General features: G+C 73.0%; 53 protein-coding genes (2 of these 53 only partly in view). 29 read left to right on the forward strand and 24 right to left on the reverse strand.

Annotated features, from left to right (window positions below; translation table 11 throughout):
* The 3 genes in view from gmd to ACGF4C_RS08385 are tightly spaced (each overlapping or abutting the next) and all read left to right on the forward strand, a layout consistent with a single transcriptional unit that may run on beyond the window.
* A protein-coding gene (gene gmd, locus ACGF4C_RS08375) for a GDP-mannose 4,6-dehydratase (protein WP_393564352.1) crosses the window boundary here: on the forward strand, positions 1-666 show its 3' portion. Its footprint begins 348 nt before the window's first position; 666 of the gene's 1,014 nt are visible here — the last part of the coding sequence; its start codon lies beyond the left edge, outside the window; its stop codon occupies positions 664-666.
* Positions 663-1,199: a DapH/DapD/GlmU-related protein gene (locus tag ACGF4C_RS08380; RefSeq protein WP_393564354.1), complete on the forward strand. Its 537-nt coding sequence runs from the start codon at positions 663-665 to the stop codon at positions 1,197-1,199. The genes gmd and ACGF4C_RS08380 overlap by 4 nt, the downstream gene beginning before the upstream one ends.
* The gene (locus ACGF4C_RS08385) at positions 1,196-2,317 is read left to right on the forward strand and encodes a glycosyltransferase (RefSeq protein ID WP_393564356.1); all 1,122 of its coding nucleotides are present in this window, start codon (positions 1,196-1,198) and stop codon (positions 2,315-2,317) included. The genes ACGF4C_RS08380 and ACGF4C_RS08385 overlap by 4 nt, the downstream gene beginning before the upstream one ends.
* A 53-nt stretch (positions 2,318-2,370) precedes the next feature.
* Here ACGF4C_RS08385 and ACGF4C_RS08390 read toward each other — a convergent pair whose 3' ends face one another.
* On the reverse strand, positions 2,371-3,624 hold the full coding sequence (locus ACGF4C_RS08390; RefSeq protein ID WP_393564358.1) for a glycosyltransferase: 1,254 nt from the start codon (positions 3,622-3,624) through the stop codon (positions 2,371-2,373).
* 152 nt (positions 3,625-3,776) lie between these two features.
* On the opposite strand from ACGF4C_RS08390, the gene ACGF4C_RS08395 reads away from it, so the two are divergent.
* From ACGF4C_RS08395 to ACGF4C_RS08415, 5 genes are all read left to right on the forward strand, one after another.
* Positions 3,777-5,267, forward strand: a complete 1,491-nt coding sequence (locus tag ACGF4C_RS08395; RefSeq protein WP_393564360.1) for a hypothetical protein — start codon at positions 3,777-3,779, stop codon at positions 5,265-5,267.
* Positions 5,264-6,940 carry a lipopolysaccharide biosynthesis protein gene (locus ACGF4C_RS08400; RefSeq protein WP_393564362.1) on the forward strand — a complete coding sequence of 559 codons (1,677 nt, stop codon included), beginning with the start codon at positions 5,264-5,266 and terminating at the stop codon, positions 6,938-6,940. The genes ACGF4C_RS08395 and ACGF4C_RS08400 overlap by 4 nt, the downstream gene beginning before the upstream one ends.
* Positions 6,937-8,508 carry an oligosaccharide flippase family protein gene (locus ACGF4C_RS08405; protein ID WP_393564364.1) on the forward strand — a complete coding sequence of 524 codons (1,572 nt, stop codon included), beginning with the start codon at positions 6,937-6,939 and terminating at the stop codon, positions 8,506-8,508. The genes ACGF4C_RS08400 and ACGF4C_RS08405 overlap by 4 nt, the downstream gene beginning before the upstream one ends.
* Before the next feature lie 92 nt (positions 8,509-8,600).
* Complete coding sequence (locus tag ACGF4C_RS08410; protein WP_393564366.1) at positions 8,601-10,139, forward strand: fibronectin type III domain-containing protein; 1,539 nt, start codon at positions 8,601-8,603, stop codon at positions 10,137-10,139.
* A 22-nt stretch (positions 10,140-10,161) separates the two neighbouring features.
* Positions 10,162-10,590 carry an adenylyltransferase/cytidyltransferase family protein gene (locus ACGF4C_RS08415; protein WP_030409943.1) on the forward strand — a complete coding sequence of 143 codons (429 nt, stop codon included), beginning with the start codon at positions 10,162-10,164 and terminating at the stop codon, positions 10,588-10,590.
* Between the two features lie 79 nt (positions 10,591-10,669).
* Here ACGF4C_RS08415 and ACGF4C_RS08420 read toward each other — a convergent pair whose 3' ends face one another.
* Positions 10,670-11,398, reverse strand: a complete 729-nt coding sequence (locus ACGF4C_RS08420; protein ID WP_393564368.1) for a CDP-alcohol phosphatidyltransferase family protein — start codon at positions 11,396-11,398, stop codon at positions 10,670-10,672.
* A gap of 42 nt (positions 11,399-11,440) precedes the next feature.
* On the opposite strand from ACGF4C_RS08420, the gene ACGF4C_RS08425 reads away from it, so the two are divergent.
* From ACGF4C_RS08425 to ACGF4C_RS08435, 3 genes are all read left to right on the forward strand, one after another.
* On the forward strand, positions 11,441-12,733 hold the full coding sequence (locus ACGF4C_RS08425) for a glycosyl hydrolase family 28-related protein (protein ID WP_393564370.1): 1,293 nt from the start codon (positions 11,441-11,443) through the stop codon (positions 12,731-12,733).
* Between the two features lie 79 nt (positions 12,734-12,812).
* Positions 12,813-13,400, forward strand: coding sequence for a GNAT family N-acetyltransferase (locus ACGF4C_RS08430; RefSeq protein ID WP_393564372.1), 588 nt, complete (start codon positions 12,813-12,815; stop codon positions 13,398-13,400).
* A gap of 253 nt (positions 13,401-13,653) precedes the next feature.
* On the forward strand, positions 13,654-14,103 hold the full coding sequence (locus ACGF4C_RS08435; RefSeq protein WP_393564374.1) for an ATP-binding protein: 450 nt from the start codon (positions 13,654-13,656) through the stop codon (positions 14,101-14,103).
* A gap of 57 nt (positions 14,104-14,160) precedes the next feature.
* On the opposite strand, the gene ACGF4C_RS08440 is transcribed toward ACGF4C_RS08435, so the two are convergent.
* From ACGF4C_RS08440 to ACGF4C_RS08465, 6 genes are all read right to left on the reverse strand, one after another.
* Entirely contained in the window at positions 14,161-15,414 is a 1,254-nt protein-coding gene (locus ACGF4C_RS08440) for a PP2C family protein-serine/threonine phosphatase (protein WP_393564376.1), read from the reverse strand.
* Positions 15,411-16,418, reverse strand: coding sequence for a SpoIIE family protein phosphatase (locus ACGF4C_RS08445; protein WP_393564377.1), 1,008 nt, complete (start codon positions 16,416-16,418; stop codon positions 15,411-15,413). Before ACGF4C_RS08445 ends, ACGF4C_RS08440 begins: the two co-directional genes overlap by 4 nt.
* Positions 16,415-16,891, reverse strand: coding sequence for an ATP-binding protein (locus ACGF4C_RS08450; RefSeq protein WP_393564379.1), 477 nt, complete (start codon positions 16,889-16,891; stop codon positions 16,415-16,417). The genes ACGF4C_RS08445 and ACGF4C_RS08450 overlap by 4 nt, the downstream gene beginning before the upstream one ends.
* On the reverse strand, positions 16,875-17,285 hold the full coding sequence (locus ACGF4C_RS08455) for an STAS domain-containing protein (protein WP_030409935.1): 411 nt from the start codon (positions 17,283-17,285) through the stop codon (positions 16,875-16,877). The genes ACGF4C_RS08450 and ACGF4C_RS08455 overlap by 17 nt, the downstream gene beginning before the upstream one ends.
* Positions 17,282-18,160, reverse strand: coding sequence for an STAS domain-containing protein (locus ACGF4C_RS08460; RefSeq protein ID WP_393564381.1), 879 nt, complete (start codon positions 18,158-18,160; stop codon positions 17,282-17,284). Before ACGF4C_RS08460 ends, ACGF4C_RS08455 begins: the two co-directional genes overlap by 4 nt.
* A gap of 203 nt (positions 18,161-18,363) precedes the next feature.
* Complete coding sequence (locus tag ACGF4C_RS08465) at positions 18,364-19,776, reverse strand: PLP-dependent aminotransferase family protein (protein ID WP_393564383.1); 1,413 nt, start codon at positions 19,774-19,776, stop codon at positions 18,364-18,366.
* Positions 19,777-19,823: 47 nt separating this feature from the next.
* Between ACGF4C_RS08465 and ACGF4C_RS08470 the strand changes: the two genes are divergently transcribed.
* Positions 19,824-21,020, forward strand: coding sequence for an MFS transporter (locus tag ACGF4C_RS08470; RefSeq protein ID WP_393564385.1), 1,197 nt, complete (start codon positions 19,824-19,826; stop codon positions 21,018-21,020).
* Positions 21,021-21,048: 28 nt separating this feature from the next.
* On the opposite strand, the gene ACGF4C_RS08475 is transcribed toward ACGF4C_RS08470, so the two are convergent.
* A complete protein-coding gene (locus ACGF4C_RS08475; protein WP_393564387.1) occupies positions 21,049-21,633 on the reverse strand; it encodes a DUF2867 domain-containing protein in 585 nt (194 codons plus the stop codon).
* Positions 21,634-21,742: 109 nt separating this feature from the next.
* Between ACGF4C_RS08475 and ACGF4C_RS08480 the strand changes: the two genes are divergently transcribed.
* Positions 21,743-22,303, forward strand: coding sequence for a TetR/AcrR family transcriptional regulator (locus tag ACGF4C_RS08480; RefSeq protein WP_393564389.1), 561 nt, complete (start codon positions 21,743-21,745; stop codon positions 22,301-22,303).
* An 81-nt stretch (positions 22,304-22,384) separates the two neighbouring features.
* Here the strand turns inward: ACGF4C_RS08480 and ACGF4C_RS08485 are convergent, their stop codons facing one another.
* The 6 genes from ACGF4C_RS08485 to ACGF4C_RS08510 form a co-directional block, all read right to left on the reverse strand.
* Positions 22,385-23,314, reverse strand: coding sequence for a phytoene/squalene synthase family protein (locus ACGF4C_RS08485; RefSeq protein WP_393564391.1), 930 nt, complete (start codon positions 23,312-23,314; stop codon positions 22,385-22,387).
* A gap of 216 nt (positions 23,315-23,530) precedes the next feature.
* The gene (gene tgmB / locus ACGF4C_RS08490; RefSeq protein ID WP_030409929.1) at positions 23,531-24,457 is read right to left on the reverse strand and encodes an ATP-grasp ribosomal peptide maturase; all 927 of its coding nucleotides are present in this window, start codon (positions 24,455-24,457) and stop codon (positions 23,531-23,533) included.
* A 6-nt stretch (positions 24,458-24,463) separates the two neighbouring features.
* Positions 24,464-24,655, reverse strand: coding sequence for a putative ATP-grasp-modified RiPP (gene tgmA / locus ACGF4C_RS08495; RefSeq protein WP_030409928.1), 192 nt, complete (start codon positions 24,653-24,655; stop codon positions 24,464-24,466).
* A 285-nt stretch (positions 24,656-24,940) separates the two neighbouring features.
* Positions 24,941-25,216 (reverse strand): hypothetical protein, encoded by a 276-nt coding sequence (locus tag ACGF4C_RS08500; RefSeq protein WP_393564393.1) that lies wholly within the window; start codon positions 25,214-25,216, stop codon positions 24,941-24,943.
* A 60-nt stretch (positions 25,217-25,276) separates the two neighbouring features.
* Positions 25,277-26,314 (reverse strand): AI-2E family transporter, encoded by a 1,038-nt coding sequence (locus ACGF4C_RS08505; RefSeq protein ID WP_037806665.1) that lies wholly within the window; start codon positions 26,312-26,314, stop codon positions 25,277-25,279.
* 306 nt (positions 26,315-26,620) lie between these two features.
* Complete coding sequence (locus tag ACGF4C_RS08510) at positions 26,621-27,532, reverse strand: LysR family transcriptional regulator (protein ID WP_393564395.1); 912 nt, start codon at positions 27,530-27,532, stop codon at positions 26,621-26,623.
* Between the two features lie 85 nt (positions 27,533-27,617).
* Between ACGF4C_RS08510 and ACGF4C_RS08515 the strand changes: the two genes are divergently transcribed.
* Entirely contained in the window at positions 27,618-28,535 is a 918-nt protein-coding gene (locus tag ACGF4C_RS08515; RefSeq protein WP_393564397.1) for a DMT family transporter, read from the forward strand.
* A gap of 28 nt (positions 28,536-28,563) precedes the next feature.
* Here ACGF4C_RS08515 and ACGF4C_RS08520 read toward each other — a convergent pair whose 3' ends face one another.
* Positions 28,564-29,352 carry a DeoR/GlpR family DNA-binding transcription regulator gene (locus ACGF4C_RS08520; protein ID WP_393564399.1) on the reverse strand — a complete coding sequence of 263 codons (789 nt, stop codon included), beginning with the start codon at positions 29,350-29,352 and terminating at the stop codon, positions 28,564-28,566.
* 42 nt (positions 29,353-29,394) lie between these two features.
* Positions 29,395-30,444 carry an NAD(P)-dependent alcohol dehydrogenase gene (locus ACGF4C_RS08525; protein ID WP_393564401.1) on the reverse strand — a complete coding sequence of 350 codons (1,050 nt, stop codon included), beginning with the start codon at positions 30,442-30,444 and terminating at the stop codon, positions 29,395-29,397.
* Positions 30,445-30,621: 177 nt separating this feature from the next.
* Here ACGF4C_RS08525 and ACGF4C_RS08530 point away from each other — a divergent pair, with 177 nt between their 5' ends.
* Entirely contained in the window at positions 30,622-31,971 is a 1,350-nt protein-coding gene (locus ACGF4C_RS08530) for an MFS transporter (protein ID WP_393564402.1), read from the forward strand.
* Positions 31,972-32,751: 780 nt separating this feature from the next.
* Here ACGF4C_RS08530 and ACGF4C_RS08535 read toward each other — a convergent pair.
* Both ACGF4C_RS08535 and ACGF4C_RS08540 read right to left on the reverse strand, forming a co-directional pair.
* Positions 32,752-33,228 (reverse strand): CAP domain-containing protein, encoded by a 477-nt coding sequence (locus ACGF4C_RS08535; protein ID WP_393564404.1) that lies wholly within the window; start codon positions 33,226-33,228, stop codon positions 32,752-32,754.
* A gap of 291 nt (positions 33,229-33,519) precedes the next feature.
* Entirely contained in the window at positions 33,520-35,811 is a 2,292-nt protein-coding gene (locus ACGF4C_RS08540; RefSeq protein ID WP_393564406.1) for a HelD family protein, read from the reverse strand.
* A gap of 241 nt (positions 35,812-36,052) precedes the next feature.
* Between ACGF4C_RS08540 and ACGF4C_RS08545 the strand changes: the two genes are divergently transcribed.
* Positions 36,053-37,873: a TIGR03767 family metallophosphoesterase gene (locus ACGF4C_RS08545; protein WP_393564408.1), complete on the forward strand. Its 1,821-nt coding sequence runs from the start codon at positions 36,053-36,055 to the stop codon at positions 37,871-37,873.
* A 63-nt stretch (positions 37,874-37,936) separates the two neighbouring features.
* Here ACGF4C_RS08545 and dhaM read toward each other — a convergent pair whose 3' ends face one another.
* Positions 37,937-38,332, reverse strand: a complete 396-nt coding sequence (gene dhaM, locus ACGF4C_RS08550; RefSeq protein WP_393564410.1) for a dihydroxyacetone kinase phosphoryl donor subunit DhaM — start codon at positions 38,330-38,332, stop codon at positions 37,937-37,939.
* A 58-nt stretch (positions 38,333-38,390) separates the two neighbouring features.
* Between dhaM and ACGF4C_RS08555 the strand changes: the two genes are divergently transcribed.
* The 10 genes from ACGF4C_RS08555 to ACGF4C_RS08600 all read left to right on the forward strand — a co-directional run bounded on the left by ACGF4C_RS08555 (position 38,391) and on the right by ACGF4C_RS08600 (position 48,263).
* Entirely contained in the window at positions 38,391-39,167 is a 777-nt protein-coding gene (locus ACGF4C_RS08555) for an IclR family transcriptional regulator (RefSeq protein WP_310722910.1), read from the forward strand.
* A gap of 467 nt (positions 39,168-39,634) precedes the next feature.
* Positions 39,635-40,246, forward strand: coding sequence for a dihydroxyacetone kinase subunit DhaL (gene dhaL, locus ACGF4C_RS08560; protein WP_393564524.1), 612 nt, complete (start codon positions 39,635-39,637; stop codon positions 40,244-40,246).
* Between the two features lie 114 nt (positions 40,247-40,360).
* Complete coding sequence (gene hppD / locus ACGF4C_RS08565; protein ID WP_362134697.1) at positions 40,361-41,500, forward strand: 4-hydroxyphenylpyruvate dioxygenase; 1,140 nt, start codon at positions 40,361-40,363, stop codon at positions 41,498-41,500.
* Complete coding sequence (locus ACGF4C_RS08570; RefSeq protein WP_393564414.1) at positions 41,497-42,726, forward strand: alpha-hydroxy acid oxidase; 1,230 nt, start codon at positions 41,497-41,499, stop codon at positions 42,724-42,726. The genes hppD and ACGF4C_RS08570 overlap by 4 nt, the downstream gene beginning before the upstream one ends.
* Complete coding sequence (locus ACGF4C_RS08575) at positions 42,723-43,640, forward strand: phytanoyl-CoA dioxygenase family protein (RefSeq protein ID WP_393564416.1); 918 nt, start codon at positions 42,723-42,725, stop codon at positions 43,638-43,640. The genes ACGF4C_RS08570 and ACGF4C_RS08575 overlap by 4 nt, the downstream gene beginning before the upstream one ends.
* Before the next feature lie 65 nt (positions 43,641-43,705).
* Positions 43,706-44,956 (forward strand): PLP-dependent aminotransferase family protein, encoded by a 1,251-nt coding sequence (locus tag ACGF4C_RS08580; protein WP_388958334.1) that lies wholly within the window; start codon positions 43,706-43,708, stop codon positions 44,954-44,956.
* A complete protein-coding gene (locus ACGF4C_RS08585; protein ID WP_201806169.1) occupies positions 44,953-45,900 on the forward strand; it encodes a DMT family transporter in 948 nt (315 codons plus the stop codon). The genes ACGF4C_RS08580 and ACGF4C_RS08585 overlap by 4 nt, the downstream gene beginning before the upstream one ends.
* Before the next feature lie 91 nt (positions 45,901-45,991).
* Positions 45,992-47,086: a prephenate dehydrogenase gene (locus ACGF4C_RS08590; protein ID WP_393564418.1), complete on the forward strand. Its 1,095-nt coding sequence runs from the start codon at positions 45,992-45,994 to the stop codon at positions 47,084-47,086.
* A 146-nt stretch (positions 47,087-47,232) separates the two neighbouring features.
* Complete coding sequence (locus ACGF4C_RS08595) at positions 47,233-47,490, forward strand: WhiB family transcriptional regulator (protein WP_393564420.1); 258 nt, start codon at positions 47,233-47,235, stop codon at positions 47,488-47,490.
* A gap of 113 nt (positions 47,491-47,603) precedes the next feature.
* Positions 47,604-48,263: an NADPH-dependent FMN reductase gene (locus ACGF4C_RS08600; RefSeq protein WP_393564526.1), complete on the forward strand. Its 660-nt coding sequence runs from the start codon at positions 47,604-47,606 to the stop codon at positions 48,261-48,263.
* A 24-nt stretch (positions 48,264-48,287) separates the two neighbouring features.
* Here ACGF4C_RS08600 and ACGF4C_RS08605 read toward each other — a convergent pair whose 3' ends face one another.
* Positions 48,288-49,880, reverse strand: a complete 1,593-nt coding sequence (locus ACGF4C_RS08605) for a N,N-dimethylformamidase beta subunit family domain-containing protein (RefSeq protein WP_393564422.1) — start codon at positions 49,878-49,880, stop codon at positions 48,288-48,290.
* A 159-nt stretch (positions 49,881-50,039) separates the two neighbouring features.
* Here ACGF4C_RS08605 and ACGF4C_RS08610 point away from each other — a divergent pair, with 159 nt between their 5' ends.
* Positions 50,040-51,269, forward strand: a complete 1,230-nt coding sequence (locus ACGF4C_RS08610) for an aromatic acid exporter family protein (RefSeq protein WP_393564424.1) — start codon at positions 50,040-50,042, stop codon at positions 51,267-51,269.
* 113 nt (positions 51,270-51,382) lie between these two features.
* On the opposite strand, the gene ACGF4C_RS08615 is transcribed toward ACGF4C_RS08610, so the two are convergent.
* Positions 51,383-52,258: an HpcH/HpaI aldolase/citrate lyase family protein gene (locus ACGF4C_RS08615; protein ID WP_393564426.1), complete on the reverse strand. Its 876-nt coding sequence runs from the start codon at positions 52,256-52,258 to the stop codon at positions 51,383-51,385.
* A 4-nt stretch (positions 52,259-52,262) separates the two neighbouring features.
* A complete protein-coding gene (locus ACGF4C_RS08620; RefSeq protein ID WP_393564428.1) occupies positions 52,263-53,336 on the reverse strand; it encodes an HpcH/HpaI aldolase/citrate lyase family protein in 1,074 nt (357 codons plus the stop codon).
* 177 nt (positions 53,337-53,513) lie between these two features.
* Between ACGF4C_RS08620 and ACGF4C_RS08625 the strand changes: the two genes are divergently transcribed.
* Positions 53,514-54,356 carry an endo alpha-1,4 polygalactosaminidase gene (locus tag ACGF4C_RS08625; protein ID WP_393564430.1) on the forward strand — a complete coding sequence of 281 codons (843 nt, stop codon included), beginning with the start codon at positions 53,514-53,516 and terminating at the stop codon, positions 54,354-54,356.
* Positions 54,357-54,407: 51 nt separating this feature from the next.
* Here the strand turns inward: ACGF4C_RS08625 and ACGF4C_RS08630 are convergent, their stop codons facing one another.
* Entirely contained in the window at positions 54,408-54,746 is a 339-nt protein-coding gene (locus tag ACGF4C_RS08630) for a hypothetical protein (protein WP_030409900.1), read from the reverse strand.
* A gap of 132 nt (positions 54,747-54,878) precedes the next feature.
* On the opposite strand from ACGF4C_RS08630, the gene ACGF4C_RS08635 reads away from it, so the two are divergent.
* Positions 54,879-55,934: the 5' portion of a M24 family metallopeptidase gene (locus ACGF4C_RS08635; RefSeq protein WP_393564432.1), read on the forward strand. Its footprint extends 144 nt past the window's final position; only the first 1,056 of its 1,200 coding nucleotides appear in the window; the start codon lies at positions 54,879-54,881; its stop codon lies beyond the right edge, outside the window.

Genomic DNA, 55,934 nt, shown 5'->3' on the forward strand with positions numbered 1-55,934 from the left:
ATCCGTGCCAGCGGCGTGCAGACCCGGCTGTACCAGGCGTCGTCCTCGGAGATGTTCGGCGCCACCCCGCCGCCGCAGAACGAGACGACGCCCTTCCATCCGCGCAGCCCGTACGGCTGCGCCAAGGTCATGGCCTACTGGTCCACCGTCAACTACCGCGAGGCGTACGGGTTGTTCGGGGTCAACGGGATCCTCTTCAACCACGAGAGCCCGCGGCGCGGCGAGACCTTCGTCACCCGGAAGATCACCCGCGCGGTGGCCCGTATCCAGGCGGGTCTGCAGCAGCACCTGTATCTCGGCAACCTCGACGCCGTCCGCGACTGGGGTTACGCACCCGAGTACGTGGAGGCGATGTGGCTGATGCTCCAGCGGGAGGAGCCCGACGACTACGTGGTGGCGACCGGGGTGGCCGCGACGGTACGGGACTTCCTGCACGCCGCGTTCGACTGCGTGGGGCTGGACTGGGAGCGCAGCGTCCGGTTCGACCCGAAGTACGAGCGGCCCAGTGAGGTGGACGCGCTGATCGGCGACCCGTCCAAGGCGAAGCGGCTGCTGGACTGGTCGCCGAAGGTGCAGTACGACGAGCTGGCGCGGATCATGGTCGAGTCCGACATACGGCAGCTGGAGGACGAACTCTCCGGCCACCGGGTGCGGGTGGACCGATGACCACGTCCGCCACCGCCCGCCGGCTGAGCGGCTTCACCGGCGCCGGCTACGACAAGGGGCGCGGGCTGCTGACCCAGGCCCTCTGGTTCGCCGTGCTCAACCTGTTCTTCGTGAAGTGGTGGTTCCCGCCGCGGCTGCGCCCCGCGGTGCTGCGGGCGTTCGGCGCGCGGGTCGGTGACCGGGTGCTGATCCGGCACCGGGTGCGGGTGCAGTGGCCGTGGAAGCTCACCATCGGCGACGACGTCTGGGTGGGCGAGGACGCCTGGCTGATCACGCTGGAGCCGATCACGATCGGCCATGACGTCTGTGTGTCCCAGGGCGCCGTGCTGTGCACCGGAAGCCATCAACGCCGGTCCCCCACCTTCGAGTTCGACAACGGGCCGATCCGGCTGGAGCCCGGCGCGTGGGTGGCCGCCCGCGCCATGGTGCTGCGCGGGGTCACCGTCGGTGCGGGCGCGGTGGTCGGTGCGGGCGCGGTCGCCCACCGGGACGTGCCCGCAGGGGCCGTGCACACGACCGGGGGTGCCCGGTGAGGATCAGCCATGTGGTGACCCTGGTCAGCGACGACGGCGCGTACGGCGGGCCGGTGAGCGTGGCCACCGGGCAGCTGGCCGAACTGGCCGCGCGCGGGCACGAGGTCGAGCTGATCGCGCTGTGGCGCGGCCGGGGCGGCCCGCCGCGCACCGTGGACGGGGTGCCGCTGCGGGCCCGCCCCGCGCGCACACTCGTCCCGGGACAGGGGTTCCTCGGCCTGTTCCACCCGGGGCTGCTGCCGCTGCTGTGGCGGGCCGCCGGCCGGGCCGGCGCCCTGCATCTGCACGCCGGCCGCGATCTGGTGTCGCTGGCCGCGCTCCTCGTCGCCGTACTGCGCCGCCGGCCGTTCGTGGTGCAGACGCACGGCATGGTCCAGCCGCGGTCGTCGGCCGTCGCCCGGCTCTTCGACCGGGTCTATGTGCCGCTGCTGCGCCGGGCGGCCGCGGCGCTGGTGCTCACGGACGAGGAGGAGGCCGGGCTGCGGCGGGTGCTGGGACCGCGCGGACCGCGGCTGGTCCGGCTGCACAACGGGGTGCGGCCGGGGGCGAGCGAGGCGGTGGTGCGGGTGCCGGCCGAGGTGCTGTTCCTGGCCCGGCTGCAGGCCCGTAAACGGCCCGAGGCGTTCGTGCGGATGGCGGCGCTGGTGCACCGCAAGCGCCCCGAGGTGACGTTTCCGGTGTACGGCGCGGACGAGGGACGGCTCGGTGCCGTCCGGCGGCTGATCGCCGACGAGGGGCTCGGCGAGGTGGTGACGTACGGCGGCGCGCTGGACCACGGGGCCGCGGTGGAGCGGACCGCGCGGGCCGCGGTGTATGTGCTGCCGAGCGTCGAGGAGCCCTTCCCGATGAGCGTGCTGGAGGCCCTGGCCGTCAGCACGCCGGTGGTCTGCACGGACCGCTGCGGGATCGCCGGTGCGCTGCGGCGCCGCGGGGCGGCCTTGGTGACCGACGGTTCGCCGGAGCAACTGGCCGATGCGGTGCTGAGGTTGCTGGAGGACGAGGAATTGCGGCTTCGGGTGGTGCGGGCCGGCCGGGCCGCGCTGGACGAGGAGTTCTCGCTCGCCGCGGTGGCCGACCGGCTGGAGGAGCACTACCGGTCCCTCGCGGGAGGCGGATGAGCCGGGTGGCGGCGGGGCTCCGGCCCCGCCGCCGGTACCTCACGGCCCGGGGCCTAACGGCCGCCGGCCCGGCCGGCCATGGCCAGCCGCAGCAGGGCGGTGATCCGCGCCAGTCCGGCCCGGCTGCTGAGCTGTTCCTCGGCGTAGCGGGGGCCGCGGGCGCCCAGCCCGGCGGCCCGTACGGGGTCCTCGGCGAGCGCTCGGACCTCGGCCAGCAGCGCCTTGGGGTCCTCCGGAGCGATGACCGTCCCGGCGCCCGAGCGGAGGACCTCCTGGGCGGTGCCGCCCTCGGCCGCCACCGAGGCGATCACCGGCCGGCCGGCCACGAAGTACGAGGTCAGCTTGGACGGCAGGCTCATGTCGAGCACGGACGCCTTCTGGGTCACGGCGAGCACATCGGCGGCCGCGAGCACCTCGGGGAACTCCTCGGCGTCGGCCGGCGGCAGGAAGGACAACGCGCGGCTGCCGGCGCCCAGCCGTTCCAGGTCGGCGCGCTGGTTGCCGTCCCCCATGAGCACGATCCGTACCGGGGCGGCTTCGCGGTCGGCGAGCCGGGCCGCCTCGACCAGCACCTCCAGCCCTTGTTTCAGGCCCATGTTGCCGGCGTGCAGCAGCACGGTCTCGTCGGCCGCCCAGCCCAGCCGGGCCCGGGTCCGCTCGCGGTCGCCGCGCGGGCCCGTCACGTGCGTCCAGTTGGGCACCACGTGGATCCGTTCGCGGGGCACGCCCATCGCCGTGACCCGGGCGGCGAAGGACTCGTGCACCACCCCGACGACGGCGGCGCCGCGCAGGACCCGGGCCTCGACGGCTCCGGCCAGTGCCGCGGCCCGGCCCCCGCCCTGGATGCCGCTCTGCTCGGCGGCCGCGCCCATCAGGTCCTGGACGACCACGACATGCGGCACCCCGGCCCGCCGCGCCAGCCGGCCGCCCAGTACTCCCCCGGCCAGGGTGGGCATCTGGGTGAGCACCACGTCGGGCCGGACCGGCGGCGGCGCCAGCAGGCCGTGCGCCAGGATGCTCGCCTCGAAAAGCGCCCGGCGGGCGGCGGTCTGCCGGGCCGGTACGGTGTGCCGCCGGCGGTGCACGGTCACCCCGCCGCGGTGCTCCCGCATCCGCCAGCGGCCGCGGTAGCCCTCCGCCACCCGCCAGGACGGGTAGTGCGGCAGGCCCGCGAGGACGTGGGTGTCGGCCCCGGACGCGGCGAGGTGCTCGGCCACCTGCGTCGAGTACGGCCCTATGCCGGTGTGCTCGGGTGCGTAGTTGGTCGAGACGACCAGTACGCGCCGTCCGTCGAACGAGTCTTCCACGAATGCCCCCCTCTGGGTGTGCCGGTCATCGTAGAAGCGGTCAAGGCGTCCCGGACTGTGAATTGGGTTGCGATTGTGTCCCGAAGCCACTCTTGTCATGCGATGTCGCTTAGATTGTGGGCCGCTGAAGGGGAGTTGGGGGAGGTGGGCCGGTGAAGGCGGGGCGTCGGACGGCCGGCGGGCCCGGGCGTGCGGTGGCCGCGCTGGGCTGCTGGGCGTTGCTGCTGGTGGTGTTGCTGCCGCTGCTGGTGCTGCGGTCGCTGGACGCCCGCTTCGGTGCCGCGCTCGCCGTCCAACTCGTGGTGGTGGTGCACACCGGTGCGGCACTGGCACGGGTGCTGACGGACGTCCGGGCCCGGCTGATCGCGTTCGGCTTCTGGCTGTTCGCGTACGTGTGGCTGGGGCTGGCGCCGCTGGCGATGCTCGCCACGGACGCGTATCCGCGCGGGTTCATGGTCGATGCGCACACCGCGTTCGTCTCAACCGCGCTGGTGGAGACGGGACTTCTGGCGTACAGCGCCGGGTCGGCGGTGGCCGCCTGGCGGGCCGGCCGTGGGTCCGCGGTGCTCGAACCGCTGCTCGCGCGGCGCCTGGCGCCGGGGCGGGTGCTCCTGCTGTGCGGGGCGGCGCTGTTGCTGGCGGTCGTGCTGATCCCGCAGCAGGGCGGGCTGGCGGCGTTCTTCCTCAGCCGGCAGGCGGCCAACGAGGCGGCGGCGCTCGCCGAGCCGGCGGGGTCGGCGGACCGGGCGATGTCGGCCTGGCTGCTGTCGGTGCCGGCGTTCTGGGCGCTGGTGGCACTGGTCCACGTGCCGCGGTTCCCGGCCGGCGACCGGATTCTGCGCGGTCTGCGCTGGCTGTTGCTGCCGCTGCTGGCCGCGGTCAACGTGATCGTCAACAACCCCGTCAGCCAGCCGCGGTTCTGGGCCGGGACGGTGCTGCTGGCGCTGGTCTTCGGCGCGTCCTGGCTGCGCGGGCCGCGGGCGTTCCGGGTCGGAGCGGCGGCGGTGGCGGCCGTGGTGCTGGTGGTGTTCCCGTACAGCGACTACTTCCGTTACGACAAGCGGGAGCCGGTCCGCATCGTCTCGCTCGCCGAGCAGTTCACGTCCAACGGGGACTACGACGCGTTCCAGCAGATCGAGACGGGGGTGGACTACGTCCGCACCCATGGCTTCACGCCGACGGCCGCGCTCGGGCCGCCGCTGTTCTTCGTGCCGCGCGCCGCGTGGCCCGGCAAGCCGGACGACGCGGGCATCCTGCTCGCCCGGCACGCGGGGTACTCCTTCGAGAACCTCTCCGCACCGCTGTGGATCGAGTCGTACATGTGGGCCGGATTTCCGTCGGTCGTCGCGGTTTTCGGTCTGATCGGCGCGGTGGGGCGGCGGATCGACGAGCTGCGGCACCGGCTGCGGCGGCACCGCGGCACCCTCGCGGCGCTGCTGGTCCCGGCGTTCGGCTTCTACCAGCTGGTGTTGCTGCGCGGCAGCCTCATGGCGATCGTCGGGCCGCTCGCGCTGCTGGTGTGCATCCCGCTGCTGATCACCCGCAAGCCGGGGCGTCCGTCCCCGCCCGCGGCCGCGCCGGAGCCGGTGGCCCCGGCGGACCGCACCGCACCGTCGCTATGCACAGGAGGAACACGTACGTGAGCGTCTTCGACGAGCCCGCGGAGGAACCGGACCAGATCCGCGACCAGTTGCGCCGGCTCTTCCGGTACCGGGCGTTCATCCTGCTCGGCCTGGTCCTGGGCCTGCTCGGTGGCGGTGCGGTGTTCGTGTTGGGCGGCCCGACCTATACGGCCACGGGCGAGGTGGTGGTGCATGCGATCAGCACCGCGCCGTTCGAGGCCGGCGGGGTCTCGGCGGACAAGCAGATCAGCATGGGCACCGAGCGGCAGATCGCGCAGAGCGCGTCGGTGGCGGCCGGTGCGGCCAAGGCCCTGGGGGAACGCACGGATCCGGCCGTTCTGCAGCGCGATCTGCGGGTGAGCAATCCGCCCGAGACCCAGACCCTGCTGTTCGAGTACAGCGCGGATTCCGCGGACCGGGCATCGGCGCTGGTCAACGCGTTCGTCCACGCCTACCTGACCTACCGTCAAGAGGCCGCGGCGCAGCGGATCGAGACCACGGTCAGCAAGCTCGGGGACGAGCTGAAGCCGCTCATGGCGCAGCGGAAGGTGCTGGACCGCCGGATCGCGGATGCGGGCGGCGGTGCGGGGCGGGCCGCCGACGAGTCCGAGCGCAGGGACCTGGTGTCGCAGATCACCGACCTGCAGGGCCGGATCTCCAGTCTGAAGTCCCTCGACACCACGCCGGGCGACATCGTGCGCAAGGGCGATCCGCCGGCCTTCCCGTCCAGCCCCGGCCTGGCCGTGCTGTTGCTCGCCGGTGCGGTGGCGGGGCTGGTGCTGGGGATCCTGGCGGCATGGGTCCGGTCGGTGCTGGAACCGCGGGTCCGGTCGGTGGCGGACGTGCAGGACAATCTGCGGGCTCCGGTGCTGGGCATCCTGCCGCGGCGGCGGGGCGGCGAGCAGGTGCTGGAGGTGGGCCGGTCCGGGCACGGCAACCGGGCGGAGGCCTATCGCACCATCGCCTTCCGGCTCATGCACGACCTGCGGTTCTCCGGTACGGACAGCCTGCTGATCGTCTCCCCGCGGGAGAACGCGGAGGCGGTGCCGGTCGCGGTCAATCTGGCCGGCGCGTTCGCCGAGATCGGCAACGACATCCTGCTGGTGGAGGCGGATCTGCGGATGCCGCAACTCGCCCAGCGGCTCCCGCTGCGGCCCGGTCACGGCCGGCCGGTCCCGGGCAGCTGGGCGGAGGGCGAACGGCTCGCCGTGGAGGCCGGGGTGGACGGCCGGTTCGAACTGCTGCCCGGGCGTGAGGTCCCCAATCCGGCCCGGGTGTTGTCCTCGCCGCAGTTCGCGCGGTTGCTCAACGCGCCGTCGGGCCCGGACGAGCGGGTCGTGGTGGTCACCGGGCCGCTGCTCTCGCACGCGGACGGGCTGGCCGTCGCCAAGCAGGGCGCCGGTGTGGTGGTGGTCTGCGACCTCAACGAGGTGCGCCGGGACGATCTGGACCGGGTGTGGGAACTGATCACCGGCGCGGGCGGGCACATTCTGGGTGCCGTGCTGGACAAGGGGCGCCGTGGCCCGTCGCTGCGCCGGCTGACGGACGGCGGGCCGACCCGCCGCAAGCGCGGCCGGCACCAGCCCCGGACGACCGTGGTGGCACCGTCCGTACGGCCCGGTCCGCCGGCTCCGCGCACCGGCCCGGTGGCGACGGACGGCGCGTCCGCCGATGCCCGGCCGCTGCGCGGGTGACCGGCGTCCGCCCGGCGGGCCCGGGCCGCGCGACGACGGCAACGGGCGGCCGGCGCAAGGAGGTTGGTGCGGCCGGTGTGCGGACGACGGCCCGCGGGAGTCTGTTCGCGCTGGCCGGTTCCGCGGCGAACGCGGTGTTCGGGTTCCTGCTGGTGGCCGTCGTCACCCAGGGGCTCGGGGCCCGCGGGGCCGGTGCGGTCTTCACCGCGGTCGCGGCCTTCACCATCCTGAGCAACGCCCTGAAGCTCGGGGCCGACACCGCGCTGGTCCGTTTCGTCTCCCAGGACCTGGAGCTGACCGGTGGGTCCGGGGTGCCGGGGCTGCTGCGGACCGCGGTGCTGCCGGCGCTGGTGGCGAGCGGGGCCGGGGCGGCGGTGCTGCTGTGCTCCCCCGGGCTCGCCGGCCGGCTGCTGCCCGAACTGGATCCGGGGCAGGCCGGTGCCGTGCTCCGGCTGTGTGCGGTGTTCCTGCCGGTGACGACGGTGACGCTGGTGCTGCTCGGTGCCACCCGGGGGTACGGGTCGGTGGTGCCGTTCGTGGGCGTGGAGCAGATCGGCAAGCCGGTGCTGCGGGTGCTCCTCGCGGTCCCGCTGGTGCTGTGGGCGCCGAGCACCTCCGGGGTCTGGGCGGCCTGGCTGCTGCCCGGGGTGCTGGGCGCGGTGGCGGCCGGGATCTCGCTGCGGCGGTCCCGGCGGGCGCATCCCGGAACGGGCCGGCCGCCGCCGCGGGCCCGGGAGTTCTGGGCGTTCGCCGGGCCGCGCGCGGTGTCGTCGCTGTTCGACATCGCCGCGGTGTGGATCGGCGTGATCCTGCTGTCGGTGCTGGGCACGAGCGCGGAGGCCGGCGTCTACACGGCGATCGGGCGGCTGATCACCGCCGGGACGCTGCTGCAGCTGGCGGTCCGGCTGGCGGTGGCGCCACAGATCAGCCGGCTGCTGGCGGGCGGTGACGCGGACGCGGCACAGCGGCTGCACCGGCACTCGACGCGGTGGATCGCCTTGTTCTCCTGGCCGGTGTTCGTGCTGCTCGCGGCCTTCCCGCGCACCGTGCTGTCGGTGTTCGGCACCGGCTTCGCCGACGGCGCGCCGGGTCTGGTGGTGCTGGCGGTGGCCGCGGCGGTCAACGTCGGGGTGGGCAACGCCCAGACCGCGCTGCTGATGGCCGGGCGGAGCGTGGCGAACCTTGCCGTGGCGGGGTCCGCGTTCGTGGTCCAGGTGGGCAGCGGGGTGTGGCTGGTGCCGCGGTACGGGGTGCTGGGCGCCGCGGTGTCCTGGGGGCTGGCGATCGTCGTGGACAACGGGGTCTCGGCGCTGCTGGTCCGCCGGCGGCTGGGGTTCCGCACCGTGGACCGGGGCTATCTGCTGGCCGCGCTGACCGGGCTCGGAGCGGTGTCGTGCGGGGCGTTCGGTATGCGGGCGCTATGGGGGGACAGCGTGGCCGCTGCGCTTTTCGCAATGGTTTTTTCCATCGGGGCGTTCGGCGCCCTCGTCTGGCGCTATCGTTTGCCGCTGGGGGTAGGGGAGTTCTTCGGTGCGCTGCGCAAGCGCAGTTCGGAAAACTCACGGTGAACGCTGGTCGCAATTCCACACGGAAATCAACTCGTTCGCGCTTCCTGTCCCGACAACATTTATTGCTCGCGCCATGCTTCCAGGGGGGACCTGTGCGCCAACGAAGCAGACCCATCCATCTTTTCCTCGCGGCCGCGGTGCTCAGCACCGCCTCGACGGCGCTCGCCGTCGGTCCCGCCCAGGCCAACGGCGAGGCCACACTGACCGCCGATCCGCTGAGCACCTGGCAGACCGACGGCATCGTGTGGTCCCTGGCGTACGCCAAGGGCATCGTCTACGTGGGGGGCCGGTTCGATCACATCCGGCCGCCCGGTGCGGCCCCCGGCAGCGGTGAGCTCGCCCGTAGGAACTTCGCGGCCTTCGACGCCAAAACCGGCCAACCGCTCGCCTGCGCCCCGGCGTTCAGCGGCGGCGAGAACACCATCCGGGCGATGAAGGCCTCGCCCGACGGTTCGCTGATCTACATCGGCGGCTCGTTCGGCAAGGCCGGCCCGGTCGGGCGCTCCAACACCGCCTCGCTCAACACCGCGGACTGCACCATCGGCGACGACTGGAAGCCCACGGTCAGCTCGACCGTGCGCGCCCTCGACGTCACCGACGACGCGGTGTACATCGGCGGCCAGTTCGCCACCGTCCAGGGGCAGACCCGCGAGCGGGTCGCCGCACTGCGTCCGACGGGTGCGCTGCTGCCGTTCAAGGCGACGATCCGGGGCTCGTCGATCCCGAACGACCCGACGCCCGGGGTGAACGCGATCACGGTCGCCCCGAATCTCAACAAGGTCATCATCGGCGGCCGGTTCACCTCGGTGAACGGCAGTCTGCTGAGCGTGCACGCGCTGGCCGGGCTCGACGCGACCACCGGCAAGGTCGTCAACACCTTCACCGGCTGGATCCCCAGCAGGTCGGCGGTCAAGGCGCTCGTCAACGACGGCACCAACTTCTATCTGGGCGCCGAGGGCACCGGCGGCGGCGTCTTCGACGGGCGGATCGCCGGCCGGCTGTCGGACGGCGGGCAGATCTGGAAGGACACCTGTCTGGGCGCCACCCAGGCCGTGCTGCCGTACAAGGGCGTCCTCTACAGCGGGTCGCACGCGCACAACTGCTCCGACACCCCGGGCGGCTTCCCCGACATCGGCAACCGGCAGCACTTCCTCGCCCAGTCGATCGCGGACAAGACGATCCTGCCGTGGTTCCCGGACACCAACGACGGGATCGGCGAGCAGATCGGCCCGCGTGCGCTGACCATGGCGGACGGGATCCTGTGGGCGGGCGGCGAGTTCACCACCGTCAACGACGCACCGCAGCAGGGCCTGACGCGGTTCGCGGCGGCTCCGGACACCGGTGCGCCGCAGGTGCCGCTGATGAGCGGGTCGAGCCCGTCGCGCGGGAAGATCACGCTGACCTGGAAGGCCTCGTGGGACCGGGACAACGGCGCGCTGACGTACAAGCTCTACCGGGACGGGGGGTATCTGACCTCGCTCACCAAGGACTCGCGCTACTGGAACCGGCCGGACATGAGCTTCACGGACACCGTGGAGCCCGGCTCGGCGCACCGCTACTCGCTGGAGGTCACCGACGGCACCAACGTCTCGGGCCGCAACGGCCCGGTCAACGTCACCGCCAAGAACTGACCGTTCGCCGACTGGGGAGCACATGACGCACCGCGTGGGGTACGCACCCGGGGTCTACGACTTGTTCCACATAGGGCATCTGAACATTCTCCGGCATGCCAAGAGCCAGTGCGACTATCTCGTGGCCGGGGTCGTCTCGGACGAAATGGCCGAGCAGGCCAAGGGCACGGCACCGGTCATTCCGCTCACCGAGCGGCTGGAGATCGTGCGCAGCGTCCGGTTCGTGGACGCGGCGTTCGTGGAAACCGTGCCGGACAAATTGGTGACCTGGCAACAGGTCCGGTTCGACGTCCTCTTCAAGGGCGACGACTGGCGGGGAACGAGCAAGGGCGACAAGCTCGAACGGGATTTCGCGGCGGTCGGCGTCGAGGTGATCTATTTCCCCTACACCGTGCACACGTCGAGCACACTGCTGCGCAAGGCGCTCGACGGGCTGGCGAATTCGGCGTAGTACGGGAGGCTGGCAGAGGTGTGCGGAGGCATTCCCCGGAGTTCTTCCGGGGAATGCCCCGCTGCCGCGTTTCCGTTCGTCAGCGCACGGGGACGGACAGTTCCCGGTACCACTTGACGAGGAACGCCACCATGAAGAGGAGATGGGCGGCGAGCAGCGCGCAGTAGGCCGCGACGAACAGGTCACGGCTGCCGAAGAGCAGGAACGCCGCGCAGAACACGCCGTAGTCGACGGGGAGCAGGGCCACCGCACGCAGGGTGGACACCGGTGCCGCGGCGGGCCGGCCCGCGCCGTTGCGCAGCCGCTCGGCGCGCTTGAGCTGGTCGGTGAGAATTCCGCCGAAGAAGACCATCACCGCGGCGAATTGGAAGGCCACCGGCAGCAACAGGAACACCGGGTCGGAGAATCCGAAGTGACGGTAGAAGGCGAGGAGTACGGCCATGTGGACGGCGAGCATCTTCGCGCAGTCGACGACATGGTCCAGCCACTCCCCCGCGGCGCTGCCGGCCCCGGTCAACCGGGCGAGCTGGCCGTCGGCCGAATCCAGTGCGAATCCCAGGCCCAGTGCCGCGACGATTCCGAGCGCCGCGGCGGGCGAGGGCTTCAGCGTCGCGATCAGCACCACCCCGGCGAAGGTCACGGCCGCGCTGATGAGCGTGACCTGATTGGGCGTGAGTTTCAGCTGATAGCCCGCCGCGGCGAGTATCCGCCCGGCCGGCCGGTTCACATAGCGCGAATACAGGGACACCCCCTTCGCGGATTTCTGGGCCGCCGACAGTTCCCTGAGCGCATATCCGAACTGACTCATGTCCCCCCACTCGTTGAAATGGACCCCCCGGAGGAGCACATCATGGCAGGCAGGACCTCTCCGTCAAACGGTGGCGTCGGCCGCCGGACGGTGCTGGCGGGTACGGCCGCCGCGCTCGCGGCCGCCCTGGCCGGCTGCGACTCCGCGCCCGACCGGCAGCCGTCCGACGAGGGCCCCACGGGGCCGCTGGTCACCGGCCGCAAGCCCAAGGGCAAGGACGTCATCGACGTGGTGGCGGACTGCGGCGCCAAGGGGGACGGCCGCACCGACGACAGCCGTGCGTTCGCCCGGGCCTACGCCTACGCGGCCGGCCGGGTCTGGGACCACATCGGCCGGACCGTGATCGACATTCCGGCCGGGACGTACCTCATCCGGTCGCCGCATGCGCTGCTCGACGCGCCGGCCGGCAAGCTCAAGGCCAACGGACTGCGGTTCCGCGGGGCCGGGAAGCGGATGACGCAGCTGATCTTCGCGCCGTCCCGTGCCGAGGACGCCTACCTGTGCCGCAACGAGGACGGCTGGGCGAATGTGATGTTCGAGCAGATCGCCTTCCGCTCCGGCACACCCGGCGCGTCGTTCTTCTACTCGTTCTCGACCGGCCAGGCCCAGGACTACCGCTTCTCCGAGTGCGAGTGGACCGGTGAGTGGACCTACGGGCTGGCCCTCGACGGCAGCAACACCAACTCGGAGATGCGCTGGGACGCGTGCCGGGTGGGCGGCTCCTACCGCAAGGCGTTCCTCTACTCCGGGCTGTCGCAGAAGTCGCCGGACCAGTCGCAGCAGGACCAGTTCCTCAACTACTGGTTCACCGACATGAAGGTCGAGTACTCCTGGGGGAATTTCCTGGAGTTCCCCTACGGGGGCTCGGTCACCTGCCGCGGCGGTTCGTACATCATCACCGGCCGCCGCCCCGGCGACTCCCCCGACTACGGGCGGACCAGCACCTTCTTCCGCTTCCCGCGCGGCCCGCACCACGACTCCGTCCAGCGCTTCCACGCCGAGGACATCCGCTTCGAGGTGCGCGGCCCGGACACCGTCGTGATCGACTGCGCCTGGGACAGCGGCACGGTGCACTTCAACGACTGCGACGACACCGCGCACGCCTTCAAGCCGTTCGCCGGGGCCAGCCGCCCGCACCGCTACCGCATCGGCCCCCGGGGCCCGTTGGTGCGCTACGACTCGTGCCAGCTGTCCGGGAAGCACTTCTACGAGGAGGACGGCGACGGCGGCCCCAAGGCCCGCTACGACATGTGCCTGCTGCGCAACCACCCCGCGCGGGACTTCATCGAGGGCGCGGGCGGGCGGGTGTCGTTCGTCGACTGTCTGGGGACCTGAGCCGACTGTCCGGGGACTGAGCAGCCCCGTGGGCGAAAACGCGCTTTCGGCGCGGAGTGGGGCCAGGCACGATCACCGCATGCAGATCCTGTGCTTCCCGGAAGCGGACACCCCGGCCACCCTGCGCGCGCAGGTCCTGGACCTCCAGCACCAGGCATGGCCCCCGGCCGAGCCCTCCCCCCGCCCCGACGCCGACGCCGCCCTCAGCCACGATCCGGCGCTGCATCCCCACTCGATGCTGCTCATCGACGACGGCACAGTGGTGGCGGCGCTGGACGTGCTGTCCAAGCCGCTGGTACACGCCGGCCGGCGCTACCGGGCGGGCGGGCTGAGCACCGTCGTGACCCGGCCCGCCGTACGCGGCAGGGGATACGGCCGGCGACTGGTGGCCGCCGCCCGTACGGCCATGGCCGATGCGGGCCTGGATCTGGGGGTGTTCACCTGTGACCGCCCCCTCGAACCCTTCTACCGGAGCGCGGGCTGGCGGCTGCTGCCCGGCACCCACCTCATCGGCGGCACGCCGCAGTGTCCCCTCCCGAGCGACCGGCCGCCCTTCGACAAGGTCACCATGGCCGACTTCTTCTCCGCCGGGGCCCGGCGGCACCGCGCCGCGTTCCGGCATGCCCGTCTCGCGCTGTATCCGGGGACGATCGACAGGCTCTGGTGATCCCTTACCCTCGGGCGGATTAACGCAGTGTGACCAGGGTAGGAAGGATCTGCAATCGAAGAGGCTGACGGAACACCAGGTCAGAGGCATGCTCTTGACCTGCGCTGGGACGGAAGCACGAGAGGAGTGACTCTCCGTGTATGACACACGGGATTGCTGGGCGGTCACCGGCCGGCGGACCGGAAGCGTGCGCGGAGGACGATGTGGCGGCCCGGTGGCCCGTCTCAAGGACGACACGAACGAGGTGATCCTGTTGAGCAGCACCACGGCCCGGCACCACGGCACGACGCCGTCGGCCCCCTCCCCGTCGGCGCAGGTGACGACGATGGCCAGGCGGCCCAGGGCGGCCGCCACCGCGCGCGAGGTCACCCGGAAGTTCCTGGCGGGCCTGCGGCCCCCGGTGGACGCCGGCGCCGCCGACGCGGTGGTGCTCGTGGTCTGCGAGCTCGTCACCAACTCCGTACGGCATGCGGCCGGTTCCTCGTTCTCGCTGCGGCTGGCCGTCTGCGGCGATGCGCTCGCGGTGGGCGTGACCGACGCATCCAGCGATCCGCCCGTGGGACGGGTGCCCGATGTCGACGGCGACACCGGGGGGTTCGGCTGGCCGATGGTCCAGCGGCTCGCGATCGCCACGTCGGTGTGCCTGACCGACCAGGGCAAGACGGTGCACGCGCTGATCCCGTGCCGCCGGCGGGCGCGGTGAGCGCCCACCCGTGAGCACCGGAGGTGCTCCCGCCCTCCGGCTGCCCGCCCCGGCTGCCTACCCCGGCTGTGGGGCCCGGCGGAGGGTCATTGCCAGGGTGTCGTCTGAGTGCAGGATGACCGCGTGCATGTCCTCCGCCAGGGCACCGGGGATCTCCCTTATCGGGCGGTGCCGGTGCCGTAACACGCTCTGGATCAGCCGCTGTTCGCCCTCCAGCGGGTCCCGGCGGCTTTCGGTGAGGCCGTCGGTGTAGAGCACGAGCAGGTCCTCCTCGTGCAGCCGGGTGCGCAGCAGCCGTTCGCTGCCGGGCAGCGGGAAGCCCACGCCGCGGCCGCGGACCTCCAGGAATTCCGCGGTCCCGTCGCGGCGGACCACCAGCGCCGGCGGGTGGCTGCCGTTGGCCAACTGCAGGTCGCCGGTGGCGGGGTGGAGCCGGACGAGCAGGACCGTGGCCATCAGCTCGGGGTCGAAGGGGGTGAGGATCTCGTGCGTGCGCGCCACGATCGACTCCAGCGGGTGGCCTTCGAGGGCCAGGGTGCGGACCGCATGGGTGACGTTGAGCGCGCTGCGGGTGCTGCGTACGCCGTGGCCGAGGGCGTCGACGATGGTGATGTGCACCGAGCCGTCCGGCAGCAGGAACCAGTCGTAGAGGTCTCCGCCGGTGGGGGCGTCGGTGCCGGCCGGTGCGTAGTGGACGGCGAGTTCCAGGCCGTCGAGGGTCAGCGGCGGCGGCCGCAGGGCGTCCTCGAGCTCGCGCAGTATCTGGCCGTGGGCGTTGCGGAGCCGCTCGTCGCGCTCTTCGAGCTGGACGTAGAGGGCCAGCACCCCGGTGTTGGTCTCCTCCAGTTCCTCGGTCAGCCGGCGCTTTTCGGCCACGAGGGCGTCCACGCGGCCCAGCGCCGCCCGCAGTTCCTCCTCCAGCGCGGCGGTCTCGGTCGTCGCGGTGTCGGCGGCGCCGTGCGGGCGGTGCGGTTCCGGGCCGCCGACGGGGCCGGTGAGCGGGACGCGCCAGGTCAGTGACCCGTCGGATCCGGTGCGGGCCGGCAGCGGGGAGTGCCCGGCGCGCGGCGGGCGGGCGGCGCCCGGGGTGCGGAGGGTGAGGACGAGGGCGGGCGCGGCGGCCCGGCCCCGGCCGGTCTCCCGGGTGACCTCCAGGGTCACCGCTTGGCCGGCGTCGAGCGCGGCACCGGCCGATTCGCTCACGGCGAGCACCAGACGGGCCCGGGTCTCGACGGGCAGCGCACTGGATTCGGCCAGCCCGCGGACGGCCTGCTGGAGCGCCGGGAGGGTGTGGAGTACGCGTGGGGTCACAAGGGTCTCTGGTAGCGGTTGGCGGCAAGGACGGTGGCGTCGTCCCTGGTACGGCGGTGTCCGTGGGCCAGGGCGGTGACGAGCAGGGGCGGCGGCAGGCGCAGCAGGAACGGCGGCGGGGTGCGGGTCCAGCGGTGGTCCAGGCCGTCGGTGTGGAGCACGGCGGTGGCCCCGTCCTCCATGGGCAGCTCGCGGGGATGGGCGCGGGGCAGGTTCAGACCGGCCACGCCGGGCTGCCCGGTGAGCTGGTGGTGGACGCGGTCAGGGGTGACCACCAGGGCGCGGACGTTGCCGACCCCGCAGTACTCGGCGCGGTCCGGGTGCAACCGCAGCAGTGCGACGGCGGCGCCGCGGGTGTGCCGCAGGGCGCGGTGGACGGCGTGCAGGATGTCGGGCAGCGGGCCGTGCGGCTCGCGCCGGAAGGTGCGCACCGCGAGCTGTGCGGCCTCGGCGGCCTGCGGGCCGTGGCCCAGTCCGTCGACGACCAGGGCGGTGCGGGTGTCCGGCCCGTCGGCGACGGCGCAGGCGTCACCGCTGAGCCGTTCACCGGCGGCCGGGAGGCAGATCGCCCCGAGTCCGTGCAGGTCGTCGGCCGGATGGGCGGGCGGGGTGAGCCGGGCGCAGGCGAACGTCCCGTCGGCGGGCGCGCTGCGGATCGTGAAGGTGGTGGCGATCCGGCCGACCGCGCCCAGGCCCGCGCCGAGGGTGTCGGTGGTGGTGTAGCCGTCGGCCAGACACCGCCCCACCTCGGGCATGCCCGGTCCGCGGTCGGCGGCGAGGATCTCGATGCCGTCGCCGAGCGGGGTCCGCTGCACGTACAGAGCGCCGTTGACCGCGTGTTTGGCGAGGTTGCTGCCGAGTTCGGAGGCGAGGACGGCGGCCTGGTCGGGCAGCGGTGCGGGCAGCGCACAGTCCCGGGCCAGTGCGCGGGCGGTCTCCGCGGCGACGTGGACGGCGCTGTAGTGGTCGATGGGGACGCACGCCGTGGGCGGCGGAGCGGTCACCGTACGGCCCACCGCGTGGCCGTCACCGTCGTCCCGCCGCCCACCTCGGTGCGGATGTCGAATTCGTCCATCAACCGCCGGGCGCCGCCCAGGCCGTGTCCGAGTCCGGAGCCGGTGGTGTAGCCGTCGGCGAGCGCGGTGGGGACGTCGTCGATGCCGGGGCCGTCGTCGGTGACGGTCAGCCGCAGGCCGACCGCGTCCCGCCGGGTCGGATAGTCGATGGTGAGGGTTCCGCCGCCGCCGTGGACGTAGGCGTTGCGGGCGAGTTCGCTGGCGGCGGTGACGACCCTGGTCTGGTCGACGATGCTGAAGCCGGCCCGGCGGGTGGCGGCCCGCACGGCATGCCGGACCGTCAGCAGGTCCTGTTCGCTGCGCACGCCGTACGTGGCCGGTCCGGCGACGGCCTCGCCGTTGGCCACGCGGCGCTCCGCGTCCCCGAGCACGGTCGTGCCCCCGTCACCGGCGCCGGTCATGGCGAGCCTCTCCGGGCGGCGCCGGGCTCTGGTGCCAGCCCAGGGCCGCCATGCCCTGTTCCGCGTTGAGGGCGGTTTCCACCCCGGTCAGCTGCAGTCCCAGTTCGGCGAGCGTGATGGCCACCGGCGGGCGCATGCCGGCCACGATCACCCGGGCGCCCAACAGGCGTGCGGTGGTGGTCAGTTCCATCAGCATGCGGGCGACGAAGGAGTCGATGATCTCCAGCCGGGAGATGTCGATCAGCACCCCGCGGGCTCCTTCGGCGGCGATCCGCTCGGTGAGCTCGCTGGTGAAGAGCACGGCGGCCTCGTCGTCGAGCTCGTTGAGGAGTCCGGTGACCAGGACGTCCCCGAGGCGCAGGATCGGCACTCCGGTGGCGGGCGGGCTGGTCATCGCTCCGCTCCCGGTGCGGTCATGGCCGGCGCGGCGTCGGTGAGCTGGATCGCGGCGGCCAGCGCGTCGGCGAGGGTGGCGCGGGTGAGGATGGTGGACAGGTCGATGCCGAGCTGGGCGATGGTCTGGGCGATCGGCGGCCGGATCCCGCTGATCACGCAGTCCGAGCCCATCAGCCGTACCGCGTTGACGGTCTGCATCAGGTGCTGGGCAACAGCGGTGTCCACCGTGGGCACACCGGTGATGTCGATGATGGCGACCAGCGCCTCGTGCTCCTGGATGGCCTCCAGGAGGTTCTCCATGACGACCTGGGTGCGGGCGGTGTCCAGGGTGCCGATCAGGGGGACGGCGAGGACCTGGCGCCACAACCGCACCACGGGCGTGGAGACTTCGAGCAGTTGCCGGCTCTGCCTGCGGATGATCTCTTCCCGGCCGTCGACGTAGGTCTCGAAGGACAGCGCGCCGGCGGTGTCCAGCAGACGATTGGCCAGGAGGGACGCGGCGAAGAGTTCGTCGCCGTCCCCGCTGTGCCGCTGTACGGCCTCCAGCAGCGCGTCCTTCAGCGCCATCACCGCCAGCGCGGTGACGGTGGGGCTGACGCCGTTGCGGGCCCGGCGCAGCGAGAGGTCGGACACCGCCTGCCGCAGCGCCTGGTGGCCGGTGAAGACCCGCTCCACCGGGAGGTCGCCCTCCAGTCCGGCGAGCAGGGCGCCGAGCAGTGCGTCGGCCTCCTCGCGCAGTGCGCTCTCCCCGACCCCGTCCCCCGAGGCCGCCCGGGCCAGCTGCAACTGCACCCAGCGGTCGGCGATGTCGTCGGCCTCCGTGCGCAGCACTGCCGCGATGCGCTCCCGTGCTGCCGCCTCGGTGGTACGCAAACCCCAGTCCTTTCTGACGACTTACCGGGGCGGTGCCGCCCCGGTCCGGTCCGCGCGAGCGGCCGCGGCCGCTCGCGATCTTCCTCGCCGCGGCAATGCTACCGAGGCGGTCACGTATGAGGATGCCCAGTTCGGGGCGGTCCGATCAGGAAGAGTGCGGGCCGACCGGTAGGAGGGCAGGAATTCGTCCTGGTCGGCCGCGCTCAGCCCGGTCCGCACAGCAGGTCCCCTACCGCGGCGATACCGGCGGTGATGGCGCGCCCACCGAGGTCGCCGAAGCCCAGGACCAGTTGGGCGGGTGTGGTGGCGCCGGTCGAGCGGCAGGCGCTCATGCCGTGGAGGCCGACGGACCGGGTGCGGGCGGCGGCGATCAGGGTCTGCTCGTCGGTCCCGGGTGCGAGGTGGGCGACGGCGTGGAAGCCGGCTGCCAGGCCGGTGACCGCGACGCCGGGGGCATGGGCGGCCAGTGCCGCCACCAGGGCGTCCCGGCGGGCCGCGTAGACCGTCCGCATCCGGCGCAGCTGCCGGTCGTACCTGCCGGACTCGATCAGCTTCGCCAGGGCGAGCTGGTCGAGCGTGGGGGAACCGCGGTCGGCCAGTTGCTTGAGTGCGGTGACGGGTGCGGCAAGGGCGGGCGGGCAGAGCAGCCAGCCGAGGCGCAGCGCCGGGGCGAGGGATTTGCTGACGGTGCCGATGGCCAGTACGCGGTCGGCCGCGAGTCCCTGCAACGACCCGACCGGCTCCCGGTCGTAGCGGAATTCCGCGTCGTAGTCGTCCTCGATGACGAAACCGTCCCGGCGCTCCGCCCAGTCGAGGAGGGCCAGCCGTCGCTCGGGGGCGAGGAGCACTCCGGTCGGCCACTGGTGAGCGGGCGTGACGACGACGGCCCGGGCGTCGGTGGCGGCCAGCGCCGCGACGTCGATGCCGTGCTCGTCCACCGGTACGGGCACCGCCGACAGGCCGGCCGACGCCGCGGCCGCGGTGAGGGTGGCCGGTGAGCCGGGGTCCTCATGGGCGACGGAACGGATGCCGGTCCGCGCCAGGGCGCGCAGGGCCAGGTCGAGGCCCTGGGCGTAACCGGAGCAGATCACGAGCCGTTCGGGGGCGGCCGCGGCGGCCCGTACCCGGCGCAGGTAGCCCGCGAGCACCTCGCGGAGCACGGCGCTGCCGCGCGGGTCGCCGTAGTCCAGTTCCGCGGTGGGCAGGGTGCGGCCCGCCTCGCGCATCGCCCACAGCCAGTCGCCGAGCGGGAAGGACCGGAGGTCGGGGACGCCCCAGCGGAAGTCGGCCAGCAGGCGCGGCACTTCGGGGCGGGACTGCGGGGCCGGCGACGGTGGTGCGCAGGCGCCGGCGGCGACCCTGGTGGCGGAGCCGGTCCGGGCCACGAGGTAGCCCTCGGCCTGGAGCTGGGCGTAGCAGTCCTGCACCAGGCCGCGGGACAGCCCGGCCTCGCGGGCGAGTTGGCGGGAGGAGGGCAGCCGTTCCCCGACCTGGAGCCGTCCGGTGCGGATGGCGTCCCGCAGGGCGCGTTCGACCTGGGAGCGCAGCGGTTCGCCGCTGTTCCGGTCGACGGCTACCAGGAGATCGGGCGACAGACCGGACCACTGTGGCGACACGGAATTGGAGCTTACCGACGGTCCACCGGGACCCTAGCGTCGCCCCCATGACCACATCCATGGACCCTCGTTGCCCGGATGCCACGGCCGGTGCGCGGCCGCGGCTGGTGACCCGCGCGCTGCTGCTGCGCTTCGTGAGCATGGTCGGTGCCTCCGCGAGCTTCTTCCTGCTGTTGCCGGTCGTGCCGCGGTACGCGGAGGCGTCCGGTGGGGGCGGCGGGGCGCCGGGCGTGGCCACCGGGACGCTGATGCTGGCCACGGTGCTGGGGGAGTTGGCCACTGTGCGCCTGGTGGGCCGCTTCGGATACCGGGTGGTGCTGGGCGGTGGCCTGTTCCTCCTGGGGGCGCCCGCGCTCGTCCTTCCCCTCTCGGGCGCGATGGCGGGGATCGTCGCCGTCTGCTTCCTGCGCGGCCTGGGGTTCGCCGCGGCCGTCGTCGCGGGTGGCGCGCTGACCGCCTCGCTCATACCGGCCGCGCGCCGCGGCGAAGGGCTGGCGCTGGTCGGCGTCGTCTCGGCGGTGCCGTCGCTGTGCGGTCTGCCGCTGGGCGTGTGGCTGGTGGCGCAGGTGGGGTACGGCCCGGTCGCGGTGGCCGCCGGAGTGGTCGCGCTGGTGTCGATCGCCGCGGTTCCCGGGCTGCCCGACCGGGAGGTGACGGCGGGGCCGTCGGTGGGCGTGGTCGCCGGGCTGCGGGACGGGGCGCTGCGGCGGCCCGCGGCGGTCTTCGGGACGACCGCGCTGGCGGCCGGGATCATCGTCACGTTCCTGCCGCTCGCGGTGGCGTCCGGCTCGGCCGGGGTCGTCGCGGTGGCGCTGTTCGTCCAGCCGCTCGCCTCGGTCGTCGCGCGCTGGGTCGCCGGCAGGTACGGCGACCGGCACGGGCCCTCCCGGCTGGTGCTGCCCGGTCTGCTGCTGTCCGCGGCCGGGACGCTCGGCCTCGTGCTGACGGGCAGTCCGGCCGCCGTGGTCACCGGGGTCGCCGTCTTCGGCACCGGATTCGGCATCATCCAGAACGCCACCCTGACGCTGATGTACGCCCGGGTGCCCGCTTCCGGTTACGGCACGGTGAGCGCGCTGTGGAACGTCGCGTACGACGCGGGCATGGGCGTGGGCGCGGCCGGCTTCGGGGTGGTCGCCGGCTGGACGGGCTATGCGGCTGCCTTCGCGGTCACCGCCGTCCTGATGCTCGGTGCGCTCGTCCCGGCCCGGCGCGACCGCACCGCCGGGCCGCGCGACGGCGGCTGACGATGCGGTCCGTACGGGGTCCGGCGCGTCAGCCCTGCTGCCACCGGCGGCTCATCCCGCGGAAGAGTGCCGGGTAGACGCCCAGGTAGCGGAAGGGCTTGATGGCCGCCATGTAGAGGGCGCCGAACAGCCCGTTGGGCTTGACGAGGACGGCCATCTGCCCGCGGTAGCCGGCGGCGCCGTCCGGGACCCAGCCGATGTGCATCACCGCCTGCACGGTCCGGTTGGCGAGCTCGGCGGCCCACTCGTCGTGCGTCAGGTAGACGGAGGTCAACGGCAGCGCGCGGAGGTCGGGCCCCCGCGGGCCGTCGCGGAGGTCGGCCGGCAGCCGGTCCCGCAGCGTCCACTTCCGGCTGCCGGGACCGGCGACCGGCTTGTCCCACCCGAAGAGCCGCCCGAGCGCCCAACGCGCGGCGAAGAGCGTCCGCGGTACGAGGGAGAAGTGGTGGGCCCCGCGTTCGGGGGCGTCGCCGGTGAACTGGCGTACCAGGCGCGCGAGATCGTCCGGACCGCCGGGTGTCGGGAGCGCCCATACGTCCTCGACCTGGAAGTCCCCGGCGATCTCATGGATGCGCCAGGGACGGGAGGTGTGCGCTGTGCTGGGGAGTCTCATGGCCGGGCCCCTGTCCATACGGATATCTATACGGTGGCGTATAGATCTAGGCTAGCACCGGTCTGTACGGCGCCGTATAGGCTGGCCGGGAAATGAGAGGAGACACGGCATGGGCGTGACGCGCACACCGCGCGGCAAGTGGATCGAGGAAGGCTTGCGCGCGCTCGCCGCGGGAGGCCCCGAGGCGGTCCGGATCGAGGTGCTGGCGCAGGCCCTCGGCGTCAGCAAGGGCGGCTTCTACGGGTACTTCAGCAACCGGGAGGCCCTGCTCACCGAGATGCTCGACGCCTGGGAGCAGGCGGTCACCGACGGAGTGATCGAGCAGGTGGAGAGCGGCGGCGGGGACGCCAGGGCCAAGCTGGAGCGGCTGTTCGCGATCGCCTCGTCGTCCACGGAGGGGCCGCTGCGGGGCACCGCGGCCGACCTCGCGGTCCGCGACTGGGCCCGGCGCGACGAGGCCGTCGCCCGGCGGCTGCGACGCGTCGACAACCGGCGCATGGCGTACCTGCGTTCACTGTTCGGCTCGCTCTGCGCCGACGAGGACGAGGTCGAGGTGCGCAGCCTGCTCGCCTTCTCCCTGCGGATCGGCAACCACTTCATCGCCGCCGGCCACGGCCCGCGCGACCGCGCGGAGGTGATGGGGATGACCGGGAAGTGGCTGCTGCGGTAGCCGGAAACCAGCGGCCACGCCCGGGCGGCGCACCGGACAAGCGCCTCAACAGGACCGCCCGAGCCCGGGCGGCGGCCGGCCTCAGGCCCGTACGGGGAGCCGTTGGCTGCGCGCCGCCCGGTATTCCCGGGCCAGGAGGCCCAACGCACCGACGACCGGCGGCCGGGTGGCGCCGGTGAGCAGGGCCGCACCCTTCCGTCGCACCGTGCGCACCCGGAGCTCCTGCAGGGTCAGCAGCGCGCGGACGAGCGGCCGGCCGGGTGCCGCCACCCGCTCGACCAGGTCGTACGCGGCCGACAACCCCGCCTGTGCCAGGGCCAGTTGCTGCGGCACCAAGGCGGCGAAGGCGGTACGGGCGGCGGGACCGGCCTCGGCCAGGTCCCGGTGGGTCAGCCCGTGCCGGGCCAGGGCGTCCTCCGGGATGCCGAGCCGCCCGTGGGACAGGTCCTCGGCGATGTCGTCCAGGAAGTCGAGGCGTTGCATCGCCTCGATGAAGCTGCGGCAGCCCGCCACGTACGCCTGGGTGCCGGTGCCGGGCGCGAGCAGGCAGGTGAGGAGCATGAAGGCGGGCAGCGAATAGGCGTCGATGTAGTCCTGGAAGTCCCGCTCGGTGGCGAACCCGGACCAGTCCACGTCCGCCGCCGCCCCCGCCAGGAACTCCCTTACGTACGGCTCCAGTTGTGGATGTCGTGTGACGGTGTGCCGTAGCGCGCGCAACAACGGTTCGCCCGTCGGGCCGCCCGCGAGCACCGTCCGCACCTGCTCGTCCCACGCGGTGAGGGCCGCGGCACGTTCCGCCACGGGCCCCTGGTCGATCCGGTCGTCCGTGTGGTGCATGAAGGCCGTGGCGGCGAGGACATCGGGGACCAGTACAGGGGGCAGCAGCAGCCGCACCGCGGTGTACTCGGCGCGGGCGAACCGCGCGACCAGACGGCGCTGTTCGGTGTAGTCGCGCCGGAGCGACGGGTCCATGATCCCGGCCCGGTCGAGTGTCACCGGCCAGCCGGCCATTCCCGCTCCCCTCATTGGTGCCGCGACGACCCTAGACGACCTGTGCGGGAGATTTCGCACCGGGTGGCACACCGTCCCTCCACACTCGCCGTACCGTCCCACCCCCACTCGGCGCCCCGGACGGGCGACAATCGCCGTATGGGTCCGCTGATCGCCTTCGACGCGCCCGACGAGCCGGTCACGGGGCCGCGGGGCCCGACGGGGTGGGTGCCGGTGTCACGCGGGTTCCTCCGCCAGCCAGGTGGCGATGGCCTGGGCGATGGGCTGGTCGGTGTCGAGCTGGACGAAGCCGAACTGTCCGCCCTGGTTGCATTCGAGGAACCACCAGGCCCCCTCCCGGTCCTCCGCGAAGTCGAAGGCGCCGTAGGAGAGTTGGGCGAGGCGCAGGTACGCGGCGACCGAGCGCCGGACGGTGTCGGGGATCTCGGTGGGCTTCCAGGCGGCGTTCTGGGTGAAACGGCTGTCGACCTCGTCCGGATCGGCCTGCTTGCGGGCGGCGAAGAGCCGGCCGCCGACGCAGGTGAGCCGGATGTCGGCCTGCTTGTGGATGTGGCGCTGGAGCAGCGTGGGGGAGGCGGCGACTCCGGTGAAGTCCACGTCCGGGCCGATCCGTGTGGTGGGCAGCACCATCGGGGGCTCGCCGGGGTGTTTGCCGGAGACCGACTTCACCACGAGGTCGCGGTGGGTGGCGGCGAACTGCCGGGCGACCGAGGGGAAGGTGGTGATCAGGGTGGGCGGGATGGTGAAACCGCTCTGTTGGGCGAGGTGCAGCTGCCAGGGCTTGTAGCGGGCCTGCGCGGCCGCGACGGGGTGGTTCATCCAGCGCGCCGGGGTGCAGGTGAGCATGCCGTAGAGCGCGTGCTCGGCCTCCGTGGCGAGCCAGGCGGACTGTTCCTCGGCGCGGGTGCCGGGCGTCCCGGGCCGGCGGACCCATATCGACCGCAGGCTGCGCAGGCTCACCATGCGTTCGTCCGCCTTCAGGTAGCCGTGGAAGGCGTGGTGGGCGTAGTCCGCCGACAGGGCGACCCGGCCGGGCAGGTCGGCGGGGTCGAGGCGGACGAGCGGGACGCCGCGGTCGTGGAGGATCGTGACCACCATGTCCGCGGTCAAGTCCTCCTCGCACGTGAGGACCAGGACGGTCATGGACGCTCAGTCGTCGAAGTGGGTCTTGGAGCCGGCCGTGGACGCGGTGGTGCCGGTGGCCAGCAGCACGGCCCGGCTGGAGGTGGCCGGGCGTCCGTCGGGCAGTACGTTGAGTTGCCGCGCGGCGTCATAGGTGTACGGCGCGGCGGTCGACGGCGTCACCGCCGGACGGGCGTAGCTCAACGCAAACGGTCGCATGCTTTCTCCTTTACAAGACCCGGTTCCCACCCGCCGCGGTGGCGGTGCGGTGACGGGAGCCCCCACCTGATGACTCTGCACGGAGGACGCGACAGTCCGGTCAAATAGTTGCCAGTTTTGCTCGTTTCCGACGATCCTCTTGACGGAAATGCGGTGAGAACGTAGCTGCCGACCCGGTACGTTCGGTCTGACAGCACGGCACTGGGGCCCCCAGGAGAGCATTCCCTCTGCCGTGCCGTAGATGGCCACGAATTGTCCCCTCCACTGACGGGATGTCAGCGGAGGTCAGCCGCCCGACACCTCGGCGAGCCGGAACGGCCCCGCGGCGCCGGGGCCGAACATCACCGGCAGATTGCGTCGGCGCGGTACGACGACGAGCGGTTCGTCGCGGTACTCACGGAGGAATTTCTCCAGCGGCTCCCAGATGAGGTCCCGGTAGCCGGATTCGGTCCGCTGGTGCTCGAAGGAGAGCGTGAGGGCGGACTCCACGAGGCTCACGCTCACCGAGTCCACCTCCAGCCACTCCCCACCGATCCAGGCTTCGAGCCGCACGTATGACATGACGCAAGAGTGCCCCGGACGGTGCCGCAGCCGCAATCGGCGTCCGGGCGCGCGGCGCGCTCAGGGGGCCCGGAAGGACGCGGCGGGGAGCGCGCGCAGCACGCTGTAGACGGACCACACCACCGAAACGAGCGGTACCGCGACGATCGCGCCGGGCACCCCGGCGGTGACCGCGCCGCAGACCACCGAGAGCGCCACCACGACCGGATGCAGCTGGACCGCGCGGCTCATCACGAGCGGGTGCAGCACATGGCCCTCGATCTGGCCGATGACCACGATCAGCAGCACGACGATCAGCGCGATCAACGGGCCCTTGGCGGCCAGCGCCACCACGGCGGCCACGGCCAGCGCGACCGGCGAGCCCACCAGCGGGATGAAGGCGGCGAAGAACTCCAGCACGGCCAGCGGGACGGCGAGCGGCACCCCCAGGATGAACAGCGCGACGCCCACGAGCACGGCGTTGATCGCGGCGACCAGGACGATGCCGCGGGTGTAGCCGGTGAACGTGGTCCAGGCGGCGCGGCCCGCGAGCTGGACCGGGCGGCGCCGGTTGCCGGGCAGCTGGCCGCCGAACCAGCGCCACATCCGGCCGCCGGAATGCAGGAAGAAGACCGAGCAGAACAGCGCGAGCACACCCACCGTCGCCGCTTCGACGAGCCGGTCCACGCCGCTCAGCGCCGTGCTGATCAACGCCGACCGGTGCGTGGAGACGAACCTGCGGACCCATGTCTGCAGATGCGCGAGGGTCTCGCGGCTCAGATGGACCGGCGGGCCCTGCGCCCATCGCTCGATCCTGGCCACACCGCCGTCGAACTCCCGGCGCAGCCCCGCCCACTCCCCCGCGACGTTCGCACCGATCAGGCTCAGCACACCGAAGAGCAGCAGGATGCCGAGCAGCAGCCCGGAGGCGACCGCCACCGACCGGGGCATCCAGCGGTCGAGCAGTCTGGTCAGCGGCTCCAGAAGGGCCGTCAGGACAAGGCCCAGGAAGACCGCCAGGGTCACCAGGTGGAACTTGCCCAGCGCCACGAAGACCGCGTAGACGACCGCGCCCACGATGATCAGGCGCCACCCGTACGCGGCGGCGGCCTGCAGCATCGGGGACGGCCCGGTGGGTACGGCCGGGCGGCGCTCCGGTCCCCCGCCCGCCGTCCGGCGTACGGTCACGGTCCGCCGGCCGCCGCGGGTCCGCAGAACGGTGACCCGGCCGCGTGGCCGGCCGCCGCTCCCAGAGGCGCCGGACGCACTCTCCCGCTTCCTGCCGGGTCGGTTCCGCACCTGGCCGCCACCGCCCTCCGCGCGCCCGTGCCTACCCAGAGGTGGTATCACCCGGCACCGGTTCCCGAACGCCCGCGGGCCGGCATTCCCCCGAAGGCACGCGACCGTACGTCACCCGCCCGGCGGCTACCGGCGCGGCGGGCGGGTGTCCTCGTGGGTCCGGTGGGCGAGGAGGTCGGTCACCAGCGCCAGTGGGGGCCAGTTGATGCTGCCGTGGCGGGCGACGGCGTACGCGCGCAGGACGACCTCCGGAGCCGTGAGCCGGACGATGCGGACACCGGGGAAGGGGGCGAGGTCCCCGGGCAGCAGCCCGACGCCCAGCCCGGCGGCGATCATTGCCTGCACCAGGTCGAGGCTGTCGGCCTGATGGGTCACCCGGGGCGTGAAGTCCGCCATCGAGGCGAGCGTGCGGATGGCCACCTCGTCCGCGGAATTCCGGGAGTTGACGATCCAGTTCTCCGCGCGGAAGTGGGTGACGACGTCCAGGGCCGTGCCCGCGGGCACCCGGGTACCGGCGGGGACGCCGAGGCCCCATTCCGTGGTCCACAGCGGCGTCGCGCCGACGGACGGGTCGAGGGTGGCCGGTGCGAGGTTGTAGTCGTAGGTGAGCGCGAGGTCCGTCTCGTCGGCGGCAAGGGCGTGCAGGGCCTCGGCGGGCTCGTGCTCGCGGATGAGGATCCGCACCTGGGGGTGGCTCGTCGCGAGCCCGGTGACGATGGGCAGCAGGTACGTCCGGATCGCCGTGCCGAAGCCGGCGACCCTGAGGGTGCCGTGGGGCTCGGCCCCGGGTCCCAGGTCGAGCCGGGCCGCCTCGACCGCGGCGAGGATCGTCACGGCGTGTTCGGCCAGCCGCCGGCCCGCCGGGGTCAGCCGGACCCGCCGTCCGTCCGGCTCGATGAGCGTGGTGTCCGTCTCACGGGCGAGCGCGGCGATCTGCTGGGAGACCGTCGAGGTGGTCGTTCCGAGGGTCTCGGCGACGGCACGCATCGACCCGAGCCGGGACAATTCGGCCAGTAGTTCCAGTCGCCTCGTCTCCATGCGCGCCATTGTTCAGCTTTCCCGAACGGAATGTCCATGATCGGCACGTGGACGGCAACGATGCCGAGACCGTCTACTGGCGGCCATGACCGCGCCACCTGCCCTGACGTCCTCCACCGCCGCCCGCCGTCCCTCCTTCCGCGGGACGGACGCCGGGGTGCTGATGTCCCTCGCCTCGATGAGCTGCGTCCAGCTGGGCCTCGCGCTCTCGGTGCGGCTCTTCGACCAGCTCGGGCCGGTGGGAACGACGGCGCTGCGCCTGACGTGGGCGGGCGTGCTCCTGCTGGTCCTCGTCCGCCCGCGCCGCACGGACTTCACCGGCCGGGACCTGCTCGCCTGTCTCGGGCTGGGGGTGGTCACGGCCGGGCTGATGCTGCTGTTCATGTGCGCGGTCGCCCGCATCCCGCTGGGGACGGCCAGCGCACTGGAATTCCTGGGGCCGCTCGGTGTGGCCATGTTCGGGTCGAGGGGCGGCCGCAAGCTGTGGGCCTCGCTGGCCGCGGTGGGGGTGGTGCTGCTCACCGAGCCCTGGCACGGCGGGAGCGACCCGGTCGGCCTCGGGCTCGCGCTGGGCGCCGCGGGCTGCTGGGCCGGGTACATCCTGCTGACCCAGCGCGTCGGCGACCGGGTCACCGGTCTGAACGGCCTGGCCGTCTCGATGCCGGTGGCCGCCCTGGTCGCCTCGCTGTTCGCCGGACCGTCCGCCCTGGCGTCGGTGACCTGGCCGCTGGTGCTCACCGGCCTGGCGCTGGCGGTGCTGCACCCGGTCATTCCGTTCAGCCTCGAATTCCTGGCTCTGCGCCGGCTCTCCACCACCGCCTTCGGCACCCTGATGAGCCTGGAACCCGCCATCGCCCTGGTCATCGGCGCCGTCACCCTCGGCCAGCTGCCCGGTGCGGGCTCGGCGGCCGGGGTCGTCTGCGTCGTGCTCGCCGGTATCGGCGCCACCCGGACCGGCAGCCGCGCACCGGCCGCCGCGGAGGGCTCGCGCCCCGGCGAGTGACGACCGTGCCGCCGCGCGCGGGGACGGGTCAGGCGTCCACCACGTCGACCGTCGCGCCGCGGTCGCGCAGCGCGGCGAGTTCGGCGGCAGGGGTGGCGCGGTCGGTGACGATGCGGTCGTAGCGGCCGGCGTCGCCGTAGGCGTGGGTGGCGGTCTTGCCGAATTTGGTGTGGTCGACGAGGAGCAGGGAGCGCCCGGCGCAGTCCAGCATGGCTTCCTTGATCTCGGCGTACTCGCGGATCGGGTGGAAGAGCCGGCCGCCGAGGACGGAGACGGCGGACATCACCGCGAGGTCGGCGCGCAGCCGGCCGAGGGCCCGCAGCACGTCGGGGCCGACGCAGGAGCCGAACTCGCCGCGGTAGCGGCCGCCGAGCAGCGTGACCTCGGCGCCGGGCGTCTCGTCGAACAGCCGGGCCACGCCCAGGGAGTTGGTGACCACGGCGACCGCCTCGGTCCGGGCGATCCGCGCGGCGAGCGGGAAGAGCGTGGTCGAGTCGTCCAGGACGACGGTGCTGCCGGGCCGGATCTCGTCGGCGACCGCGGCACACAGCGCCTCCTTCAGCGGGCGCTGTACGCCGATGCGGAAGCGGGTGGCGGTTTCCATGGTGAGGGTGGGGAAGGGGGCGGCCCGGCCGCGTTCCTTGCGCAGCAGCCGACGTTCGGCGAGCTGGTCCAGGTCGCGGTGCATGGTGGCGAGGCTGACCCCGAAGTGCCTGGCCAGTTCGTCGATCCGGACCTCTCCGCGTTCGACGACGAAGGCCAGTACGTCCCGTCGTCGCCGGTCGACCTCCGCCAGCGACGACCGTGTGGAAGCCATCGGGGCCGCCCCTTTCCCGGTCGCACAGCGGCAGCGGCGCGCCTACCGCTGCGGATGGATGACGGCCTTCACGGCGGTCGCGTCCTTGGTGGCGACGGTCAGTGCGTGCTCGGCCTCGGCAAGACCGTAACGGTGCGAGACCAGCGAGTCGAGCCGGACCGCACCCGACTCCACCAGCGCGATCGCGGTGGGCCAGGTGTGGGCGTAGCGGAAGGTGCCGGTGAGTTCGAGTTCGTGGTTCTGCACCCGGCCGAGCGGGAGCGAGATCTCGTCCCCGCCCATGCCGATGAGCACGACCCGGCCGGCCCGGCCGACGGTGCGGATCGCCTCGCCGGTGACCGCCGGGACGCCGGAGCACTCCAGCAGCACTGTGGGGGTGTAGCCGGCCCCGGGCAGCGGGGTGCGGGAGACGTCGAGGGTGGTGGCGCCGGCCGCGCGGGCGAGTTCCAGGCGGTGCGGGACGACGTCGGTGACGAGCACCTCCCGGGCGCCGAAGGCACGTGCGGTCCGGGCGGCGACCAGGCCGATGGGTCCCGCTCCGGTGATCAGCACCCGGTCCCCGGGGGCGACGCGGGCCTTGCGGCAGGCCCAGACGGCGACCGAGAGCGGCTCCAGCAGGGCGGCGTCCTCGATGGTCAGGGAGTCGGGAACGGCATGGGCGAAGTCCTGGTGGACGGCGAGGTATTCGCAGAAGGCGCCGTCGACCGGGGGCGTGGCGAGGAAGCGCATGCCGGGACAGAGGTTGTAGCGGCCGTCCCGGCATTCGCCACAGGTGCCGCACGGGGTGCCGGGCTCGATGGCGACGCGCCGGCCGGTCCGCTGCGGGTCGACGCCCGGCCCGCAGGCGACCACGGTGCCGGCCGCCTCGTGGCCGAGGACGAGGGGTTCCCGTACGACGAAGTCGCCGATCCGGCCGTGCCGGTAGTAGTGCACGTCGGAACCGCAGGTGCCGACCGCTTCCACGCGGACCAGGACCTCGCCCGGCCCGGGGGTGGGGACGGGGCGCTCTTCGAGCCTCAGCTTCTCGGGGCCGTGCAGGACGGCGGCGCGCATGGTGGCGGGGATCGCGGGCTGCGCGGGGGTGGCGGTCATGGCGGGCACGGCTCCCTGGGGTCTTCGAGGATGTGCGCTCTTTTTTAGCAGAGCGGTCTTGACTTCGCACAAAATACGAGAAGACTTTGCGGCCGGTCCACCCTTCGGCGGCACCTCCCGACTCCGCCGACGCGGCGGTGGACCCGCGCCCCCTTCTTTCGCCGCCCTGGAGTGCCCATGAGCAGCCCCGCCCCCTCGTCGAGCCCGGCCCGGACCCCGGCCGGTGCGCCCCGGCCGGCGACCGACCGCTCCCGCCTCGCACGACTGGGCATACCCCCGGCGCTGACCTGGGGTTTCGTCGGCGTCCTGCTCTTCATGACCGGCGACGGCGTGGAGACCGGGTTCTTCTCGAAGTACCTGGCCGACCACGGCCTGACCAAGGCCGACGCGGCGGTCGTCATCGCCGTCTACGGCATCACCGTCGCCGTCGGCGCCTGGCTCTCCGGGGCGCTGTCCGACCTCTGGGGACCGCGGCGGGTGATGACCGCCGGGTTCGCCATCTGGCTCGTCTTCCAGCTGCTCCTGCTGTCGGTCGCACTGCCGGCCATGAACTATCCGCTGCTGCTGCTCGTCTACGGGCTGCGCGGCTTCGGCTATCCCTTGTTCGCCTACGGGTTCCTGGTGTGGGTGACCGCGGCGACCCCGCCGCACCGGCTGGGCACGGCCGTCGGCTGGTACTGGTTCGCCTTCACCGGCGGGCTGCCGACGCTCGGTTCGCTGCTCGCCAGCGCGACGATCCCGCAGGTCGGCTCGTACCGCACGCTCTGGTTCGCGCTCGGGCTGGTGACGCTCGGCGGACTGCTCGCCCTGCTGCTGGTGCGCGAACCCACCGGACGGTCCCGGCTCGCGCCGGCCGGTGAACGGCCGCTGGCGACGCTGGCGGGCAGCGTCTCGATCATGCGGCGCCGTCCGCGGGTCGCCGTCGGTGCCGCGGTACGCGTGGTCAGCACCGGTTCCCAGTTCGGGTTCCTCGTCTGCATGCCGTTCTTCTTCACGGAGACGGCCGGATTCACCACCTCGGCATGGCTGCGGCTGCTCAGCGTGATGTTCACCGCGAACATCTTCGCCAATCTCTTCTTCGGCGCCGTCGGGGACCGGCTCGGCTGGCAGCGCACCATGACCTGGTTCGGTGCCGTGGCCTGTGCGCTGACCTGCCTCGCGCTGTACTACGTCCCGCTGCTGGCCGGCCCGTCCTTCGCCGCCTCCGCGGTGGCCGCCGCGCTCTACGGCATCGCGCTGGCCGGCTACGTACCGATCTCGGCGCTCGTGCCGGCGCTGGCGCCGCGCCACAAGGGTCAGGCGATGTCCGCGCTCAACCTCGGCGCCGGGCTCAGCACCTTCGCCGGGCCGGCCGTCGTCGCGCTCGCCCTGGGCCCGTTCGGGATCGAGGGGATCGTCTGGATCTTCGCCGGACTGCATCTGCTGACCGCGGTCGCCATCCGGTTCCTGGAGCCGGACCCGGAGTTCACCGCGTCCGCCGCCACCGCGGTCGAGGAGGGCAGGGCCGTTCCGGCCGGCCGGAACTGACCGGCCGTCAGCCGCACTGCGCCGTTCAGTCGCGGCCGACCGATCGGAACGTAAGGTGGCAGATCGGTACATCACATGACATAGCGAGGTCCCGCATGCATGCTCGCCGTCTCGCCACCGCCGCCGCTCTCGCGCTCACGACCACCGCACTCGTCGCCGCCGGTCCCCCACCCGGCGCCGCTCCCCCGACCGGCAGCCGGACCACCGCCGCGCGGCACGCCGGCAACACCGAGGTTCCCGTCGAACGGGGCACCGCCCGCTTCCGTGTCCCGTCCGCGCTGCTCACCCGGCTCGCCGCCCACGGTGTGGTACCCAAGGCGCTCGGCGCGAAGGGGAAGCTCCGCCCGCACCTCGGACACGACGGCAGCCGCACGCTGAGCCTGCGCCTCTCGGGTGGTGCGGTCACCAACAGCGGCGGCAAGGCAGGCGGCGAACTGCGGTTCGGCGCCGGCGGGGTGGCCCTCGTGCATGCCAAGGCGCACAAGACCCTCCGGCTCACGGGCCTCACCGCCGAGCTCGGCCAGGGCACGCTCAGTGCCCGCACCGGCCGCGGCACCCGGATCACGCTGGGCAGCTTCCCCCGCGCCGACCTCAGGACCGCGCTGAACACCCGGACCCGGGTACTGCGCCTCAAGGCCCCGGTCGCCCTGTCCGCGGCCGCCGCCGAGCGGCTCAACACCGCCCTCGCGACGAAGGCGTTCACCCGCGGCGCCCGGCTGCTGGACGTCCGGGTCACCGCCTCGCTCGACCGGACCGCCGACCTCCGCACCGCGCTCAACCTCAACGGGCGGCGAAGTCCTGTGTCCACCACGGCCCGCCGGTGCCCTCCCGGATGCCGACGCCGAGGTCCTGCAGGTCGCACTGGAGGATGTTGCGGCGGTGGCCGGGGCTGTGCATCCAGTCCTTCATGACGGCGGCCGGGGTCGGCCGGCCCACCGCGATGTTCTCGCCGTACGCGGACCACGAGTAGCCGGCCGCGGTGATCCGGGCTCCCGGACCGGCACCGTCCGGATTGGTGTGGCCGAAGAACCGGCGCGCGGCCATGTCGTCCGCATGGCTTTGCGCCGCCCGCTGGAGCGCCGCGTTCCACCGCACCCCCGGACAGCCGTGTGCCGCCCGCTCCCCGTTCACCAGCCGGACGACCTGGTGGACAGCCTGCCGCAGGGAGCCGGTGGGCGGGCGCCCGACGGCGGCGGGGCCCGGTGTGGCGAGTGCGGCCGGGCCGGCCGGCAGGGCGAGGACCGCGGCGGCGAGCACGAGAGCCATTGTGTGCCGCGGCCCCCTCCCCCGCCGGGCGTGGTGCGGGCACGTGCCGTGCGGTCCGGGCATGCCGAAACTCCCCCTTGGTGGAACGGGACCGTGGTCTCGAACGGCCCGCTCGCCGGTTGTGCGCGAGGGGCGCAGAGTGCCTGGCCGAGGGCGGGTGCGTTCATGCCCTGGTCCGCGGGCCTGACGGGGCATCACCGGCGCGCGGGAACGGCGTGGAACGGCGGACCGGCGCGGGCATCCCGCCGCCGCTCCCCCGCCCCGCGCCGCCCGCGCCGGGCGTCACCGGCCGGCCGCGGCGGCCTCCGCCAGCGGCGCCGCCGCGAGCCCGGCCGGCAGCGGCCCGGTGTGGAGCACGCCCAGCCGCTGGGTCGCCCGGGTGAGCGCGACGTACAGATCGCTGGCGCCCAGCTCCTGCGGTTCGGCCACCAGCACGGTGTCGAACTCCAGGCCCTTGGCCTGCCGCGGATCGATCAGCACGACCGGGCTGGTCAGGTCGGGGGCCGGTCCGGCGGACGCGGACGGGAGCAGCGGCAGCAGGTCCGCGTGCCGGGAGCGCGGGGCGATCACCGCGAGCCGGCCGTCCGCCCGGCTCTCCCGTGCGACGGCCGCGGCCACCGCGCCCGCCAGGTCGTCGGTGCGCTGCGCCCAGGGCCGTACACCGGTGGAGCGGATCGAGCGGGGCGGTGCGAAGTCCGGGTCCAGGGAGCGCGGCACCTCGGCCGCGACCGCCATGATCTCGGTCGGGGTGCGGTAGTTGACGCCGAGCCGGGTGTGCTCCCAGCGGTCACCGACGTACGGGGCGAGGATCGTCTCCCAGGCGCCGCAGCCGCCCGGTTCCGCGGTCTGGGCCGGGTCGCCGACCAGGGTCATCGAGCGGGTCGGGCAGCGGCGCATCAGCAACCGCCAGGCCATGGCGGAGAGTTCCTGCGCCTCGTCGACGATGATGTGGCCGAAGGCCCAGGTGCGGTCGGCCGCGGCGCGTTCGGCGGCGCTGCGGTGGTCGGCCTCCTCGTGCCGCTCGGCGAGCAGTTCCGCGTCGACCAGGTCGTGCGCGGCGAGCACCTCCGAGTCCTCGTCGTCGCGTTCCTCGAACTCCTGGGTGCGGGAGCCGTAGGAGAGGTCGAGCACGCCCTGGGCGTAGTCGATCTGTTCCAGGCGCTCGGCCTCGGCGGCGGCGCGGGCCGCCGAGTCGTCCTCGCCGAGGAGTTCGGCCGCCTCGTCGAGCAGCGGGATGTCGGCGGGCGTCCACTGTCCGCCGGTCCGCCGGATCGCGTCGGCGTCCGCCTCCGGGAGGTGGACGGGCTCGGCGAGGAAGTCCGCGACCAGCTGCTCGGGCGTCAGCGTGGGCCACAACTCCTCGATGGCGTGGTGCACTTCGGGGCTGGTGGCGATGGCCTTGCCGAGCTGGGCGATGTCGTCGGCGCCGAGCAGGTTCGGGCCGCCGTAGGGGTCGGCGCCGATCCGGTCGGTCAGTTGGGCGGTGAGTGCGTCGATGATGCGGAACGCGAAGTGCGGGCGGGCGAGGTTGTGCGGCAGCCGGGTCTCGCGGGCCCGGCGCCGGGCCTCCTTCGCCATCGGTGCGTCCAGCCGCAGTTCGCCGTCGTCGTGCTCGATGACGATCTCCGGGTCGGGCAGGGTCTGCCGGTCCTGGACGAATCGCGCGAGTGCCTCGGCCATGGCCGCGCCGCCCTTGACCTCGGCGGCCCGGGGCGTGTCGGTTCCGGTCGCGGTGACGCCCGGGAAGAGTTCCGCGGGGGTGGCCAGCAGCACCCCGGTCTCGCCGAGCGCGGGCAGCACCTCGCCGATGTAGCTGAGGAAGGCGGGGTTGGGGCCGACGATCAGCACGGCGCGGCGGGCGAGTTGTTCCCGGTGGGCGTAGAGCAGATAGGCCGCGCGGTGCAGGGCGACGACGGTCTTGCCGGTGCCGGGGCCGCCTTCGACGACGAGGACGCCGTGGTGCCCGGCGCGGATGATGCGGTCCTGGTCGGCCTGGATGGTCTGCACGATCTCGTGCATCCGGCCGGTGCGCGCGGTGTCCAGGGCGGCGAGCAGCACGGCGTCCGCGTCGGTGCCTTCGTGTCCGGTGCGGACGGCGTCGGTGAGGTCGAGGATCTCGTCGTGCAGGGCGGTGACGAGGCGGCCCTCGGTCGTGATGTGGCGTCTGCGCCGCAGGCCCATGGGGGTGTGGCCGGTGGCGAGGTAGAAGGGGCGGGCGACCTCGGCGCGCCAGTCGAGGACGAGCGGGGTGCGGTCGGCGTCGTCGCGGCGGATGCCGATCCGGCCGATGTGGTGGTCGCGGCCGTCGCGGAAGACCAGCCGGCCGAAGCAGAGCCCGGACTCCCCGGCGTCGGCGGCAGCCAGCACGCCGGACTGCTCGGCCACCGCGACATCGCGCTCCAGCCGTGCCTGGGCGTTGTTCCCCGCGAGCGCCAGGGCCTTTTGTACCGCGGTCGCGGCTTCCGCGCGCATTTCTGCGAGGCGCTCGTAGAGCAGGTCGATGAATTCCTGCTCCTGCCGCAATTCCTCGTTTGACAATTCGACTCCGCTCAAGTACAGTTTGCTTTGGAACATTGGGCAGTGTGTTCTTGCGCAACCAAGACACAGAAGCCCTCAATATACGCAGAGAAATACCCCGGACGTCAAATTCGTCACGGGGTATTTTTGCGTCCCCGAATCGACGGGCGCTGGGTGTTCCGCGTTCCGGGCCCGTTCAACTTCCGGCCACGCATCCCGCGCACTCTTCGGAACGAGATGTTCCGTTTGGTGACACCCCGGTGGCCCGCCATTCCGGCCGCCGCCTACGGAGGGCCCCATGGCCGGTTTGCACACCCCCACCGACCGTCGTCGATTCCTTCTCTCCTCCGGTGCCGCGGTTGCCGGAGCCGGCGCCGCCTGGGCACTGCCCGGCCAGCGCCGGAGCAGCGCCGCCGCCGACCCCCGACCCGCACGGACCGGCTCGGTGCCGTCGCCGGCCCGGCCCGCTTCCGGGCGCCCGGCGCCGTACGGCGTCACGACCCTGGAGACCACCGCCCGGCTCACCGGCACGAGCGGCTACCGGCGGATGGCCTCCGGGCCCGGCTGGCCCCTGGTCGTACGGGACGAGCTGGCTGCGGCCGGGCCCCGGCGGCAGGACCGGCGGACCCCGCTGGCCTGTTTCGTCCAGCTCACCGATCTGCATGTGGCCGACGTCCAGAGCCCGCTGCGGACCGAATTCCTGCGCGCCGGATCGCCGGGGTCCTGGCGGATTCAGGAGGCGCTGTCGGTGGCCGGTGCGGTGTCGCTGGTGGAACAGGTCAATGCGATCCGCGGCGGGCCGCACACCGGGCGGGCGCCGGCCTTCGCGATGTCCACCGGCGACAACATCGACAATCACGAGATGGTGGAGCTGGAGTGGTTCCTCACGCTGATGAGCGGGGGCCGCATCACGCCGAATACCGGAGCCCCGGCGTCGTACGAGGGCGTCCAGAATTCCGGGCTTCCGCTCTACTGGCATCCGGACGCCGGCCTGCGCGACCAGGACAAGCGGCGCGGACTGCCGGAGATCCCCGGATTCCTCGACGCCGCGATCCGTCCGGTGACCAGCCCCGGGCTGCGCATTCCCTGGTATTCGACGCCGGGCAACCACGACGACCTGCCGGGCGGGTGCCTGAATCCGGCCGATCCCTGGCTGTGCGACTACGTCACCGGTGCCCGCAAAATCTTCTCCGTCCCGGACGCCGATGTGGCCGCACTGGCCCGGGTGCTCAACACCGGTGACGATCCCAAGAGCGTGGTGCTGAAGGAGATCCTGCAGCGCAATTCCGCCGGGGCCCGGAGCGTGGTCGCCGACGAGCGGCGGCGGATGGTGACCCCGCAGGCGTATCTGCGCGCGCATCTGGATCCGGCCCACGCCGGGGCGGGGCCGGCCGGGCACGGCTACACCGAGAACCACCTCGACGGCGAGCGCATGTACTACACGTTCCCGGTCGCGGAGAACGTGCTCGGCATCAGCCTCGACACGACGTATCGCAGCGGCCACTTCGAGGGGTCCCTGGACAGCGAGCAACTCGGCTGGCTGGAGCGGACGTTGGCGGCACACAGTTCCCGTTACTTCGACGCGGACGGCCGCCCGGTGCGCAACCCGGGCGCGGCGGACGCCCACGTTCTGGTTTTCAGCCACCACCACAGTCCGAGCATGACCCGGCGCCCGGACGCGGCCCGTACGGAGGCGCCGCGGCACGACGGCGCCGAGGTCATCGCGCTGCTGAACCGGTTCCCGAACGTGGTGGCGTGGATCAACGGGCACAGCCACGTCAACCGCATCACCCCGCACCCCCACCCGACCCCGGCCCGGTCCTTCTGGGAGGTCAACACCGCCTCACACGTGGACTATCCGCAGCACGCCCGACTGCTGGAGCTGGTCGACAACCACGACGGCACGGTGTCGCTGTTCACCACGCTCATCGAGTCCGCGGCACCGCACCGGACCGACCTCGGCGATCTGTCCGCGGTCGGCCTCGCGTCCCTGTACCGCGAGCTGTCGTACAACGCCCCGGGGCTGGCCGACCAGATGGCGGGCGGGGTGCACGAGGAGATGGCGGGCCGGCCGGCGGACCGCAACACCGAACTCCTGGTCCGCGGCTTCCGTGGGTGAGCCGCGACCGCTCGGATCCGGTCAGATGTAGCACCGGGAGTGCGACACAACAGTCGGATCCGGTCAGAACTTGGAGGCGTGGCGGGCCTCCTCGGCCGCTTTGAGGACGGTGGGCAGGGCGGCGCCGCTCGCGGCGGTGACGGCGGCCGCCACGGCCCCTTCGAGGAACGGGGCATCGGCCAGGACGGCGTGGATGCCGGGGTGATCGGTCAGGACGAGGCGGGTGGCGAGGACCGAGCTGCCCAGGTCGGCGAGGACCACCGCACCCGCTTCGCCGGTGGCGGCGGTGCGCAGCGCGCCCAGGATGCGGGAGCAACTGGTGCCCGTACGGCCGTCATCGGTGCCGCCGGCCGGGGCGACGACGACTCCGGGGCCGGCCATCTGCTCGATGAGGGTCCGTACGCCGAAGGCGATCTCCGCACGGTGCGACACAAGTACGATGCCAACCAGCGGTGTCATGAACGAGGACTCTACGGAGCGGAACGCCGTTCAGCAATACCGAACAGGGAGTTGATCGATGGTCCAGGCTGTCCACAGGGCGATCCATGTGCTCCGGGAGCTCGCCACGGCGACGCCGCGCCTGGGTGTCACCGAGCTGGCCGACCGCATCGGAGTGGCCAAGCCGACCGTCCACGCCCTGCTGCGCACCCTGGAGTCGGAGGGCATGGTCGTCCAGGACCGGGAGACCGGGAAGTACCGGCTGGGCCCGGGCCTGGTGACCCTCGGCAATGCCTATCTGGACTCGCACGAGCTCCGCACCCGCGCCGTGACCTGGGCGGACCTGCTGGCCAACCAGGCCGGTGCGGCCGTCTGGGTAGGTATCTTGACGGGCAGTCAGGTTCTGGTCATCCACCATGCGTTCCGGCCCGGCGGGTCGGTGCAGGTGCTGGAGACCGGGGCCAGCCTGCCCTGGAACGCCTGCGCGATCGGGAAGGCGATCGCGGCGTTCCTGCCGGCCGAGCGGCGCGGCGAGCTGCTCGCGGGTGAGCTGGCCCGGGTCACCGGGGCCAGCATCGACGACCCGGGCTGGCTGGCGACCCAGCTGGACCGGGCCCGGGAGACCGGATATGCCCTGGAAGAGGGCGAGTTGACGCTCGGCGACGCGGGGATCGCGGCGCCGGTGTTCGACCGCAGCGGCGAGGTGGTGGGCGCGCTCGGGCTGGTGGGACCGGTCGAGCGATTGTTGGCCGAAACCGTTCGCCAGGAGTGTGCGATCGCGGTCCGCGAGGTGGCCCGCAGCCTGTCGCGGGATCTCGGCGCGCCGCGCAACGCCGGGCTGCGCGCCGCCGGTTGACGGGCGCCGAAGACCCCGCGGCTTCATCACGGGTTCATCGACCCGCAGTGCTCAGGGGCCGGTTGCCCGGCGATTGTGTTGCCTGCGTTGCCGATGCGCCGAAGCTCTTGACGGGGCCGGGGTCGCTGCGTTTTGCTTCCTATGGCCATTCGGCAATGCCGAACAGCTTTCGGTAAAGCGTTAGTTATCCGACTCGCCCTCAAGGTCGCGGGCACCGGGGGAACGAAGGAGCGCCTGCCATGCGGAAGCCTGCGGAGAAGAGCGACAACTTAGTGCTGTCCGGGCCGGTGACGCCGGTGCCGGGGCCGGAGTTCCGCGCGTCGACGAGGACTCCGCCGCGGTGGCCGGGCGGCCCGGACGCTCATACGGGCGGCCACCGGACGAGCCGGACGGTACGACCCCGCCGGTGCAGGACGATCGGCACAACCGGAGGAGTAGCGGTGGACTCGGCGCTCGCCCTCGGCTGGATGCAGCACACCACCTCGGCCATGCACCGGGACCGGGACCTGCTCACCCGTCTGGACTCCGCCATCGGCGACGGTGACCACGGGGCCAACATGGCCCGGGGGTTCACCGCGGTACAGGCCGGCCTGGCCCGCTCCGGGCCCGTGCCGTCCGCACCCGGCGAGATCCTCCTCCGGGCCGGGAACTGTCTGGTCTCGGTCGTCGGTGGCGCCTCCGGACCGCTGTTCGGCGGCGCGTTCCGGGCGCTCGGTGAGGCACTCGGCTCCTCCCCCGAGGTCGACGCCCGGCGGTTCGCGGCCGGGCTCGCCGCGGCGCTGGCGAAGATCCAGCAGCTGGGCGCGGCGGTACCCGGCGACAAGACCATGATCGACGCATACGCCCCCGCGGTCGGTGCCTTCCGGGCCGCCGCGGAGTCCGGTGCCGCGTTCGCCACGGCGGCGCACGCCGCGGCCGAGGCCGCCGAGGCCGGGATGCGGGAGACCGTTCCGCTGCAGGCCCGGAAGGGCCGGGCGGCGTACCTGGGGCTGCGCAGCATCGGCCACCAGGACCCCGGCGCCACCTCGACCGCCGCCATTTTCCGCTCACTTGCCGAGGCGTCCGGTCCCCTCCGGTAGCCCGCTCCCGCCCCTTGTCCCCTGCTCCGTCGCCGCACGCTTCCGGCGCCGCGCCGAGCCGCGGTGCGCCGGCTGCGGCTGCTCCCACCTCCCGAGCAACAGATTGGATCAACTGTGACCGCCCACTCCATCGACCACGTTGAGTTCTATGTGGGGGACGTCAATCAGGCTTCCCACTACTACTGCGGGACCTACGGCTTCCGGGTGGTGGCCGAAGCGGGGCCGCTCACCGGTCTCGCCGGCGCCCGGTCGCTGGTCCTGGCGCACGGCGGCGTCCGCCTGGTGCTGACCTCCGCCCTGCACGCGGACCACCGGGCCGCCCGTTTCGTCCACCGGCACGGCGACGGCGTACGGGACGTGGCCCTGCGGTCGACCGATGCCGTCGCGGACTTCGAGCAGGCCCTGGCCGCCGGGGCCGAGCCGGTGGCCGGGCCGGAGACGTTCGAGGACGACGGGGTGCGGGTGGTCCGCGCCACCGTCGCCGCGACCAACGACCTGGTCCACAGCTTCGTCCAGCGCGACGGCGACGACGAGGCCTCGGCCCACTTCCTGCCGGGGCGGTACCGGCCGGTGGCGGAGGCCGCCGAGGCGTCCGGACCCGCCCTGCTCCGCTCCGTCGACCACCTGGCGCTCTGCCTGCGGGCCGGCTCGCTGGACACCATGGTCGACTTCTACCAGCGGGCGCTGGGCCTGAAGCACACCTACGACGAGTACATCGTGGTCGGCGGCCAGGCGATGGCCTCCAAGGTCGTCCAGGACGAGACCCGGGGCATCACCTTCACCATGGTCGAGCCCGACCCGGTCGGCGGCCGCGGACAGCTCAACGACTTCCTCGACGGGTTCAACGGCCCGGGCGTCCAGCACGTCGCCTACAGCACCGACGACATCGTGCACGCGGCCCGTGAACTCCGGTTGTCCGGCGTGGAGTTGCTCTCCACCCCGGCCGGCTACTACGCCTCGCTCGCGGAGCGCGGCATCGAGGTGGGCATCGACCCGGCGGTGCTCCAGGACCTCGGCCTGCTCGCCGACCGGGACGAGTGGGGACAGCTGGTCCAGGTCTTCACCCGGTCCCCCTACGCCCGCCGCACGGTGTTCTTCGAGCTGATCCAGCGGCTCGACGCCCGGACCTTCGGCAGCGGCAACATCAAGGCGCTGTACGAGGCCGTGGAGCGCGAGCGGACGCGCACCGACGAGGCCGACGATCCGCGCGGCGACGCGGTCCCCGCCGGCGCGTCCGCGAAGGCCGGCGTATGACCGCGCGGGCCGGCCGGGAGCCCGGGGCCGACGCCGGGGAGGTGCTGCTGTCGCCGGAGGACTACGAGGCGGCGGCCCGCGCCCGACTGGACCGGGCGGTGTACGACTTCATCGCCGGCGGCAGCGGGGACGAGGTGACGCTGCGCGGTGAGCGGGCGGCGTACGAGCGCCACCGGCTGCGCCCGCGGACCCTGGTCGACGTCTCCCACTGCGAACCGGGCACCACCCTGCTCGGCTCCCCGGTGTCCTTCCCCGTCGGTGTCGCGCCGATGGCGTACCACCGGCTGGTCGACGCGGAGGGCGAGACGGCGACGGTTCGGGCCGCCGGTGCGGTCGGCGCGCTCACCGTCACCAGCACCTTCGCCAGCCGGACGATCGAGGAGACCGCCCGGGCGGCGACCGGACCGCTCTGGCTGCAGCTGTACGTGCTGCGCGAGCGCGCGGTGACCGAGTCGCTGGTGCGCCGGGCCGAGGCGGCCGGCTACCAGGCGCTGGTGATCACCGTCGACGCACCGCGGATGGCGCGCCGGGAGCGCGACCTGCGGAACGGTTTCAGCCTTCCCCGGCACATCCGGCCGGTGAACCTCGACGACGGCCAGGCCGGCGGTCTGCACGGCAGCCGGGCCGGCAGCTCCACCCTGGCCGAGCACGCCGCCCGGCACCACGACGCCGCGTTCACCTGGCAGGACCTGGCGTGGCTGCGCTCACTGACCAGCCTGCCGCTGGTCCTCAAGGGCGTACTGACCGGCCAGGACGCCCGGCAGGCGGCCGAGTTGGGCGTCGAGGGCCTGATCGTCTCCACCCACGGCGGCCGGCAGCTCGACGGTGCGATCGCGGCGCTGGACGCCCTGCCGGAGGTCGTCGCGGCCGTACCGGACACCTGTGAGGTGCTGGTCGACGGCGGCATCCGGCGCGGCACGGACGTACTCAAGGCGCTGGCGCTGGGGGCCCGTGCGGTGCTGGTCGGCCGCCCGGTCCTGTGGGGCCTGGCCGTCGACGGGGCGGCCGGCGCCGAACGGGTGCTGGCCACCCTCCGCGCGGAGCTGACGGAGGCGATGGCCCTGGCCGGCCGCCCGGTCCTCGACGCGATCACCCCGGACCTGCTGCACCTCGCCCCCGCCGCGGCGGCACCCGCCGCCGGCCTGCCCCACCTCTCCCCCGGCCCCCTTTCCCAGCTTTCCCAGCTTTCCCAGCCCCTTCTCACCAACGACAGGGATATGGCATGACTCGCAAGGACACCCCGCGCCCGCTGACCGCCGCCGAAGAGGCGTTGCTGCCCACCGATGACGAGGTGCAGTTCTACCAGGAGCACGGCTGGTATCTGTCGAAGAAGCTGCTGACCGACGAAGAGGTCGACACGCTCGATGCCGCGGCCGACCGCTTCTACGGCGGCCATCGGGACCGGACCCTCCCGGTCCGGCCGCCGCGGCTGGCGTACTGGGAGCCGGAGAAGGGCGATGTGCACCGGCACAACGACTACATCTTCTACGAGGACGACACCATCCGGAGCATCCTGTCCAAGCCGGTCATCGCCGCGGTCGCCGCGCGGATAGCGGAGACCAGCCAGATACGCCTGTGGAACAGCACCCTGATCCACAAGCCGCAGCGCGCGGACGACGAGCGCAACATCGTGCCCTGGCACTTCGACCGGCACTACTGGCAGACCTGCTCCTCCGACGAGATGCTGACCGCGTTCATCCCGTTCCACGACTGTGGCGAGGAGATGGGCACCATCACGATGGTCGACGGCAGTCACCGCTGGAAGGAGACCGGTGGGGACGACACCACCAGCCGGCACTTCGCCGAGCGGGACCGGTCGGAGCTGGAGGACATGCTCGCGGAGAACGCCGCGTTCAACAACTCCGAGGTGGTCAAGGTCCCGGTGAACATCCCCAAGGGCCACATCAGCTTCCACCACTGCCGCACCTACCACGGCAGCGGGTACAACGTCAGTGACCGTCCGCGGCGCGCCATTTCGCTGCACCTCCAGGACCGCACCAACCAGTGGCGGCCCTACGAGCTGTCGTCCGGCGACCTCGTCGTCTACAACAATGACGTGCTGGTGCGCACCGACGCGCACGGCAACCCCGACTACACCGACCCGGACTTCTGCCCCGTCCTCTGGGAGGACCCCCGGTGACCAACGGCTCCACCCCCACCGTACTTCCGGCCGGCGAGCTGCACGGCTCGCTCGGCGACCCCCTGATGGAGGTGATGAATTTCCTCAACGAGGTCACCTCCCGCTATCCGGAGGCGATCTCCTTCGGCCCGGGACGCCCGTACGAAGGGCTCTTCGAGGTCGAGCGGATCGGTGAGTACCTCGCGGCCTACCAGCGCCACCTCGTGGAAGACCTGGGCCGCACCCCGGACGAGGTCCGCACGCTGCTGTTCCAGTACGGGCGCACCAACGGCCAGATCCACGAGCTGGTGGCCCGGGCGCTGCGCAACGACGAGGGCATCGAGGCGGCGCCGGAGTCGCTGGTGGTGACCGTCGGCTGTCAGGAGGGCATGTTCCTGGTCCTGCGGGCGCTGTTCGCCGAGCCGTCGGACGTGCTGCTGGTGCCGTCCCCGTGCTACGTCGGCATCACCGGGGCGGCCCGGCTGCTGGACCTGTCCGTCGCGCACGTCCCGGAGGGCCCGCACGGGACGGACCCGGAGGTGCTGCGCCGTACGGTCGCCGAACTGCGGGCGGCCGGGAAACGCCCGCGGGCGTTCTACGTCGTGCCGGACTTCGCCAATCCGACCGGGACCTGTATGCCCGTCGAGGCCCGCCGGCGGCTGCTGGAGCTGGCCGAGGAGGAGGACCTGCTCCTCCTGGAGGACAACCCCTACGGGTTCTTCACCCGCACCGGCAGCGGGCTGCCCACGCTCAAGGCACTGGACGAGCGGCGGCGGGTGGTCTACCTCGGTTCGTTCGCCAAGACCTGCTTCCCGGGCGCCCGGGTCGGCTATGTCGTCGCCGACCAGGAGGTCGAGGCCGCGGACGGCCGCCGCACCCTGCTGGCGGACGAACTGTCCAAGATCAAGGGCATGGTGACGGTGAACACCCCGGCGCTCAGCCAGGCGGTCATCGGGGGGATGCTGCTCACCCATGACTTCCGGCTGCGCGAGGCCAACAAGCCGGCCGCCGACTTCTACCAGGAGAACCTGGCGGTCCTGCTGGAGAGCCTGGAGCGGCTGCTGCCACCCGAGCGGCGGGAGGCGGCCGGCATCGACTGGAACGTGCCGGACGGAGGGTTCTTCCTGACCCTCACCCTGCCCGTGCCGGCGGACAATGCGCTGTTGGAAGAGTCCGCCCGCGAGCACGGAGTGATCTGGACACCGATGAACTACTTCTACCCGGACGGCGAGGGGGGCCGGTGCCAGATCCGGCTCTCCCTCAGCTATCTGACACCCCAACAGGTCGCCGAAGGGGCCCGCCGGCTGGTGGGTCTGCTGGAACGGAGCTGCCTGTGAATGCCGTTCTCTATGTGGTGACGGTGCTGATCTGGGGTTCGACCTGGCTGGCCATCAAGGGCCAGCTGGGCGATGTGCACCCCACTGTGTCCGTTGCCTACCGGTTCGCGCTGGCCGCGGTGATCCTGCTGGCCTGGGCCCGGCTGCGGGGACTGCCGCTGCGCTATCCCCTGCGGGTGCACGGGCAGTTCGTCCTGATGGGCGGGCTGATGTTCTCCACCAACTTCGTCTGCTTCTACTTCGCCGAACAGCATCTGACCACCGGCCTCGTCTCGATCATCTTCGCGATGTCGCTGCTGGTGAACATGGTCTTCGCCCGCGTCTTCTTCCGGCGGACGATCACCGCGAAGATGCTGCTCGGTGGGGCGATCGGACTGCTGGGGATCGTCACCGTGTTCTGGCCGGAGTTCCAGAACTTCGGGCTGTCGTCCGGGTCGGGCCAGGGCATCGTGCTCTCCGCCCTCGGCACCCTGGTCTTCTGTCTGGGCAACGTCGTCTCCGGCAAGACCCAGGCCGCGGGCATTCCGGTGGTGCAGGGCACGGGCTTCGCGATGGCCTACGGGGCGCTGCTCACGGCCCCGTTCGCGCTGGTCTTCGGCGGTGGCGGGGCGGCCTTCGACCCGTCTTTGAAGTACACCGGTTCGCTGGTCTATCTGGCCGTCTTCGGCTCCGTGCTCGGCTTCGGCGCGTACCTCACGCTGCTCGGCCGGATCGGTGGTGAGCGCGCCGCGTACGCCATGGTGCTCTTCCCGATCGTGGCGCTGTTGCTGTCCACGGTGTTCGAGAGTTTCCACTGGACGGTGCGGGACCTGGTGGGTGTCGCCCTGATCCTGATCGGCAACGCGGTGATGCTGACCAATCCGGCGCTGGTGCGGCGGTTGTTCGGCAGGCCGGCCGAGGCGGCGGAGCAGGCAGCTCCGGCCCAGGCACCGGCCGACCGGTAGTACCTGCCCAGGACCTCCGGGCCCGCCCGTTCCCCTGCCGGGCGGGCCCGGACGTGTCCGCCTTCCCCCTTCATGGCCCAGGAGCGTTCTCTTGCATACCGCTTGCGTCGTCGGCACGGGTCTCATCGGTACTTCCATCGCCCTGGCACTGACCGGCCGGGGCGTGACCACCTATCTGATCGACCGCGACCCGGACAGCGTGCGGATCGCCGCAGCGCTGGGGGCGGGCGTCCCCGGCCCCCCGCCGGACCCGGTGGACGTCGCGGTCATCGCGGTCCCCCCGTCGGAGGTCGCCCGGACCATCGCGGACCACCAGAAGGCCGAACTCGCCCAGGTGTACACGGACGTGTCGAGCGTGAAGGCGCTGGTGCACGCCGAGTGCCTGGCCCTCGGCTGTGACACCACCGGTCTGGTCGGCGGGCATCCGATGGCCGGCGGGGAGCGCTCGGGTCCGCTGGCGGCCCGCGCCGATCTCTTCCAGGACCGCCACTGGATACTGACCCCGACCCCGGAGTCCCGGGAGAGCGCGCTCAACCGGGTGCTGGAGCTGGTCTCGTTGTGCGGTGCGGTGCCGGTCCTGCTGCCGCCGGCCGACCACGACCGGGCCGTGGCGCTGGTGTCCCATCTGCCGCACCTGATGGCGAGCCTCACCGCCGCCCGGCTGGTGGACGGCGAGGAGTACGCGGTGCGGCTGGCCGGCCGCGGCATGCGGGACGTCACCCGCACCGCGGCCGGCGACGCCGGACTGTGGACGGACATCCTCGCGGCGAACGCGGCCGCCCTCGGCCCGCTGCTGGCCGAGCTGGGCCGGGACCTGACGACGGCGGCCCGGGCGCTCGCCCGGCTGACCGAGGACGTTCCGCAGGAGCACCCCGCCGCCCTGGCGGAACTGACCGGGGTGCTGCGGCGCGGCAGCACGGGCCGGGCACGGATCGCCGCCCCGCACGGGCCGGCGGGCGCGGACCGGCACAGGGTGCTCTCGATAGCCGTCGGCGGTCCGCAACGGCAGCTTCAGCGGCTGCTCGGCGATGTGGCCGAGGCCCGGGTGGACCTCGAAGGCATGGTGCTGCCGGACGCCCCGGCCGTACCGGACGCGACGGACGGCGCGGTCGAGTTGTGGGTGGCTCCGGACGTGGCGCGCCCGCTCACCGATGCGCTGCGCGACCGGGGCTGGGTGGTCCGCTGAGTTCCGGCGCATTGCCGGGGCGGGACGGGGCACCCGACCACAACGGGGCGCCCCGGTACGGAAATTGCCGACCGGTGTGCGGCCAGGCCCGCCCGCCCCCGCAGCGGACATCGACCGCGCTCGTGGCGCGGAACGGAGGTACTCCCATGGACTGGCGTCATCGTGCCCGGTGTCGGGACGAGGACCCGGAACTCTTCTTCCCGGTCGGCAGCACCGGCCCCTCGCTGCTGCAGATCCAGGAGGCCAAGGCCGTCTGCCGGCAGTGCCCGGTGATCGCCGAGTGCCGGGACTGGGCCCTCGCCTCCGGCCAGGACAACGGCATCTGGGGCAGCCTGGACGAGGAGGAGCGGCGCGCCGAGCGGCGCCGGATGGCCCGCCGGCGGGCCCGCATCAACTCCTCGTGACGGTGACGTGGCACGGCGGGCCCGGTGGATGCCGGGTTTCCGGCCGTGCCGCGGATACGCTGCCCCGCACCGGGCGACCCGGCCCGGGTGCGGAAAGGACGAACGCCATGGCCCTGCCCGCCGACGCCCACCCCGGTCCGCTGCGCGTACTGGTCCTCGGTGCCTCGCTGCGGGCCGCGTCGGCCAACGCCCGGCTGGCCGCCCTCGTGGCCCGGATAATGACCGAGGCCGGCGCCACGGTCGACCTCGCGGGGATGCGGGACTTCGGCATGCCGCTGTACGACGGGGACCTGGAGGTCGCGGAGGGGCTGCCGGCCGGCGCGCTGGCGCTGCGGGACCGGATCGAGCGGTCCGACGCCTTCGTCATCGCCTCGCCCGAGTACAACGCCTCCGTGCCGGGCGTGGTGAAGAACGCGATCGACTGGGTCTCACGGATCCGTCCGCAGCCGTTCAAGACCAAGCACGCCCTGCTGCTCTCCGCCTCTCCCTCGCTGGTCGGCGGCAACCGGGGGCTGTGGGCGCTGCGGGTGCCGCTGGAGCACCTCGGCACCCGGGTCTATCCGGACATGTTCAGTCTCGCCGCCGCACACCAAGGCTTCACGGAGGACGGGGAGTTGGCCGACTCCGGGTTGCAGCAGCGGCTGGCCGAGACCGTGACGGCCTTCCTCAGCCTGGTCGAGGCCGACGCCCGCTACGTCTGTCTGCAGCGCCGGTGGTACGAGTTCCTCGGCGACCGCACCGGGGCGCCGGTCACCCAGCGCGCCGAGGACTGAGCGCGCCCGGCGCGCCCCGCCCCGTCAGGTGCCGTACACCGCGGCCACGTTGTTCCGCGGTGCGGGCCTGGTCCCGGCGGCCGGCCCCGAGGCGAAGGCGCGGAGCAGGTTCTCGGTGGTCCGGGTGACGAACGCCCTGGTCCGGGCGTCCATCCCGTGGTCGCGCCCGTCGTCGCCGGTACCGGCCATCAGCGCCTCGACCCAGCGCATCGTGCCGGTGGCGAAGACCCCGGCGCCGCTCGCCGCGGTGTAGTACGCGGAGTCCGCGTGGCTGCTGCGGCCCGCGCAGACCAACGGTGAGTGGGCGATGATCTCCAGCTTCTCCGGGGTGGGCGCATCGGGGGTGACCCGGTCGTACTCCACCCCTACCAGGTGGTCGAACGACGCCCCGCGGCCGGCGCCGGTCCCCGCGAAGAGCCAGTGGTCCGGCTCGTGGACGACGTAGGGGGCGTCGGTGGGGTAGCCCTCGTAGAAGACGCCGGTGAGGGACGACTCGGGGTCGGCGGCGGGTGGCAGGCGGAAGTCCTGGGTGGGCGGCTCGTGCCGGGCCGCGAAGGACGGGTCGTCCCGGTAGGCGGTCTTGTAGCAGGTCACGGTGCGCAGCGCGGCGGAGGGGCCGGGGTCGAGCCGGACCCGGCGGAAGCAGGCGTTGGCGCCGAGGAAGGCCAGGTTGGCGCCGGTGTCGCGGGCCCTGGTGACGTGCGCGCGCTGCTGCGGGGTCCAGTACTCGTCGTGGCCGAGCGAGAGGACGGCGGTGGCGCCCCGCAGCTCCGACGGGGAGCGGTGGACGTCCACGGACGTGGTGTAGGCCAGCGGCAGGCCGAGCCGTTCGGCGAGGACGACCACGGCGCGCTCATGGACCAGGAACTTCCCGGCGCCGTTCGCGTCGTAGGGCCGGTCGAAGCTGACGGCCAGCGACCGGGTTCGATAGGCGCCGTCCTGGCCGGCGTAGAGGCTGTAGCCGCCCCAGCGGTTGTACGCCTGCCAGGTCGTCACGGCGTGCATCAGCACGGTCCGGCCGGCGGCGGTATCGGACCGGACGATCAGCGGGACGTACCGCTGGTGCCCGTGGTCCGCGTCGAGCCGGAGCAGGTACGCGCCCGGTGGCCAGCCGGTGGTGCGCACGGCGAGGGTGCGCCGCCAGTCCGCGCGGACGGTCCGGGTGCCGGGCAGCAGCCGCGGGCGGCGCTGATGCTGTCCGGCGATCCGCGGCGAGCGCCAGACGAGCCGGGCCTGGGCGCCGCCGTACCAGCCGACGCGGTAGGCCGAGACCCGGAAGCCCGGCGCGGTGGTGGAGACGTACAGGCCGAATTCCTCGCCCGGCCGGACGCTGACCGTGTCGGTGTAGCCCTCGACGGCCTCGGGCGGGCCGGGCGCGCGCAGCCGCCAGTCGGGACTGCCGGCCCTGGCCCGCTCCGCGGCGAGGTCGTCGGGGCCGGTGCCGGGGGCCGGGCCGGGGGTCTTGCCGGAGGGGGCGTCGCAGCCGGTGGCCGTGGGGAGGGCGAGACCGGCGGCGCCGGCCGCCGCGGCCCCGAGGAAGTGCCGCCGGACGAGGCCGCCGTGACCCTCGTGCGGGGCGCGCGGTCGTGCCTCCTGGTCCGCGTCGTCGCCGCTCATCGCACCACTCCCGTGCGCCGCCGTTCCTGACCGGACCGGTCCGGCCTCTCCTAACGATCATCCGTGGCGACGGCCGGCCGGACGACCGCAGGGGGCCGAATGCGGGTAGGGCGGCCGCGCATGTTGCTCTCGGTGCGGAAAGCGGGAAGGGGGAGAAGAGTGCGTGAAGTAACCGATCCGCTGTTGGATCTCGTCCGGCGGCACAGCGAGCCCGTGGTCGCGCAGACGCTCCGCTCGACCATCGCCGCCGTGATCTCGTACGTCGTCGCGCTGATGGTCAGCAGCGAACCGGCGCCGCTGACCGCACCCCTGACGGCCCTCCTCGTCGTCCAGGTCACCCTCTACACCACGCTGACCACCAGCATGCGCCGGGTGAACTCGGTGGTGGTCGGGGTGGTCATCGCCATCGGTTTCAGCTCGCTGGTGGGGCTGACCTGGTGGAGCCTGGGGCTGATCATCCTGGCCTCGCTGGTGATCGGCCGGTTCGTGAAGGCCGGCGAGTTCGTCCCCGAGGTGGCGATCAGCGCGATGCTGGTGCTGGGGGTGACGACGACGCGGGTGGCGGCGACGGCCTGGGACCGGGTGCTGGAGACGCTGATCGGGGCGGTGGTCGGGCTGCTGTTCAACGTGCTGTTCGTGCCGCCGGTGCTGGTGCAGCCCGCCAGTGAGGCGATCGAGGGGCTGGCCGGCCGGATGCGGGTGCTGCTGCTGAGCCTCAGCGACGAGGTGGTGGGCCACACACCGGTCGCGGAGGCCGCCGCCCGGCTGCACGAGGCGCGGCGGCTGGACCACGACATCGTGCAGGTGGACGCGGCGCTGCGGCAGGCCGAGGACAGTCTGCGGCTCAACCCCCGGGTCAAGGAGGGGCTGCTCTCCCGGGTGGTGCTGCGGACCGGTCTGGACACCCTGGAGATCTCCGCGGTGGTGCTGCGCACGGTCTGCCGTACGCTGACCGACCTGGCCAAGGCCCGGACCGAGGAGTCGCTGTTCTCGTCGCGGATCGGCACGTCCCTGAGCGAGCTGTTCCGGCACATGGCCCGGGCGGTGGACAGCTTCGCCGTGCTGATCACGACGCAGGTCAGCGCGAACGCGGACAAGGCGGAGGACCGGCTGGTCAAGGAGCTGGCCGCCAGCCGGGAGAGCCGCGAGACGGTGGCGCATCTGCTGCTCGACGAGGTGCAGGAGCATCCGCGGCAGTGGCAGCTGCACGGCGCGCTGCTGGCCGAGATCGACCGCATCCTGGACGAGCTCGACGTGGAGAAGCGCTCCCAGCGACTGGTGGAGGAGCTGGACCGGCAGTCCCGTGAGCAGTGGGAGAAGTATCCGCTGGCGGACAAGCTCCGGGGCCGGCTGCGGCTGGGCCGGTCGCGCCGGGCACCGGTGCTCTGAGGGGCGGCCGTGCCGTGGGCCGCGGGAGGTGACCGGGCGCCGACGCCCGCCGCGTGGGGCCGTTTCCGGCCGTCCACGGGCGGGCGCTCGACGTACGTCCCGGCCGGTGCCGGTCAGTCGCGGCCGGCGACCGCCTCGGCGAGGGCCAGGATCCGGCGGGCGTCCTCGACGTGCAGGTTCTCGATCAGCCGGCCGTCGACGGTGACCACGCCGCGGCCCTCACGGGTGGCCTCGTCGAAGGCGTCGATGATCTTCCGGGAGCGGTCGATCTGCTCGGCCGAGGGGGCGAAGACCCGGTTGCACGGCTCCAGCTGCGAGGGGTGGATCAGGGTCTTCCCGTCGAAGCCGAACTGCCGCCCCTGGACGCACTCCGCTTCAAACCCGGCGGCGTCCTTCACGTCGTTGTAGACCCCGTCCAGGATCACCTTGCCGGACTCCCGGGCGGCCAGCAGCGCCAGGGACAGCCCGGTCAGCAGCGGGGCCCGGCCGGGGACGTGCTCGGCGTGCAGTTCCTTGGCCAGGTCGTTGGTGCCCATGACCAGGACGGTGAGCCGTTCGCTGGCGGCGGCCACCGCGCGGGCGTCCAGCATCGCGCGCGGGGTCTCGACCATGGCCCAGATCGCCGTACGGTCCGGAGCGCCGGCCGCCTCCAGTGCGCGCTCGACCTCCCGTACGGTCGCCGCGGACTCGACCTTGGGGACGACGACCGCGTCCGGGCCGGCCTCGGCGGCGGCCCGCAGATCGTCGGCGTGCCATTCGGTGCCCGGTCCGTTGACCCGGATCGTCACCTCGCGGTGGCCGTACTCGCCCGAGGCCGCGGCGGCCGCGACCCGCTTGCGGGCATCGGTCTTCGCGTCGGGGGCGACCGCGTCCTCCAGGTCGAGGATGAGGGCGTCGGCGGGGAGCGACTTGGCCTTCTCCAGGGCGCGTTCGTTGGCGCCCGGCATGTAGAGCACGGAGCGGCGCGGCCGCAGGATCGCGTCGGACACGGACTTACTCCTTGTTCTGCGAGGACTCTGCCGCGGCGTAGGCGTCGCGCAGCTCGGGGTCGCGGGCGGCGAGGGCGTCGGCAAGCTGGGCGACGACCTGGCACTGCTTGTAGGTGGCGTCGTCCTGCATCTTGCCGTCGATCATCACCGCTCCGGTGCCGTCGCCCATGGCGTCGATGACCTTGCGGGCCCAGGCGACGTCGGCGGGGGACGGGGAGAACACCCGCTTGGCGATGGCGATCTGCACCGGGTGCAGGCTCCAGGCGCCGACGCAGCCGAGCAGGAAGGCGTTGCGGAACTGGTCCTCGCAGGCGGTGGTGTCCTTGATGTCACCGAACGGCCCGTAGTACGGCAGGATGCCGTGCGCCGCGCAGGCGTCGACCATCCGCGCGAGGGTGTAGTGCCACAGGTCCTGCTGGAAGGTGGCCCGCGGCGCGCTGCCGTCCGCTCCGTGCGGGTCCTCCCGTACGAGGTATCCGGGGTGGCCGCCGCCCACCCGGGTGGTCTTCATCCGGCGGCTGGCGGCCAGGTCGGCCGGGCCGAGCGAGATGCCCTGCATACGGGGGCTGGCGCCGGCGATCTCCTCGACGTTGGCGACGCCGGTGGCGGTCTCCAGAATGGCGTGCACCAGGATCGGCCGCTGGATCTGGGCCTTCGCCTCCAGCTGGGCGAGCAGCCGGTCGACGTAGTGGATGTCCTCGGCGCCCTCCACCTTCGGCACCATGATGACGTCCAGCTTGTCGCCGATCTCGGTGACCAGCGTCAGGAGGTCGTCCAGCGCCCAGGGCGAGTCCAGGCTGTTGATCCGGGTCCAGAGCTGGGTGTCGCCGAGGTCCGTCGCCTTGGCGACCTTCACCAGGCCGGACCGGGCCGCCTCCTTGCGGTCGGCGGCGACGGCGTCCTCCAGATTGCCGAGCAGTACGTCCACGGTCGGCGCGATGTCCGGCACCTTGGCCGCCATCTTCTCGTTGCCCGGATCGAAGAAGTGGATCATCCGGGACGGCCGGAAGGGTACTTCGCGCACCGGTGCCGGTGCACCGACGGCCAGCGGGCGGAAGAAGTCCTTCGGAGAGCGCATGCAGTCTCCCTGGTCGGATAAAGAGGGGTGCGGGCCGCCGCCGGCTGTCCGGCGGCGCCATCGGGCCCTCACTCTAGGCCCGCGGACCGGTAACGCTACTGGTCAGTACCTGTGCTGTTGGTCACCGAACGCAGCGCGGCGGCAAGGAACATCGCCTTCGCACCTAAGATCCACTTCGTGCAGCTTCGCCCTTCCCGCCCCACCCGCGCCCTGCTCCTGGCGCTGTCCCTGCTGCTGCCGTTCGGCGCGGCGTGCTCCACCGGACGCGGCCCGCAGGACACCGGCGCGGCGACGCCCCGCGCGGTGCGGCCGCCGGCCGCGGACGCGGAGTTCGACTACCAGCTCGGCGGCCCCTATCCGCCGCCCCGCGGCGTCCGCGCGGTCTCCCGCGACCGCACCGCGAAGCCCGCCCCCGGCCGCTACAACGTCTGTTACGTCAACGCCTTCCAGGCCCAGCCGGACGAGACCCGCAGCTGGCAGCAGCGCCACCCCGACCTGCTGCTCCGGGACGCGGACGGCAGGCCCGTCGTCGACGAGGACTGGGACGAGCCGCTGTTGGACATCTCCACGGCCGCCAAGCGCACGGCACTCATGGACGTCGTCGGCCCGTGGATCGACGGCTGCGCCACGGCGGGTTACGACGCGGTGGAACCGGACAACCTCGATTCCTACGAGCGCTCGGACGGCCGGCTCACCGCCGGGGACGCGGCGGCCTTCGCCCGGCTGCTGGCCCGCCGCGCCCACCAGCGGGGTCTGGCCGTCGCCCAGAAGAACACCGCCGACCTGCTGCCCCGCCGCCGGTCCATCGGCTTCGACTTCGCCGTCGTCGAGGAATGTGCCCGCTACAAGGAGTGCGGTGATTTCGCGGACGCCTACGACGACCGGATCTTCGTCATCGAATACCGCGAGCAGGACTTCACCGCCGCCTGCCACACCTGGGGCCCGAGGCTGTCCGTCACCCTGCGCGACCGGGACCTCCGGCCGGCCGGCACCAAGGGATACGTCGACCGGCACTGCTGACGGCTGGTCGGGCAGCTCCCGCGGGCCTCCGCGCCCGGCCGGTGGCCGCCCCTACGCCGTCTCATGTCCGGCCGTCCCGTTGATCCGCTCGATCGCCTGCCGGGCCTGCTCCTGAGGGGAGCGGGCGGGCAGCGGGGACACAGTGGTGGAGGTGACCGCGGGGGGCGTCCGCTCCTGGGGCACGGTCTTGACGGGGGCGGCCGGCGGCCGGATCCGCAGCCGGTGGGCCGCCGCCTCGTCCAGCGTCACCGGGCGTTTGAACCGGGCGGCGAGCCGGGTGGCCTCCTGGCCGAGGGCGGCGACGTCCTCCCACTGGAGGCGGACCACCAGCGACAGTTGGGCATCGCCTTCCGGCAGGGCCTGGAGCTGCGGGCTACCGGCGTCGGTCATGGGCGCTCCTCACTTCGTCGGCCCATGCCCCCGTGGGGCACGGTTGCCGGAAGATACGGACGACGGCCCGCGGGCGTTCACCTCCCGTCAGATCCGGTGAGCGGCAGGACACCATCCGGGCAGACTGGACGTATGCCGCATCTTCCTCCCCAACCGCCCCAGCAGCCCGACCCGTCCCACGGCCTGCCCCACGACCTGCCCGAACCGGGGTTCCCGCCCGAGGAATACGCCCAGCGGCTGGCCGGTACCCGGGAGGCGATGGCGCGCGACGGCCTGGATCTGCTGCTCGTCACGGCCCCCGAGGACATCCACTACCACTGCGGCCTCAACCACCAGGGGCACTTCGCCGTCACCGCCCTCCTCCTGCCCCTCGACGGGACGCCCGTCCTCGTCGAACGGGCCATGGAGGCCCCCACCGCCCACGCCCAGACCCATGACGTGGCGCACCACGGTTACGGGGACGGCACCGCTCCGGCCGAGGCGCTGGTCGACGCGCTCGCCCAACTCGCCCGGCCCGCACAGCGGGTGGGCTACCAGGCCGATGCCCTCACCCTCCCACCCGCCGTGTGGGACCGGCTGCGCCGCGACGTGCCGGTGACCTGGACGGACTGCGGCGATCTGCTCGTCCTCCGGCGGTCGGTGCACACCGCCCGCGAGCTCGGCCACCTGCGCACCGCGGCCCGGCTCTCCGACACGGCCATGGCCGCCGGTCTCGCCGCGGCCACCGCCGGGGCACGGGAGAACGAGGTGGCCGCCGCGGTGCACGACGCCATGTTCCGGGCCGGCGGTGACCTGCCCGGCTTCGCCCCGCTGGTGCGCAGCACCGACCGGCTCGATCAGGAGCATCTGACCTGGACCCGGCGGGAGTTCGGGCCCCGGGACGGCGTCTTCCTGGAGCTGTCCGCCGCCTACGGGCGCTACCACGCACCCCTCGCCCGGCTGCACCACCTCGACCCACGGGAGGCGGCCCGGCACCGCCCGGCGGCCGAGGCATCACGGGCGGCGATGCGGGCCCTGTGCGCGGCGCTGCGCCCGGACCGCACCGCCGAGCAGGTCTTCGGCGCCTGGCGCGCGGCCGTCGAGGAGGCGACCGGCCGGCCGTACCGCCGCCACCACTGCGGGTATCTCGTCGGGATCGGCTTCCCGCCGAGCTGGATGGGCGGCACCCGCACCCTGCGGCCCGGCAAC

The organism is Streptomyces sp. NPDC048197 (assembly GCF_043202395.1).
GTDB lineage: Bacteria > Actinomycetota > Actinomycetes > Streptomycetales > Streptomycetaceae > Streptomyces > Streptomyces siderophoricus.

Bases quoted from the DNA above. Each gene is read 5' to 3' on its own strand.
- ACGF4C_RS08620 (WP_393564428.1), bottom strand. From the start codon at position 53,336: ATGCGCTCTCCGAAGGACTTCTTCCGCCCGCTGGCCGTCGGTGCACCG.
- ACGF4C_RS08530 (WP_393564402.1), top strand. From the start codon at position 30,622: ATGAGCAGCCCCGCCCCCTCGTCGAGCCCGGCCCGGACCCCGGCCGGT.
- ACGF4C_RS08505 (WP_037806665.1), bottom strand. From the start codon at position 26,314: ATGCTGCAGGCCGCCGCCGCGTACGGGTGGCGCCTGATCATCGTGGGC.
- dhaL (WP_393564524.1), top strand. From the start codon at position 39,635: ATGCAGCACACCACCTCGGCCATGCACCGGGACCGGGACCTGCTCACC.
- ACGF4C_RS08540 (WP_393564406.1), bottom strand. From the start codon at position 35,811: ATGTTCCAAAGCAAACTGTACTTGAGCGGAGTCGAATTGTCAAACGAG.
- ACGF4C_RS08595 (WP_393564420.1), top strand. From the start codon at position 47,233: ATGGACTGGCGTCATCGTGCCCGGTGTCGGGACGAGGACCCGGAACTC.
- ACGF4C_RS08630 (WP_030409900.1), bottom strand. From the start codon at position 54,746: ATGACCGACGCCGGTAGCCCGCAGCTCCAGGCCCTGCCGGAAGGCGAT.
- ACGF4C_RS08520 (WP_393564399.1), bottom strand. From the start codon at position 29,352: ATGGCTTCCACACGGTCGTCGCTGGCGGAGGTCGACCGGCGACGACGG.
- ACGF4C_RS08425 (WP_393564370.1), top strand. From the start codon at position 11,441: ATGGCAGGCAGGACCTCTCCGTCAAACGGTGGCGTCGGCCGCCGGACG.
- ACGF4C_RS08420 (WP_393564368.1), bottom strand. From the start codon at position 11,398: ATGAGTCAGTTCGGATATGCGCTCAGGGAACTGTCGGCGGCCCAGAAA.
- ACGF4C_RS08480 (WP_393564389.1), top strand. From the start codon at position 21,743: ATGGGCGTGACGCGCACACCGCGCGGCAAGTGGATCGAGGAAGGCTTG.
- ACGF4C_RS08605 (WP_393564422.1), bottom strand. From the start codon at position 49,880: ATGAGCGGCGACGACGCGGACCAGGAGGCACGACCGCGCGCCCCGCAC.
- ACGF4C_RS08570 (WP_393564414.1), top strand. From the start codon at position 41,497: ATGACCGCGCGGGCCGGCCGGGAGCCCGGGGCCGACGCCGGGGAGGTG.
- tgmB (WP_030409929.1), bottom strand. From the start codon at position 24,457: ATGACCGTCCTGGTCCTCACGTGCGAGGAGGACTTGACCGCGGACATG.
- ACGF4C_RS08575 (WP_393564416.1), top strand. From the start codon at position 42,723: ATGACTCGCAAGGACACCCCGCGCCCGCTGACCGCCGCCGAAGAGGCG.
- ACGF4C_RS08515 (WP_393564397.1), top strand. From the start codon at position 27,618: ATGACCGCGCCACCTGCCCTGACGTCCTCCACCGCCGCCCGCCGTCCC.
- ACGF4C_RS08500 (WP_393564393.1), bottom strand. From the start codon at position 25,216: ATGTCATACGTGCGGCTCGAAGCCTGGATCGGTGGGGAGTGGCTGGAG.
- ACGF4C_RS08470 (WP_393564385.1), top strand. From the start codon at position 19,824: ATGACCACATCCATGGACCCTCGTTGCCCGGATGCCACGGCCGGTGCG.
- tgmA (WP_030409928.1), bottom strand. From the start codon at position 24,655: ATGCGACCGTTTGCGTTGAGCTACGCCCGTCCGGCGGTGACGCCGTCG.
- ACGF4C_RS08525 (WP_393564401.1), bottom strand. From the start codon at position 30,444: ATGACCGCCACCCCCGCGCAGCCCGCGATCCCCGCCACCATGCGCGCC.
- ACGF4C_RS08485 (WP_393564391.1), bottom strand. From the start codon at position 23,314: ATGGCCGGCTGGCCGGTGACACTCGACCGGGCCGGGATCATGGACCCG.
- ACGF4C_RS08580 (WP_388958334.1), top strand. From the start codon at position 43,706: ATGGAGGTGATGAATTTCCTCAACGAGGTCACCTCCCGCTATCCGGAG.
- ACGF4C_RS08475 (WP_393564387.1), bottom strand. From the start codon at position 21,633: ATGAGACTCCCCAGCACAGCGCACACCTCCCGTCCCTGGCGCATCCAT.
- ACGF4C_RS08510 (WP_393564395.1), bottom strand. From the start codon at position 27,532: ATGGAGACGAGGCGACTGGAACTACTGGCCGAATTGTCCCGGCTCGGG.
- ACGF4C_RS08415 (WP_030409943.1), top strand. From the start codon at position 10,162: ATGACGCACCGCGTGGGGTACGCACCCGGGGTCTACGACTTGTTCCAC.
- ACGF4C_RS08545 (WP_393564408.1), top strand. From the start codon at position 36,053: ATGGCCGGTTTGCACACCCCCACCGACCGTCGTCGATTCCTTCTCTCC.
- ACGF4C_RS08380 (WP_393564354.1), top strand. From the start codon at position 663: ATGACCACGTCCGCCACCGCCCGCCGGCTGAGCGGCTTCACCGGCGCC.
- ACGF4C_RS08430 (WP_393564372.1), top strand. From the start codon at position 12,813: ATGCAGATCCTGTGCTTCCCGGAAGCGGACACCCCGGCCACCCTGCGC.
- ACGF4C_RS08450 (WP_393564379.1), bottom strand. From the start codon at position 16,891: ATGACCGGCGCCGGTGACGGGGGCACGACCGTGCTCGGGGACGCGGAG.
- ACGF4C_RS08555 (WP_310722910.1), top strand. From the start codon at position 38,391: ATGGTCCAGGCTGTCCACAGGGCGATCCATGTGCTCCGGGAGCTCGCC.
- dhaM (WP_393564410.1), bottom strand. From the start codon at position 38,332: ATGACACCGCTGGTTGGCATCGTACTTGTGTCGCACCGTGCGGAGATC.
- ACGF4C_RS08455 (WP_030409935.1), bottom strand. From the start codon at position 17,285: ATGACCAGCCCGCCCGCCACCGGAGTGCCGATCCTGCGCCTCGGGGAC.